Genomic DNA, 57,671 nt, shown 5'->3' on the forward strand with positions numbered 1-57,671 from the left:
CACGAGCCTCACGCACGAGCCGCTGGGCCCGCTCAGGCAGCTCGTCGGGGTACTGCCGTGGTGCTAGCACTGGTCCACTCTCTTTTGGCTTCAGCACCTCCATCCATCCCTGGGCGGTTCAGTGCTCAGAACCGCCCACATGCCCAGCCACCGCGGTCAACGCGTCATCTCCGGGTAACGCAGGCTTCATGCCAGGTGGCTTGTATCAGTCGAAGCTGGGAACGACCGAGGACTTGCCTGGAACCCTCCGGGCAACCGCACGTCTCGATCGCCAACCGTGACAGTAGGTTGACGCCGTAGCTCGATCGAGTGACGTCCATAGGGGGCAACGATGGCCGAACGTCGTAGGTTCATGGCTCGGTCGAACCGTGTGGCGGTCGTGGGGTTGAACTTCGCGCCCGAGACGACCGGCATCGCCCCGTACACGACGGGTTTCGCCCGCCACCTCGCTCTCGGCGGGATGCAGGTCACGGCGGTGACGGGCCACCCCCACTACCCCGAATGGGCCGTGCACCCCGGCTACGAGGACGCGCGCGCGCCGGAGGTCGACGAGGGCGTGGAGGTGGTGCGCGTGCAGCACCCCGTGCCTGGCAACCCCACGGGGCTGGCACGCATCTGGATGGAGATCGTCTTCTCGGTGCGGGCCGGGCTGCGCCTCCTGCGGCTGCGGCCCAGCGCGGTGGTGGTGGTCAGCCCCGCGCTGCTGTCCATCGTCCCGGCCGTCGTTCTCGCGTTCTTCCTGCGCTTCCGGGTGGGCGTGATCGTCCAGGACCTCTACGGCGCGGCACTCGCCGAGACCGGGCTCGCCGGCGGCCGGCTCGCCCGCGCCACTGCCCGACTGGAGCGCGCCCTCCTCCGCCAGGTACACAGCGTCGCGGTCATCCACGACGTCTTCCGAGCCAGCCTCGTCGCGCAGGGGATCCCGACCAACCGCATCACCGTGATGCCGAACTGGACCCACGTCACGATGCCCTCGACCACCGACCGGGAAGCCGTCCGCCGCAACCTCGGCTGGGGCCCGGACGAGGTCATCGCCCTCCACGCCGGCAACATGGGCGTCAAGCAGGGCCTGGAGGGGCTCATCGACGTCGCCCGGCTGGCCACCGAGCGCGGCAGCGCCGTCCGCGTGGTGCTGCTCGGCACCGGATCGCAAGCGGCACACCTGGCCACCTACGCGGAGGGTGTCGGCCGGGTGACCTTTATGCAGCCCCTGCCCAACGGCATGTTCGAGGCGGCGCTCGCCGCCGCCGACTGCCTGCTGCTGCACGAGAAGCCCGGTGTGCTCGAGATGTCCGTTCCCAGCAAGCTGACCACCTACTTCGCGGCCGGCCGGCCGGTCGTGGCCGCGACGGACGCCCGGAGCGGGGCCGCTGCCCTGGTCACGGCGTCCAAGGCCGGCAAGCGAGTCGCCTCCGGCGATCCCGGCGCCCTCCTCGACGCAGTGGAGTGGCTGGTATCCGAGCCTCGTCGCGCCGCGGTGATGGGAGGCAACGGGCGCCGATACGCGGCCGAGCACCTCACCGAGTTCTCCGCGATGGAACGGCACCAGGCCTGGGTGCTCGACCTCGCCGGGGAGGCCATCGCCGCGCGCATCAGCCCCAACGAGGTCATGGACACCTGCCACCTGGGCGACCAGGCGCCTCGACTGGATGCCGTCACGAGGCAGGTCGCTCGCTGAACTCCCGGTGCGCCCGGTCGCGCGACCCCAGCAGCCACTGTCGGCGGGCATCGGTGACCAGGAGCACCCCGATGACCAGGATGACGACGCCCGCCGCTCCTGCGACGAGCATCCCCAGCTGCCCACCGACCCGCATCCAGAAGACAGCCGCCCACCCGTCCAGGACGAGCACCCCGATCAGCAGGACGTACAGCGGGATCGTCAGCCACAGCCGGCGGCGGCGCGCCATCGGGGTCAGCGGAACTCGTCGAGGTGGTCCGCCAGGACGTCGTCCCGCAGGTAACGCCACAGCAGCGGCGCCCGCTCCACGTCCACGTACTGCACCGCGCCGCCGGCCTCGGTGCCCGTGCCGGAGATCGGGACGCTCAGCTGTGCCGGCGGCCCGACGTCCCGCATGCTCCAGGCCAGGTCGACCAGGTCCGGGCCGCTGAGGCTGTCGTCGACGCTCACGGAGCGGGTGAGTGCCTCCAGCGTGCCGGTGAGGGTGCCGACGTCGCTGAACACCCCGAGCTGCGTCACCCGGTCGAACACGGCGCTGAGCACCGCCTGCTGCCGGGCGGCGGTCGTGGCGCCGGCCTCGGGCGACGCGTCACGCACATAGGCCAGGGCGCCGGCGCCATCGAGCCGCTGCCGCCCACCCGGGAAGTCGAACCCCCTGTTCGCGTACGGCTGCGGCACGTCGACCTCGATGCCGCCCAGGTCGTCGACCACGGCGGCGAAGCCCTCGAAGTCCACCTCCGCGTAGTGGTCGACCAGCACACCGCTCAACGTCTCCACCGCACCCACCAGCGACGCCGGGCCGCCGTCCCGGAAGCTCGCCGACAGCGTCGTGCCCTCACCGGTCACCCAGGTGTCCACCGGCACGGCGACCACCTGTGCCTGCGTCAGGTCCGAGCCGACGTGCACCAGGGACACCGCATCGACCAGCGGGCGGTCCTCGCCGGCGACGGGCTCCACCCCCACCAGCAGAAACGTCAGACTCCCCCGCGCTGCCGGAGCGGGACGATCCCGGGTGGGGAACGCCGACTCCACCCGGCTGACGTTCCCGTCCAACCGCTGGGTGCTCAGCGTCGCCCCACCGATGAGCACGCCCAGCGCGACCACGAGCAGCCCGGCCACGGCGATGCCCAGACTCCGCACCCTGCTCCGCTCGGGCACCGCGCGGTGCCGCGGAGTCGGGGCCGGCTCCCGCTCGACGGCAATCGAGGGCCGGCCGGCAGGTACCGGGGCACCCGGCTGGCCACCGTCCGCCGGGTGGGCGGGGGCAGCATGCCGGCCCACCCGGGTGACGTCAGCCTCGGAACGGGGAGCCGCCGCGTTCTTCGCGGAGGAACGCAGCGTCCTCGGCGCGGGATCGTGCGGGTCTCGGCTGCTCACGATGCCCCATCATCACCCGAACAGGTGACGACGGGCTACCTGCTGCGAGCAGATCACAGCACCGCGTACCTGCTCGAGGTCAGATCCCGTGCTGGACGCCGTCGACGTCCTCGACACGAGTGCGCACACCACAGCTCCGACAGACCACGTACTCCCTGCGCTGAGGGTCCCACCCCGGTCGCAGCCACGCCAGACCACGCCGGCGGGCATGGGAGGCCACGACGACCAGATCAGCGGCGCGGCACATGGAGCACGCGCCATCGACCGGGCCCACCACGGTCCGGACTCTGCGCTCCCCCACCCTGGCAGGATGCCGCGTCATGGCCGGGGCCCCAGGCAGCCGGCACGGCGATCCCTGTCACACGAGCCGGCGGGGCCGCCCGCGCCCCGGTGCGCCACGGGAGATCGCAGGTCAGTAGGCGCCCGAGCCGCGGAACACCGCGCCGACCGTCTTCGACAGGATCATCAGGTCGTAGGTCAGTGACCAGTTCTCCACGTACCGCACGTCCAGCCGCACCGAGTCGTCCCAGGACAGGTCCGACCGGCCGCTGACCTGCCACAGCCCGGTCATGCCCGGCTTGACCAGCAGCCGACGGCGCATGTCGTAGCCGTACTGCTCGACCTCGCGGGTGACGTGCGGCCGGGGACCGACCAGTGACATGTCGCCGCGCAGCACGTTGATCAGCTGCGGCAGCTCGTCGATCGAGTACCGGCGCAGCACCGTGCCCACCCGGGTCACCCGGGGATCGCTGCGCATCTTGAACTGCACGTCGTTGCCCTCGTTGGACGCCATCAACGTGTCCACGGCACGATCGGCACCAGGGACCATCGTGCGGAACTTCAGCACGTGGAACGGCGACTCGCCCTTCCCCACCCGCTCGTGCCGGTAGAACACCGGCCCGCGGCTGGTGGTCTTGATGGCCACCGCCACGGTGAGCAGCACCGGCAGCAGCAGCAGCAGACCCACCGCCGCAGCGGTGCGGTCGAAGGCCTCCTTGGTGACCCGCCGGATGCCCTTGAGCTCCGGGCGCTCCACGTGCATCAGCGGCAGGCCACTGACCGGGCGGATGTAGACCCGCGGGCCGGCGACCTCGGTGACGGCAGGCGCGAGCAGCAGCTCGGCGCGGGTGTCCTCCAGCTCCCAGCCCAGGCGCCGCAGTGCCGCACCGTCCAGCTCGGGCGACGGGAGCACCGCGACGGTGTCCACCTCGTAGCGCTGGACCACGGAGACCACGTCGTCCAGGTCGCCGAGCACCGGCAGCTCGTCGAAGACCAGCTCGTCCTTGCCGCGCACGTGCGGCGGGATGCAGCAGCCGATCACGCGGTAGCCGTGGTAGGCCTCCCGCTCCATCTGGGCGTGCATCGCGACGACGCCGGCCCGGTGCCCGACGATGATGGCGGTCTGCTGGAAGTGGCCGTGCCGGCGCTCCCGGTGCAGCCAAGCCCGCTGCAGGTACCGCTGCACCAGCGTCAGCAGGGTGGCCAGCGGCAGCGCCACGACGACGAAGCCGCGCGCCACCTCCACCTTCAGGCCCCAGCTCACCGTTGCCAGCGCCGCCAGCAGGAACACGGCGGCGGAGAACACCCGGCGGAACTCCTCGGCGCCGAGCCAGAGGAAGCGCTGCTCGTAGGTGCGGCCGACGAGCATCGCACCGACCCAGACGAGCGGCAGCAGCACGATGATCAACACCGTCGCCGTCATGAACCGGGCGCTGACACCGTGCCCCACCGGCGCCGCGTAACCGACGAACGCGGCGATCAGGGCGCACAGCGCGTCGGCCACCACGATCCGCCGTACGTAGGCGGGCCGCCAGGCCCGGCGGGCAACGGTGCCCTCGCCGCGCAGCTTGGCAACCGGGATGAAACGCCAGCGCTGTTGGGTGAGCGTGCGGGTTCGAGGCCCGCTGTCTCGTGTCGTGGTCGCGACCAATGCAGCCATCCCCGTGTGCATTGTCGGGCGACGAGCCCGGAGCGGAAGAGCGGGACGCCAGGAACCTCGTCGTCCGTCCGGCGCCCCGAACGTAACGGAGACCTGCCGGGCAGGCCAGCCACGATCTGACCTTTCTCGGCACCGGAGCCGTCAGGTCCATCACAGGGAACGCCGGCCGTCGTGACCCCGGCCACGACATCAGCCAAGGAGAGAGCCTGGATTCCACATGGGTGCACGAACGGCCACGGAGAGTCCGCGGACCCGACGTTCTCAGGTGTAGGCGCGCACCCAGTCCACGTACATGTCCGTCACCCCGCTGGTCGGGGTCAGGTCGACCGGCCAGCCGCCACCGAGGGCCAGGTTCAGCATGAAGTAGAACGGCCGCTCGCTGTTCAGCAGCCCGTCCCACTCGACCACCTGACGGCCGTCGATGAAGTACTCGGCCCCCCCGGGGACGATCCGCACGCCGTAGGTGTGCCAGGACAGCGCCCAGTCCGTCGCGCCGTTGGGCGTCAGGCAACCGATCGACGGGTCGTCCTGCTCGGTGTTCCAGTTGATCAGGGAGTGGCAGCTCGCCGAGGTGTCGTGCCCGTAGAGCTCGAAGGCGTCGACCTCGGCCTGCTCGGTGGTGCGCTTGGTGGCGCTCTCGGAGTCGAGCATCCAGAACGCCGGCCAGGACCCCACACCGGGGGCGCCCAGCACGCGCGCCTCGAAGTACCCGTACTGCGCCGTGAAGCCGGACCCGTCGACCCGCATCGACGAGAGCAGGCCGCCGAGGTGCTGCCGGCCCTGGCCGTAGGGGTCCGTCCGCGCGCCGATGGGCTCCGCCCGGATGCGCAGGTAGTCCGAGTCGAGGGTCGCCAGGGTGTCCTCGCCCCATGCCGGGTCGGCGAAGACGGCGTCCCCGAAGTCGGTGCCGCCCCAGTAGGTCGGCTTGATCGCGGCGTAGGTGCTGCCCGCCCCGCTCTGCGAGACCGACAGCGGGTCGGTGAACTCCTCGTCCCACTGCAACGTCAGCCCGGCCGGAGCGTGACCCGACCGGTCGACGTCCACCCCGACGGTGTTGAACAGCTGGGCGTGCAGGCGTGCACGGTCCGCCGGCGCGTCATCGCGCCGGATCTCCACCGTCACCGGCCCGCGCGGCAGTTCCCGGGTCGAGAAGCGCAGGACTGCCAGACCGTCCGCACCGGCGGTGGCCGTGGCCACCGTGTGGACGGCGCCGCCATCGGCGGTGAAGGGCACCCACGTCCGGGCGGTGAGCTCGACACCGGCTCCGGTCTGGACGGTGAGCACCGCGTCACCGTCGACCTGGGCGCCGGTCTCCGGGCAGACGAGCGCCAGGTCCGCCGCAGCCGCGGGTGCAGCAGCGCACTCGGCGGGCGACGGCGGGGCGACCGCGTACGTGGGCCCGTCCGCCGACCCCCAGCGAGGAGGCGTCGTGCCCCGGTCGTACGCCGCGATCTCCCTGACACCGAGGGTGGCGCCGGGGATCGTGCGCCGGAGCTCGAGCGTGAGACCTCGGGTGACCCTGGGGGTGAAGGCGACGGTCGTCGCCTCGCCGTCCGCACCGGAGATGCCGGTCACGGCGACCCGGCTGCCGTCGTCGAAGACCACCGTCCCGAAAAGCGGCGCCGCGGCCGTGTAGCCCGGGTCGACGACGGACTGCAGCCCGCCCAGCACGACCACGCTGGACAGCTCGCGCGGGCTGTCCCAGCGCAACCCGATCGACGGCTCGTCGTCCCCGGTGGCCGCGGTCCACGTGGCCCCGGCGTCACCGCCTGCCAGGTCGCCGTCGACCAGCGCCTGCGCGGCGTCCGGGTCGCTCGTGGTGTCGACGTCCACCTGCTGTGCCGCGCGGTCGGCCCAGCGGGCCACGCTCGCGTCGCCGGTGGCATCGATCCGCCAGGCGCCCAGCGCGACCTCGCGGGCACCCTCGGGCGCGCCGGCGACGCGCAGCACGGCCGAGCTGGTCGACCGGGGCGTGAAGTCGACGGAGACGTCGCCACGCTCGTCCGGCGACAGCAGCAGCGAGCTGCCGTCGGAGAACGTCAGCGTGGCCGACGTCATCGACGTGTCGGCGACCCCGGAGCCCACCAACCGGACGCGGTCCACCGTGGTGGGCTCGTCCCACGTCATGGTCAGCGCGACGCCCGTCGTCTCACCGGCGCTGCGCCAGGCGACCTCGGGGCGGGAGCCGTCCCCGCCCACCGACGCGTCGGTGAGGTCGCCGGCGGAGTACCCCGTGGCGGTCGACGTGGCGGTCACGACGGCAGCGTCGCTGCGGGTGGCGACGTACACCACAGCGCCGCCCACGACCGAGACCACCACGACGGCCGCGGCGAGGAGGATCCTGCTGGGGGTCATGGTGATGTCCCGTCCGCTGGTCGGACCTGGCAGGGCGACGACCCGCCAGGCTTAAGGTCGGCTGACGCAGCACCCCGCACGGCCTCGACCCGTTCCAGGCCGCAGATCCCGAGGCGCCCGCTTGGACGTGACATGACGACGTTGACACTGATCACTCTCGCGGTCGTCATCTACGGTACCTGCGCCACGAACCGCTACCCGACTGCGCTGGCGCTGGGCGGCGGGACACCCGTCGGCGCGGCCCTGGTCGCCGGCGACACCGCCGTCCCGACGTTCTACGCCGTGGCCCTCGGGGTGCCCATCGGGCTCTTCGTGCGGCTGTTGCGCCGGACCAGGCGCGGTGAGCGGACCGCCGGGCCCCCCACGCCGGGCGTGGTGGCCCTGCTGCTGTTCACGGCCACCTCCATCAGCGTCACGCTCCTGGCACCCCTGCTGTTCCCCGGGATCCGGGTGCTCGCGCCGGACGGGTCGGTGGCGAGGCTGACCCCCGGCGTGGTCAGCACCTCCAACATCGCCCAGATCGTGTACCTGCTCCTCGGGGTGGCGGTCGTGCTCTTCCTGGCGCGCTCACCGGGCGCCACGCCCCAGGTGATCGGGGTCGTCACCGGCGTGGTGACGCTGCTCAGCTTCGGCAAGCTGCTCTCCCAGCTCGGCGGCCTGCCCTTCCCGGAGTTCTTCTTCGACAACTCGCCGGCCTTCTCCTTCGTCGACGCCGCCCCCGGGGGCCAGGTGCGCTTCCGCGGGATCCTGTCCGAACCCGCCGGGCTCGCCGGCTCCTCGCTCGTCACCATCGCCTACATGTCCTCGCGGGCCGTCCGGGTACACGGGTGGCACCGGGTCGGGGCCATCGCCATGGCCGTCATCGCGGCGGTGATGGCGGTGCTGTCGACGTCGACCACCTTCATCGTCGCCGGCCTGCTGCTGCTCGGCCTGGCCGCCGGCAGCGCTGCGGTCCGCATCGTGCTGCGGGCGGGCAGGGTGAGCGCACTCACCGTGACGCTGGGCTGCCTGATCACCATGGCGGGTGCCTACCTGCTGCCGATCGTGGCCGGCTTCATCACCACGGCGATCAACGACAAGGTCGGGTCCAGCTCCTACGACGAGCGGTCCGGGGCCGATGCGCGCTCCTACGAGATCGTGCGCGAGACCTACGGCCTGGGGGTGGGGCTGGGCGCCCACCGGCCGTCCTCCTTCGTGGCCGCACTGCTGAGCACCACGGGCGTCCTCGGCACGCTGCTGTTCGTGCTCGCCGTGGGCACGCTGATCTGGCGGGCGAGCAGGGTCGACGCCTACCGCCCGGTCATCTGGGCCCTCGTGGCGTTGCTGCTCACCAAGGTGCTGGCCGGCCCGGACCTCGCCGACACCAGCGGCATCCTGTGGATCTCCCTGGGGCTGCTGGCCCGGGCCGCCCGCCTGCGTGCCGATCGACCGGGCACCGCTGGCGCTCCCGGCCCCCGCGTCCGGCAGCCGACACTGCGCACCGGCCAGGACGACCGTCTCGGAGCCGGGCCGGCGGGCTGGTCAGTCGGTCGTGAGCGACTGCCAGCGGCCGGCCGTCACGTCGATCCCCCGGACGTTGTCCACCGCCACGCTCGCTGACGCGACGCGGACACCGGCGAGCAGCTCCAGCCCGAACAGGAACGACGATCGCGTGGTGGCCCCGGCCTGCACGACCACCAGCGTGCTGTCGGCCATGGTGCAGATGACCGAGGCCTCCGACCGCTCGACCAGCGGCGGACAGGCGATGAGCACGTGGTCGTAGGCGTCCTTCGCCTCGGCGAGCAGCTCGGACATCTTGGACGTGCTCAGCAGCTGTGCGGACCCGTCGACCAGCCGGCCCGCGCCGAGGTGGAACACGTTGTCGGACGACCCCGGTCGGGTCGCCTCTGCCGCGCCGACCGACCCGGCCAGCACATCGGCGACGCCCAGCGCCTCCGCGTCGTCAGCGTGCCGCCTGCCCTTGGCGCGGGGTTCGCGGGCCCGGAAGTCGACGTCCAGCACCAGCACCCGGTAACCGATCTCACCGAGCGCCGAGGCCAGCTCGGTGGCGATGGACAGGGCCTTGCTGTCCGCCGTGACCGGGGCGACCGCCAGGGCGCCGCCGATCTGCGACCCGAACTGCAGGTTGGCCCGCAGGGTGCGGAACGCCTCCACCCGGCCGTCGGTGCCGCTGCCGGGCCGACCACCCCGGGTGCGCGCCAGCGGGATCGAGGTCAGGGTGGCCAGTCCCGGGGTGTCCGGCAGGTCACCCAGGGTCCTGATCCGGGTGTCCACGGCGTTGCGGACGACGAGGACCACGATGCCGACCAGCGCTCCGAGCAGCAGGCCGATGAGAGTGTTGCTGCGCGGCTGCGGTGACACGGCGACCTCGGGTGCCACCGCGGGCTCGATCAGGCTGATCTGCACGGGCGACGTCCCCGCCCCCGGCGCGTCCAGCTGCCCTGCCTCCTGGGCCAGGGTCGTGGCCACCGCGTTGGCGACGTCCGCTGCGACGTCCGGGTCCTCGCCGTTCACGAAGACGTCGATGATCGCCGTCTCCTCGCGGGCGGCTGCGGTGACCTGTGCCCGCAGGTCGTCCACGTCCACGTCGCCCCCCAGGTCGTCCGCGACCCGGTCGAGCACCGCGGCGGAGGTCGCGAGCTGCGCGTAGGTCGACGCCCGCTGCATGGCGAACACGTTGCCCTGCTGGAGGTCCGCCGGCGTCGCCGCACCCAGCGTCGAGACGACCACCGTGGCCCGGGCCGCGTAGGTGGGCGTCACCAGCGTCGACAGCCCGTAGCCTGCTGCCGCCCCCAGGATCGCAAGGCCCGCGATGATCCACCAGCCGCGCCGGAGGATGCGCAGGTAGTCATGCAGCAGCACGGGTTGCTCCAGTCACGGGTTCGTGGGCGAGGCGCCCTGTCAGGGTCCCGGCGAACTGGAGGAGGACACCGAGCTGGGCCGATCCTAGGGAGACCACCCGGTGTCCCAGGAGTCATTCGCCTCACTATGAGCCGACAGTGGCCGGCCAGGTGCGAGTATCCCCTCTGCGCGTCCTGACCGACGGACGCCGCCGACAGCGGGGAGGACGAGCTTGCCAGGAGCTCCGTCCTTCCGGTCCACGCTCGGTCTCATGGCGGGCACCAGCCTGCTCGTCCCCGTCGTCGGTGTGTTCACGGCGCCGATCCTGGCCCAGGCACTGGGGGTGGCCGGGCGGGGCGAGGCCGCCGCAGCCATGGCACCGAACGCACTGGTGGTGGCCGTGGCGACGCTCGGGTTGCCGGAAGCACTCACCTACCACCTTGCCAGACGACCGCAGGTCACCGCTCGCGCGCTGCTCTTCACCGCGGTGATCAGCGCACTCGTGGGGCTGCTCTGCCTGGTCGGCACCTTCTTCCTGTCCGACTACCTGTCCGGCGGCAACGCAGACCTGGCCGACCTGGTGATCCTGGGTACGGCGTTCGCCGTCCCCACCCTGCTGGTCAACCTGCTCCGGGGAGCCGCGTCGGGGAGACAGATGTGGCGCGCGGTGGCGGCCGAACGGGTCGTGAACTCCGTCCTGCGCCTCACCGGCATCGCCGTCCTCGCCGCTCTCGGAGCACTGACGGTCGAGCGCGCCGTCCTGGTGATGTGTGTCGCGCCGCTCGTGGCCGGGGTCGCCTACTGGCGACTGTTCACCCCGAGCCCGCAGCCGCCGGCGACGGGAGGACGACAGGAGCGGGTCGAGCGCCAGCTGATGAGCTTCGGGTCGCGCATCTGGTTGGGGTCGGTGGCCAGCATCCTCACCGGGCGGCTCAGCCAGCTGCTGGTCACCCCGTTGTCGAACGTCGAGCAGTTGGGGTTGCTGGTCGTGGCGATCACGATCTCCGACGTCCCGTTCATCGTCGCGACGGCCATCCGCGACGTCATGTTCGGGGTGGACAGCCACTCCGCGGACGCCGAACGGCTCGCCCGCACCTCGCGCGCCGCCACCCTGGTCTGCCTGGTCGGCTCGGCCGTGCTGGCTGTGACCCTGCCCAGCTGGATCGGCGTGCTCTTCGGCCGGGAGTTCGCCTCTGCCGCACCGGTCACCGTCATCCTGCTGGCGGCCGCCGTGGTCAACGTGCCCGGGCTCATCGCCGGCGCCGGGCTCAGCGCCTGGGGCCGGCCCGGGTTGCGCAGCCTCGGCCTCGTCGTCGCGCTGCTGACGAACCTCGCCCTGTTCCTCCTGCTCGTGCCCACGTACGGGGCCATGGGCGCCGGTTGGGCCGCCTTGATCAGTGGCCTGGCGGTCTCGACCTACGCCGTCGTCGCCACCTCGCGGGTGCTGAGGGTGCCCGCGCTGTCGTTCCTGGTGCCCACCCGCGCGGACGTCGCCCTCGTCCGGTCAGAGCTCAGGCCGGCGCTGCGCCGCCTCCGTGGGAGGCGACGAGCGGCCGGGGAGCCTGGACCGGATGCCGCCGAGCAGGCGGAGCCCCGTTCGCCACAGGAGCGCCACGTCGGAGCCGCGGACGACGACGAAGTCTGATCCGCGCACCTGCATCACCCGCGCGGCGCACCGGGTCATGTAGACGCTGAAGACGACGTTGCTCAGGAAGCTGGCGACAGCCGCCCCCACCGCGCCGCCGAGCGGGACCAGGACGACCAGCAGGGGCAGGTTCACCGCCAGCGTGACGGCGAGACCGGCGCTGCGCAGCCCCGGGCGCCCCCAGGCCCCGAGGCCGGCCGAGGCCAGGATGCCCGGCACGCAGACCACGGAGCCGGCGGTCAGGACCAGGGTGGGCAGGATCGCGTCGGTGAACCCGGCGCCGAAGAGCGGCCCGATCCACAGCGGCAGGGTCGCCCCGAGCAGCAGCGAGCCGATGGCGGCGAGCAGCCAGGTGGCGCGCGCGGTGACCACGAGCTGCTCGGCGTCCTGCGTCTTGCTGTTCACCCCGAACAGCGCGTCCCGAACAGCCAGACTCACGATCAGGGGGACGTCGGAGACGGTGACCGCCACGACGAACAGGCCGAGTTGCTCCACGTCGGACAGCGGCGCGACGAGCAGCTGCCCGGTGCGGGCCAGCAACATGCTGGCGGCCGCGCCCATCCAGACCCGCACGCCGAACGAGAGCAGCCAGCCGGCCATGGTCGCCGACGTCGGCCCACCGGTCGGCGCCCGGGGAGGCCGGCCGAGCAGGCGGACGTAGGAGATCCCGCACACCACCAGGGCCAGCGAGGAGACCACCACTGCGCTGAAGGCGGTGAGGCCCCCGACCAGGAACAGCACCAGCAGGGCGAGCAGGCGGACCACGACGCTGATCAGTCGTTCGGCTGCCACCGCCCCCCACATCTGCCGGCCCTGGGCGGCACCGCGCAGGACGTTGACCAGCATGGCGGGCAGCGCGAGCGCGGAGCCCAGCAGGACCAACCGGCCCAGCGCCGGGTCCCCGGCGCTCAGGAACGGCAGCGCCGGGACGACGACGAGGAGGCACACGGCGCCGAAGGCCAGGGAGATGGCCGACGCCCAGGCCACCGCGGACCGCGTGTGCTCCGGGCGCTTGGCGATGTGGTACGTCAGGGCCTCGGGCAGTCCGAGGGTGGCCACGCTGACCAGCAGGGCCCCCGGCGCCAGCGCTGCGGCCACCTCGCCCCGGCCCGCGACCCCGAGCCCCTGCGCGAGGAGGGGGGAGCTCAGCAGCCCGCCGAACGGGACGAAGAAGCTGGCGAACGTCATCAGCAGCACGGCCCGGCGCAACGGCGCCCGGTCCGGGTCCGGTGGCGCCTCGGTCGGGGCGTCGACCGCCGCGTCGTCGCGGGACGTCACGAGCCCGGTTCTCGGTCGACGGGCACGACGGTCGAGGCGCGGACACCCATGACCAGGTCCTCGACCATGCGCTCGGGACCCAGGCCGCCGCGCCGAGGCGACCGGTAGACCCCGGCACGGATGTTGCGCGCCAGCACGGCCGCTCGGGCGGACCGCCGGCGGGCCTGGAACACGTCGTTGCGCATCTCGGTCAGCTCTGCCAGCCGCCGGTACCGGCCGGCGACGGCACGGAACCGTGCATCGCCACCTGCCGCCTCGAACCCGGCGAGCAGCTCCGACCGCTGCCGGGTCATCACGACCATCGCCTGCAGGCGGTCCGGTCCCTCCGCCAGCTTGACCCGGACTCGTTGCCCCAGGCTGTCCCTGCGGGCGCCGTAGAGCTGGGCCGGGTGCTGGCGGTAGTCGGCCAGCCGCTCGTCGAGCATGCAGATCCTGCCGAAGTTGGACGCCAGGAAGTACACCCATCGGTCGTGCGAGAGCAGGGTCTGCGGATCGAAGAGGTCGGGGCCCCTCCGGTCCTCGGGCAGCAGGTCCAGCAGCGTCCGGCGGAAGAGCATCGTGAAGCCGAAGAACTTGCCCCAGGGGTCACCGACGCCGGGCGGCAGCAGCTGGGTCCGGGTGATGGTCTGGTCGTCGTGACCGATCAGCTGACCGGTCGCGTCCATGAGGTTCACCTGGTGCGTGCACAGGTCGGCGCCGTGCTCGTCGATGGCGGCCCGGGTGAGCTCGAGCTTCCGGGGAGCCCACCGGTCGTCCTGGTCGGCGAAGGCCACGTAGGCGCCCGCGGCACGCCGCGTGGCCCGCAGGAAGTTCTCGGAGAAGCCGAGACTGGTCGGGTTCACACCGACCCGCACCGGGAACGGTGCGTCCCTGCCGAACTGGGCGACGATCTCCAGCGTCTCGTCCCGGGAGCCGTCGTCGGCGACGATCAGCTCACACGGGGTGACCGTCTGCCGCCCGATGCTCTCCAGCTGTTCCCTGACGTACCGGGCACCGTTGTACGTGCCCATGACGACCGATATGTCCGACATGCGTTCCTCCCCCCGGGACTGTCCCTCACCGACCACCGCAGGCCCACGCTGCACGGCCTGCCGCGCCGATGGCGCGAGCTGTCCGGGCGCGCAGGTCAGAGGCCGACCCGGTCGCGCCATGCGAAGACCGGGCGTTCCACGACCACGTAGAGCAGGCTGCCCGCGGCCACGCCGAGCGCCGTGAGTGCCACGGTCCGCAGGACGACCGGCCCGTCCCACACCTCGACGATGGGCTCGAGGAGCACATAGTGGCTGATGTAGATGCTGTAACTGGCCAGGCCGATGAACGACACCGACTTCCAGCAGGAGAACCGGTGGAAGGCGGTCTGCAAGCGCGTGCCGGTCGGCAGCAGCCCGTACACGATGACCGCGGCCGAGCAGAGCGGGATCACCGCGTTGCGCCAGATCGCCTCGTACTGGTCCGATCCCACCGCGGACACCGCCAGGAACAGCACCACCGCGACGACGGGCACCCAGTCCCGGGACACGGTGCCGAGCCACCGGGAACCGCCCGCCCGCCACGACCGGTAGGCGAGCGCCGTCAGCACACCCCAGGCGATCGCGTCCATGCGCACGTCCGTCCCGCGCAGGACATGGGCCTCGGCGTCGCCACGGACGCAGAGCACGACACGCATGACGGTGGAGTAGGCGATGGCCGCGACGGCCAGGGCGATCAGTGCACCGTGCCAGCGGCGGGTGTGCAGCAGCCCGAACCAGATGAGCGCGAAGGCGATGTAGAACTGCTCCTCGACCGCCAGGCTCCACACGACGTTCGACCCGGGGAGGACCTCGTAGCTCGCTGCACCGTCGAAGACCTGCACCCAGTTGTAGGTGAAGAACACCTGGGACGCCACGGCCCCCCAGTGCACGGGCCGGAAGCACGCGTAGACGAGCGTGGGCAGCAGGATGGCCACCACGAACGGTGGGCCGAGCTTCAACAGTCGACGGACGTAGAAGCGCTTGACGTCGAACGAACCCGTCCGCTCACGCTCGCGCAGCAGCACCGACGTGATGATGAACCCGCTGATCGTGAAGAAGACCACGACGCCGCTGTCCCCCGGCACGAAGGTCAGTCCCGAGTGCTGGAACAGCACGATGACCACCGCGAGCGCACGCATCGCATCGATGTGCGCGAACCGGTTGGCCGCGTTGACCGGTGCCGCGGGGACGTCGACGGCGGAGGCCCCGCCGTCGGCGGTCATCGTCGGATCACCGGCTGACATGGGGTCGGGCCGTGTTCAAGGCAACAGCCTCCCAGTTCACACGTCGGCTGGACCGCCCGGTGGGGCACAGAGCCCAGCCCGGTACACCCGAGCCTGCCCGGTGACCACCCGCACCACCAGGGTCCACCGGTGTGATCTGAGCTGGCGACGACCGGCGCGGTCACCGGTCGTCAGGCCGGGATGTCGAGGATGCGCTCGGGCGTGAACCGTCCGCGCAGCACGTCCCGGGCAGCGCGGACGTTGCCCCGCAGTCGCTCCCGCCGCCACTGCGTCTCCTGCCCGACCACCGACCTGACCACGTTCTTCCCGCAGCGGAAGACGGTCTCGTGCACGGTCAACCAGAGCGGGAAGCTGCCCTTGTGGTGCAGGTACGCGGGGTTCATCACCTGCGAGTAGCCCAGCCGCACGTGGGCCGTCCGGCCGCCGGACTTGACCCCGCGGTGCACGATCACGCAGTCGTCCACGATCGCCAGGGTGCCCTTGCGCATCAGCCGACGAGCGAAGTCGTGGTCCTCGAGCCAGGAGTACAGCGGCAGGCGGGCATCGAACACCTCCCCGCCGACCGCCGGTGGCCGGAAGGCGAAGTTGCACCCGTACAGCGTGCGGCTCGGCGTCCACGTCCCTGTGCCGGGTGTCGCAGCCGAGGCCGCGAGCTCGGCGGCCGCGACGTCCGCCGGCACCTCCTCGGCAGCAGCGCCGTCCAGCAGCACCCGTCCGGTGAGCGCGACGACGTGCGGGTGCGCGTCGAAGAACAGCATGGCCTGCTCGATGAAGTCCGCGCGGACGACGGCGTCGTCGTCGAAGCAGAAGACGTGCGTGGCGTGGGGTACGGCGGCGAGGCCGGCGTTGCGCTGCGCTGCCAGCCCGCGGTCGTGCACCAGGACGGCGCCGGGCGGCAGGGGCGTGGCCGGCAGGCTCGCCTCGTCCGGGGTGGACACGACCAGCGTGAAGTCCTGACGGGTCTGCCGACCGAGACCCTCGATGACGTCACCGAGCAGCTGTGGCCGGCCCGCCGAGGCGAGGACGACCGCTATGGACTCCGGCGGACGGCCGACCTCGGCCGATCCGACCGCGTCTGGCTGTGTCATCACACGTCTCCCGTGTCCGCTGCAGAGGGGCCGTCGCGCACCGGGCTGCGCCCAGCGACCGGCTCAGGCTAACGGCGCACCCGCCCGCCGGGTCGAGTCGTGAGCCACACCGCGACACCGCAGGACACGGGCACGTGCCGCGCATCACCCGGCTGTGACCTCGACGGACACCAACGACCCGGGCAGGTGACCTAGGTTGATGTCGGCGCCCCCGAGCGCGACACCGGGACCGGAGGGACGCCGTGCACCGCGCCACCGAGGACCAGGACGTCTCCGACTCCGCCTCCCGCGTCCTCGCCCATCAGGGCCGTTCCACCGCCCTCGACGTGGCGCGCGGTCTGGCCATCGTCGGCGTGGTGTTCAACCACGTGGTGGACGGTCTGATCGGCGCGTCCCTGCTGGACGAGGAGGCGGGGCTCGCCCGGGCCAACGACGCCCTGTACCTGCTGCGGATGCCAGCGCTGATGTTCCTCGTGGGCCTGTTCGTCCCGGGCGGGGTGCGGCGCCACGGCGTCACCGGCTACCTACGGCGTCGGGTGCCGTTGCTGGTGTACCTGTACGTGGTCTGGCAGCTGGTGGAGGGCTCGATCGAGATCGCCACGAACGACCTGCGCAACGGGAACACCGACCCGGTCGACATCGTGGAGATCTGGCTGCCGCTCGCTCACCTGTGGTTCCTGCCCCTGCTCGCCATCGCGACCGTGGTCGTCGTGCTCCTCCGACCCTGGCGCCGCGACCGGATCGCCGTGGCGGTGCTCGTCGGCCTGGTGCTCGTCACGGTGCTGACCTGGGGGCGGGGCACTCCCGTGCTGGGGCTGCGGGGCATGTCACTGGTCGGTTTCCTCGCCGTCGGGGCAGCCATCGGGCTCCCCCGGTCGACTCGCTGGTCGGCGGCACCGTGGTGGACCTGGGCGCTGGTGGGCACTGCGTCGACCCTGCCGTTCCTGTACCTGGCGTCCGGGGACGTGGGGCCGGCGACCGTCCTGCAGAGGATGGACGCGACCTCCCAGCTGCAGAGCGCGGTCGCGGCCGCGTGCGGCGTCGTCTCGCTGCTCGCTGTCGCCCGACTGGTCAGTGCGGTGCCGCTCGTACGCTCTGCTGTCGCGGCGGCGGGCCGGGTGACCCTGCCCGTCTACCTGGCGCACGTGCTGGTGGTGGCCTCGGCCCGGATCGTCCTGGACCACGCCGGGTTCCAGCAGCCGGTGGCCATGGTGCTGGTGCTCGTACCGCTGGGCGTGGGCGTCCCGTGGGTGCTCATGAGCGCGCGCAGCACCCTGCGCCTGCGTTGGATGTTCGAGCTGCCACGGCCGCTGGCGAGGTGGACCAGCCCTCGGTGAACAGCACACCGGGGTGGGCCGTCAGGCGGGTGTGGTCGGAGCGTCGGACGAGGTGCTCGCACACCGCTACGGCCCCGTCGGTAACCGTTCTGGAGACCTTGTGTGATCATGCAGTTTCGAAGAGTCATGGTCGCCGGCATCGTCCAGCTGCCTGCTCGCCCAGTCACACACCGAGGCGGTTCACCGTGTCCCGACGATGGCTCACCGTGGCGACGTGCAGCACCGTCGTCGCGCTGACGGTCTGTACGCCCGTCCTGGTCCTGCCCTGGTCCTCGGACGGCGCGCGCGTGACGACCGCCACGGCCGCCGCACCCAGCGAACGGCCCATCCCGGTCGCGGCAGCCAGCAGTTCGGACCCCGGTGGCGTCATCGCGTCCCCGGCCGCCCTGGTCGACGGGGACGTCGCCCGCGGGCTCACCGGCTCCGAGTGGGCGCCCTCCCCGACGGATCCCCATCCGTGGGTGGAGCTCTCGTGGAGCTCACCACGCCAGCTCGCCAGCGTGCAGGTCTTCGGACCGTCCGCCCGAACGGTCGACCCGGGCGCCTGGCACTCGGCACCGCTGCACGGCACCCTGCGCTTCGACGACGGCAGCTCGGTGACCGTCTCCGGGATCGCGAGCGGGGGCGGCGAGGGCACCACCGTCGCCTTCGCCCCGCGCACGACCTCCCGGGTCCGGCTGGAGCTGGCCCGAGCCCTGCCGCTGGCCACCGTCTCGCTGCGCGAGTTCTCCGCGTACGAGGTCGGCAGCACCCCGCCGCGGTGGCCGCGCGAGGCGACCGGGCTGTCGGCCAGGTCGCACCCGGCGGCGCACTGCTCGGCATCGTCGTCCCCCGTCGGGATGAGGACCGGCGACGGGCTCGCGCTGGTCTGCCCGGCCCCCGGTTCACGGGTGACCGGCACGGCGACCGTCGTGGTCGCCGGCCCGGCGAACACGCCGGTGACGGTCCGGGCCGGCGTCCCCACTGCCGATCGCGCCACGTCGGTGCGTGAGGTGGGCCAGGGCACGACCGACGCCGCCGGACGCGCCGTGCTGACCGTCGCACTGGCGACGCTGCCGCGCGGCCCGCTCACACTGGAGGTGCTGCGGAGCGGGCCGGCGGCGCGGGCGGGCGACGTGCCCCTGTACGTGCAACTGGTCAACGGCTCCGGAGTCCCGGTACCGGCCGGCAGCACGGCCCCGGCCGGCATGACCCTGCAGTGGGCGGAGGAGTTCACCGACCCGCTGTCGATCAGCCGCACCGGCGATGACGCCGTCTACGCCGGGATGAAGCCCTCCCACATCGGGGGTGGCAGCTTCGGCGACTCCTTCTTCGCCGACCCGGCCGACGACGACGGCACCTTCGCCACGGTCGACGACGAGTACCTGCGCATCCGGACCCAGCCGTCGGACCCTGCCACCACCCGGTGGGGTCTCAGCCACACCGGCGGCATCCTCTCCTCGACCCGCGTGGGCGGCAGCGGCTTCTCGGCCCAGTACGGGTACTTCGAGGCCCGGATGCTCGGCGCGCCGGGCGTCGGCTCCTGGCCGGCCTTCTGGATGATGGACACCGAGAGCACCACCCCGCGAGGTCCGGTCAACGCCGAGGTGGACGCCGTGGAGCTCTACGGCCACGACACCGGGTACAGCTGCCACAGCACGCACAACTGGGGTGTCGGCACCGACGACGGCGGCACACCGAACTGCGTCGAGCCCCCTGGCCTGGTCGACTGGGCGCTGGGCTGGCACACCTTCGGGGTGCGGTTCGTCCCCGGCGGCGCCGTCTTCTACCTCGACGGTGCCCAGGTGGCGTCGTCCAGCGGCCTGATCCACGACAGCGAACCGTTCTACTTCATGATCGACCTCGCACTGGGTGGTGGCTGGCCGGTCGACCTGGCAGCCACCGGGGAGCGCACCGACCTCTACGTGGACTGGGTGCGCGTCTACACGTGATCGGTCTCATCGCCGGTGGACCGCTGAGCTGCTCGGCGCCGGGCATCATGACCGGGTGACGAACAGCCCCCGGGTGACCCTGGTGCACGAGCGGTTCACCGAGTTCGCCGGCTCCGAGATGGTCGTCGACCAGCTGGCCCGCGAGTGGCCGGGCGCCCCGGTGTTCGCCCCGGTCGGCCGGCCCGGTGTCATGCCGGCCGACGTGGAGCCGCGGGTGCGCACCACCCGGCTGTCACGGCTGCTGCGCGGCAGCACCTACGCCCACCTGCTGCCCGCGCTGCCGGTGGCGATGAGCCGGCTGCCGCTGCCCGACTCCGACGTGGTCATCGCCTCGCACCACGCCTTCGCCACCCAGGTGGTGCGGGCCACGAGCGCACCGGTCATCGCGTACGTGCACACCCCGGCGCGGTGGATCTGGGACCCGTCGATGCGCGCCAACGAGTTCGGCGGCCGCGTCGGCGTGGCGGCGCTCGGCGCTTTCTCGACCGCGTTCCGACCGTTCGACCTGGGGGCAGCTGCCCGGGTGCACACGATGGTGGCCAACTCCACCGAGGTGGCCGACCGGATCCGGACGTGGTGGCACCGGGACGCGACGGTCGTGCACCCGCCGGTCGACACCGAGTACTACAGCCCCGACCCCGCCGTCGAGCGGGAGGACTTCTTCCTGCTCGCCGGCCGGATGGTGCCCTACAAGCGCCCCGACCTGGCCGTCGCGGCCGCGAAGCGGGCCGGGGTGCGGCTGGTCGTCGCCGGCGACGGCCGCGCCCGCGCCGAGGTCGAGCGGCTGGCCGGCCCGGACACCACCTTCGTCGGCCGGGTCGACGACGCCGCGCTGCGTGACCTCTTCCGCCGCTGCCGCGCCCTGCTGATGCCGGGCGTCGAGGACTTCGGCATCGTCCCGGTCGAAGCCCAGGCTTGCGGCGCACCGGTGCTCGCCATCGGCGCCGGCGGCGCGCGGGACTCGGTGCTGCCCGGCGTCACCGGTGAGCTCGTGCCGGTCACCGAGCCGGGGGGCGACGAGGTGGCCGACTGGGCCCGTCAGCTCGAGACCTTCGACGGCGCCCGCTACGACACGGCTGTGATCCGCCGGCATGCCGAGTCGTTCTCCCGGCCGGCCTTCCGCAGTGCCATGTCCACGGTGGTGGCCCGGACGCTCACCTCGGCCTGAACTCGCGGCACGCCGACACGGGAGCTCCGTCACGCGATAGCCCGAGCTCGCGATTTGTTAGGTAGAAGGGTCGCGATGTGTTGGGTTCGCAGATGGCTTCCTGTTAGTTTGGCGCCATGGGATATCGCCGACGGATCGTGGACGACCTCCTCGACGAACTGTTCCCCCACCTGGCGGCGATCTCGTTGGAGGGCGCCAAAGGGGTCGGCAAGACGGCGACCGGCACCCAGCGGGCCACGACGGTCTTCTCCCTGACCAGCAGCCGCGAGCGCGAGAGCCTCGCCGCCCGCCCCGACTACGTGGTCGAGGCCCCCGCACCGGTGCTCATCGACGAGTGGCAGCTGCTCCCCGAGGTGTGGGACCGGGTCCGTCACGCCGTCGACGACGACAGCACCGGTGGGCGGTTCCTGCTCACCGGTTCCGCCGGCGTAGCCCCCGGGGTCCGCATCCACTCCGGGGCCGGGCGCATCGTCAGCATCACCATGCGTCCCCTGTCGTTCGCCGAGCGGAACCTGACCAGCCCGACGGTGTCACTGGGCGAGCTCATGAGCCCGTCCCGGACCGACGTGGTGGGGTCCAGCGACGTCCACCTGCCCGACTACGTCGAGGAGATCATCCGCTCGGGACTGCCCGGGATCCGCGACCTGCCTCCGCGAGCCCGCCGCGTGCAGCTCGACAGCTACCTCGCCCGCATCGTGGAGCGCGAGCTGCCCGACAACGGCCTCGCCGTCCGCCGACCGGCGACCCTGCGAGCCTGGCTCGCCGCCTACGCCGCTGCTACCGCCACGGACGCCAGCTGGTCGACGATCCTGGACGCCGCCACCGCCGGCGAGCCGGACAAGCCGGCCCGGCAGACCGTCGACGGCTACCGAGACCACCTGCTCCGGCTGTTCCTGTTGGATCCGGTACCCGCCTGGTCGCCGACGTTCGCACCCCTCAAGCGGCTCACCGCCACGCCCAAGCACCACCTCGTCGACCCGGCCCTCGCCGCCCGGCTCGTCGGGGTCGAGACCGCCGGCCTGCTGCGCGGCGACGGAGACCGCGTCTCGACATCGACCGGCACGTGGGTGGGCGCGCTGTTCGAATCGCTGGCCACCCAGAGCGTGCGGGTCTACGCCGCCGCGATGGACGCCACGGTCGGACACCTGCGCACCAGGGACACCGGGCGCGAGATCGACCTGATCGTCGAGGGCCCGGACCGGCGCGTCGTGGCCATCGAGGTGGAACTCGCGGCCACCGTCAGCGACAACGACGTGCGCCACCTGCACTGGCTGCGCGACAAGCTCGGGGACCGCGTGGCCGACCTCGTCGTGATCACCACTGGACCGCACGCCTACCGGCGCACGGACGGCGTCGCCGTCGTCCCGCTCGCCCTGTTCGGACCTTGATCCACCGCTGACTGCGCGCCGGTCAGCCGCCGGTCACCGGCCGGCCCAGGACGGCGAGCACGGTCTCGGCAGCCACGTCGTCCCAGGTCCGCGGCGTGCGCGGCACCGGCGCCGGGACTTCCTCCAGCGCCCGCAGCACCGCCGCCGCCCACCCCGGGACGTCGTCGGCGGGCAGGTGCTCGGCAGCCGCCCCGCTGACCTCGACCAGCGCCGGGTCCAGCGAGGTGACCAGCCGGGCACCCAGGTCCAGGGCCTCGACCGCCGGCAGGCCGAAGCCCTCGACCAGGCTCGGGGTGAGAACGACCGAGGAGTTCTCGTAGCTCCAGCGCAGCGTGCCGTCGTCGACCCCGGTGAGTTGCACCACGTGCCCGGACGCCAGCAGCCCCGCGTGGTCCGGGCCGTAGGAGTCCACGCCCCAGTTCGGTGGCCCGACCAGTGCGAGCACGGCGTCCGGGCGCTGCTTCACCACCCGCGCCCAGGCGGAGACGACCACGGCCAGGTTCTTGCGCGGTGAGCTGTCCCCGACCACCAGGCCGAACGGCCGGCCGGCGAGCGCCGGGACGGGCACGGCGGTGGCGCCCAGCAGCTTGGGGCTGGTGGCCAGGGGCACCGCGGTGGCCCGGGCGCCGACCCGCGCGTCCCAGCGGGTCAGGCGGTCGCGGGTGGCGGCGCTGACGCAGACCAGTGCGTCGGCCTGCCGCAGCGAGGCGGCGTAGGGCCTGCCCAGCAGGGTGCGCTTGGCCAGCGGGAAGTCCCCGGGCCGGTCGAAGAGGATCATGTCGTGCACCGTCAACGCGGTGCGCGCGGCGACCCCGCGGGGCAGCAGGTGCTTGGCGCCCTGCACCACGTCGAACCGGGCACCGAGCCGGCGGGCCAGCGCGGCCCGCTCGTAGGCCGGCACCAGCGGGTCGGGCACCGCGGGCAGCGGCACCACCCGGTCGGGAGACCCGACCAGCTCGGCGAGCGGCCCGGCGGCGGCCGGTGAGGTGAGCAGGTGCAGCTCGACGTCGTCCCGGCGGTGCAGGGCGCGGGCCAGCTCGACGGTGTAGCGCACGATGCCACCGCCCGAACCGTCCGGCGGCACGTGACCGGCCATGAGCAGCCAGCGGGTGGGCGAGGCGGTCGACACGTCGCCCAGTCCAACACGGGAGGCCCGGGACAACGCCGACCGGGACCACCCTTCCTCGTCACACCCGCGCGACATCCGGCCGCTGAGCCGTGCGCAGCACCGTGACCTCCAGCGACCTGCGCGAGCACACCGCCGGAAGACGGCCGTCACCTGAGCGGTCAGCCCGCCTTCCCGCCGGCTCGGGCCCGCTCGCAAGCAGCGACCAGTGCGGCCGGGATCCGACCTCGGTCGCGCACGGTCAGCCCTGCGGTCAGCGCCCACGCCCGCACCTCGGCCGCCGGCACGCCCGGCGAAGCGGGGACGGCTCCGACGGGACCTCCCCACCGGCGAAGATCGACTCCAGTCCCGTGGTCGCGTGCACGACGCCCAGCTCCGCGAGGCAGGCGCCCAGCCACCGGCAGGTCCACTCCTCGGCCAGCTCGCGGGTCCCGCAGAAGGTCACCGGCACCTGGGGGAACCGGGCCTGCAGCTCCGCCAGCGCCTCCGGGACGCGGACCCCCGGCGCATGCGGCAGCGCGAACAGCCCGCTGTACCGGTCCTCGACCACCACCGCCGCCCTCGGCAGGGCGGCCAGCTCCGCGACGGCCTAGGTGAGCGTGCCGGCGAGCAGGCTGCCGGCCAGGTCGGCCAGGCTCTTGCGCTCGACCGCGGCCACCACCTCGCCGTCCCGCTCCACCGCGTGGTCACCGGCCGGCAACCGTCGCCGCACCGTGGTCGCCTGCTGCACGGAGAACCGGTACGGGTACTTCTCCGCGGAGTCCACCACGATGTCCGGCACCTGGCCGTGCGCCCGGGCCCGCGGCACGTCCACGGCCGGGCGGGCCTGCTTCGTCGTCCGTGGCGACTGCCAGGAGATCACCTCGCGGCCGCGGGCCCGGGTCACCACCAGCTGGGAACGATTCTCCCTGGCCCGGTCCGGCACCAGGTCGATCGCCGGCCCCCGGCGGGTGCAGCTGCGCACCGGCCACCGCTCGAGCACCTCGGCGTCCACCGGCCACTCGACCGCGCGGTGGCAGTAGACCTTCGTCGTCCGCGGCCAGGTCTCGCGGGTCTTGACGACCACGCCCGACGTCCCGAGTCCGATCCGCCCCCAGCCGTCCCCCGCCGAGCCCCCGGACCTGCTCGGCGCACGACCGTCACGAACGGTCCGTAGCGTCCGTGTCGTGGGCACCCGCGCAGCACGCGTCGCGCTGGCCGGGTACCTGCTCGTCGCCGCACTCGGCACGCTGGTCCCGACCCTGGGGCCTGCGGTCGTCTTCTCCGCGGTCCGGGACTTCCAGGCGGCCAGCGGGGCGTCCTGGGGCACCAGTGGACGGCTGGTCGAGCCGGGTCTCAACGTGCTGCTGTTCGTGCCGCTCGGCGCCCTGCTCTGCGGGTCCCTCCCGCGCCTGCGCGGGCGGTGGGTGTGGGCGCTGTGCACGCTGACGTCCGTCGGCGTCGAGATGGTGCAGGCGGCCCTGGTGCAGAGCCGGATCGCCTCCCCGTGGGACGTCGTCGCCAACAGTGCCGGCGCTGCGCTCGGGGTGCTCGTGCACCACGCCCTGCGCCGGCGTCGCCGGGCGGGCGCCGCGGCCCACCCACGGTCGTGAGTGGACTGGAGCTCCACGACGCGGACCGATCCGAGCACGCCATCGGCGTGGCGCTCGAGGCACGCAGGGCTGGACTCGTACGCGCAGGTACGGCCTTCGTCGACGTACCACCCACGGTGCAGCTACCGGCCGGCCGGACCACCGCCGACCTGCTCGGCCGCGACGACGACGCACGGTGATCCACCATCACGTCGGCCTGCCTGTGCTGGCCCGGCAGGGCTGAGATCGCGTGGGGGACCGTATCGTCGGGCCGATGGGTGTGCGGACCGGACGGGTGCTGCTCGGCATCTGCCTGCTCGCGGCCGGAGCAGGCACCCTGGTGCCGGCCGTCGGCCCCGGGGTCGTCGGGTGGGCCAGCGATGCCGCCACCCGGGTCCAGCAGCTCACCGGCCTGACCTCGACGACGGCCTCGCGGCTGGTCGAGCCCGGCCTGAACGTGGTGTTGTTCCTCCCGCTGGGCCTGCTCATCAGCGCGGCCTTCCCCCGGTTGCGCGGGTGGTGGGTGTGGGCGCTGTGCACCGCCGGCTCACTCGGCGTGGAGATCGCCCAGGTGGTCGGGGTGCCGGGCCGCGACGCATCGCTGCGGGACGTCGCGACCAACAGCCTCGGCGCCGCCCTCGGCGTCCTGATGATCCGGGTGCTGCAGGCACGCGCCGCCCGTCGCGAACGGGCCCTCGGCGGGGTCACCGGCGGCCGGTGAGAACGCAGCCTCACCCCCCGGGGTGACCGGACGCGCCCGGGGCACCAGAGCAGGCGCCCCGCCGCCGATCCCCCAGCATGAGCACCTCCGTCCTGCGGTTCGCCCCGCCCGCGCGCACCCGCCCGGCCCGTCCCGCGCCGGTCACGCCGAACCCGCACGGCCGGCACGAGGTCGCCGCGACGCTCCCCGGCCGGCAGGAGCTGCTCGACCACCTGGCCCGGCTGCAGCCCACCTCCCACGAGGCGGCAGGCACGCTGCTGCTGATCGGCCTGGTGCACACCGAGGCCACCGTGTACCCGGCCGCGACGGTGCTGGACACCGCCACCTCGTTGATCTCCTACGCCCTGCGCGAGGGCGACCTGCTCGGCCGCGCCGGCCCCGCCGAGTTCGCGGCCGTCGTCCAGGGCTCCGACGCCGACGCCGACGCCGCGGCCGCCCGGGTGCTCGCCGCCGTCGGTGCCGCCCGGATCCCCGGGCTGACCGTGGCCGCCGGCACCGCCGCACTGCAGCCCGACCGCCGCCCGGCGGAGATCCTGCGCCGGGCCACCCTCAGCCTGACCGTCGCCCGCTCGATCGGCGGGGGCCAGGTGATCCGCTACCGCGGGTCCCGCTGAGCCACCGTCCTGGAACTCGACTGGTAGCGTCACACCAGTGAAGAGCAGCATCGACGGCCTCGGGCGGATCGTCGTCCCCAAGGCCCTCCGTGACGCACTGGGTCTGACCCCCGGCACGGCGGTCGACATCAGCCGGTACGGGGCGGGGCTGCAGCTCCTGCCGGCAGGCCGCACCGCCCGACTCGTCGACGACGACGGACTGCTCGTGGCCGACTCGACCACCCCGGTCACCGACGACGACGTCTTCGGCATCCTCGACGCCGGCCGGCGGTGACCACCCTGGCGTTCGACACCAGCGCCGCCGTGCCGCTGCTGGTCCGCTCGCACGACGCCCACCTCGACGTCCGCCGGCACGCGACGGGTCGCGCGTGGGTGCTCACCGCCCACTCCCAGCTGGAGACGTACTCCGTGCTCACCCGCCTGCCCGGCGATGCCCGGGTCGAGCCCGCCGACGCCGTCCGGCTGCTCGACGCGGCCTTCGGCACCCCGGTGCTGCCCGACCCGGAGGACGTGGCCCACCTGCCCGCCACCCTGGCCGCCGCCGGGATCGCCGGTGGCGCCGTGTACGACGCACTCGTCGGCCTGACGGCTCGCACGGCGGACGTGCCGCTGCTCACCCGCGACGCCCGCGCGCTCGCCACCTACAGCCGACTCGGGGTCACGGTGGAGCTCGTCGCGGGCTGACCCGGCCGCGCCCGACCGCAGCCGGGCGGGCGCACACGCCGCCGCGCGCCACCCTGCGACGCCCGGCCCGAGGCCCCGCAGGCGAGCACCGCGAGGACCCGGCAGCCGTCCGCACGTCCCGCCTCGACGCCGGCACCGGCGGAGATCCCTGCCGCACACCTCGTGGGTGTCCACGCTGCCGGCGTCCCTGCTCGTCTGCGGGGTGCCACGCCTGACGTGCCCGGACCCGGGCGTTGGTCGCTCAGCGTGAGATCCGGCACCCGGCACCGCCCGGCGTCCCCGATCAGGTGAACCGCCTCCCCAGCCCGGGGGGCTCGGTGTCCCCGCGACCTCAGCGGCGGGTACGGAGTGCCGACACCTCTGTCATGACCACCCTGGACCTCGCTCCCACGCGTCCGGCGACGCCCCACTCGGCCGCTGCCGCGGCCGCCTCCGCTGCCCTGCGCTCGCTCGGCACGGCCTCCGTCGCCTCCCTGCTACCCGGCCGATCCGCCGTCCTCGACCACCTCGCCGAGGTGCTGCCCGGCTCCGACACCCACCCCACCTCGCTGGTGATCGTGGGCCTGCTGCGCCGCGACGACACCTGGCCGACCGCGCCGGGCGTGCTCGACGTGGTGACCAGCCTGCTCGCCGGCACCGTGCGCGGCGACGACTGGCTCGGCCACACCGGGCACGCCGAGTTCGCCGCCGTGCTCTCCGGCGACGCCGCCGACGCGGAGGTCGCTGCGGCACGCGTGCTGGCCGCGGTCACCGAGGCCGGCATCCCGGGCGTGCGCGCCTGCGCGGGCGTCACCGTGCTCAGCTCGGACGTCACCCCCGCCGAGGCGCTCCGCCGGGCGACCCTCAGCCTGACCGTCGCCCGCTCCGTCGGCCCCGAGCAGGTGATCCGCTACAGCGGTTCCCGCTGACCGACCGGCACGAGGACACGACCGGCGGGGCCGGGCGCGGGGACAGCGAGGTCCACCGGCGCCCGGCCCCGCCCTCGTCTGCCACCCCCCCCCCCACACCCGGGTCCGCCGCCGCTCGGTCACGATCCGGTCAGGCCACGCCGGACGTCGGCGTGTCACCACCCCACCCACTGTCCCCGTCCGGATCATCTGCACCATGCGTAACCGGTCGCTCACACGTGGTCTCGTGATCGCGGGCGTCCTGGCCGGGGTGCCGGCCCTGGCCGCCCCTGCGCTCGCCACGCCGGGTGCCCCCCCGGCACCGACCACCGTGCACGCCGTGGCCGGCGACACCGAGGCGACCGTGAGCTGGAACCCCGCCCCGGGCAGCGACGTCACGTACACGGTGGTCGCGCTGCCGGGCTCCGCGGGCTGCAGCACGACGACGACGAGCTGCACCGTGCCCGGGCTGATCACCGGGCTGAGCTACCGGTTCACCGTCGTCGCCCGCACCGACGCCGGCACCTCACCGGCCAGCCTGCCGTCGAGCATCGTCCGCGTGGGCGCGGGACCCGTCGCCGCGGCCGCCGCGGTGCCGCCGGCGCCGGCTGTCCCCCAGCCGCCCCTGCCGCAGCCGGTTCTCCCCCAGCCGGCAGCCGGGGCGGCCGCGCTCGCCCTCCCCCAGGTCGCGCTGCAGCCGGCCGGCACCGTGCCCGCCGCCGCCGTGCCAGGCCCCACTGAGGACGCGGCGGCGACCGCGGGTGCTGTGCCGGCCGCTCCTCCCCAGCTGCCGGCCGCGGACGCGGTCCCCGTCGCCGCCGGCCTGCTGACCTGGGGCGAGACCGACGGCGGGCTGCTGATGGCCTTCGCCGCCGTCGGCCTCCTCGCGCTGCTGACCATCGCGGCAGCCGCCGCGCGGGCGCGCTCCCGCTTGCACGCCGACGACGCCGTCCTCGACCCGGACGAGGACGCCTGGCTCCACGACGCCGATCCCGCCGGTGACTGGTTCACCTGGGCTGACGAGGCCACCCCGGCCCCGGCGACTCCCCCGACTCGACGGTCCCGGACCGCCCCGCCCTCGAGTCGGCCGGCGCCGACCCGCCGCCAGCCGGCACGAGCAACCGGCACGCTGCCCGCCCGGACGCCGTCCGGCAGCCCGCGCAGCCGCCCCCGCCAGGCCACCCGCACCCGCTGACCTCCGCTCGGGACACGGCCGATCACTAGCACATGTGCTACTTTTCCGACATGACGGTCGTGGGACTGCGAGAGCTACGGCAGAACGCCTCCGAACTGTTGCGCCGGGTCGAGGCGGGCGAGCAGATCACCGTGACCGTGTCCGGGCGCCCCAGCGCCCGGCTGGTCCCGGCACTCCCCCCGTCCTGGCGCCGCTGGGAGGACGTCGCCGAGCTCTTCGCCGGCCCTGGCGACGAACACTGGGTGGACGACCGCGCGCGGCTCGACGACGCTGTGCGCGACCCGTGGACGCCCCGGTGAGAGCTGTGCTCGACACCAGCGTGGTGATCGCGACGGACGTCGGTCCGTTGTCCGGGGACCTGGCCATCAGCTCGGCGACCATCGCAGAACTGCACGTCGGCGTGCTGGTGGCCACCGATGCCGGCATCCGCGCCGAACGTCTCCGCCGACTGTCCGTGCTGCAGCGCCAGTTCGACGCGCTGCCCGTGGACGACGTCGTCGCCGCCAGCTACGGACGACTCGCGGCGGCCGTGGTCGCCGCTGGACGCCGACCACGGGCGCGCACCATGGACCTGCTCATCGCCGCGACCGCGCACGCACATGGCGCCAGCCTGTACACGCGGAATGCCGCAGACCTCGTCGGGGTGGAGGACCTCGTGGAGATCCTCCCCGTGTGACGGGCCGCCAGCAGTGCACTCGTCGCACGAGAGCGGACGTGATCAGGACGTCGCTCGGGCCCGGAGACACCGGACGCGTCGGGCCTGCTGCCATCCCGGTCTGACCGGGGTGCCGGCGTCCGGGGACGCCAGGGGCCGTCAGGCCACCAGTTCCTCGGCGACGTCGTGGGCGGGGAGAGCCGGGACGACCCGCAGGGCCGGCTCCGGGGGGTGCACCGGGACGGCGCGGGTGAGCAGCGCGGCCGTGTGGGCCGAGATCGTCGCGCCCCAGGCGGGGAAGCCGGGGACGGGGGCGGCCAGCGGAGCCAGCAGCGCCGGGATGAGCGATGCGCGCGGCGGGGTCATGCTCCTGTCTTCGGCACGCCGGGCCACCGACTGAACCCGGACACGCCCGGCCGCGCCCACCCGGCGCGGACCGTCCCACCACCCCGGCCCCCCGACCACCCCCACCCGGCCCTTTCCGCGGAAGTGGCCGCCGGGGGCGCCCACCAACCACCCCCACCCCGGCCATTCCCGCGGAAAGGGCCGCCGGGGGCGCCCACCCGCTGCGGCCATTCCCGCGAAAAGGGCCGTTCGGGACGGCGGGTGCGGGGCGCGGTCTGCCTCTGAGGGGTGAGACGGGGCACATCGGCGACAGGCAGCGGCCTGCCGTGCCGATGCCTGGACCATGACCTGCGTCGAGAACCGCCCCGTGGCCGGGACAGCCGTGGGAGCGCCCACGACCGGGACCGACTCCCCACCCGTGACCGACCTGCTCCCCGGCCGGCTCGCCCTGCTGGACCACCTCACCGGCGTGCTGCCCTTCGCCTCCGCGCAGGCCACCACGCTCGTGCTGATCGGCATCGTGCACACCGAGGACGGCGCGCTCCCCCCGGTCGCCGTCCTCGCCCGGACGACGCGGCTGATCGCCTCCTCGCTGCGCGGCGACGACTGGCTGGGCCGCTCCGGCCCCGGCGAGGTCGCCGCGGTGCTGGCCGGCACCGCGGAGGACGCGCACAGCGCCGCCGCTCGGGTGCTCGACGGGATCGCCACGCTCGGCGTCCCCGACCTGGCCGCAGCTGCGGGCATCGTCGTCCTGTCGGCCGACCTGACCGGCGAGCAGGCGCTGCAGCGGGCCGCCGCCGCCCTCGACGACGCCCGCTCCCGCACCCGGGGACGGATCGTCCTGACCGCCGGCTGACGGCCTCCACCGAGCCGGCCGGTGCACGAGGACCCGGGCAGCCCGGTCAGCGGGTGACGGAGCGGGCCTCCCCCCCGGCGAGCTCGGCGGCCTCGGCCTGCCGGGCGGCGAGCCGCTCCCGCTGCGGGACGACGGTGTACTTCGGGTCGCGGGCGCTGGCCATCCCGGCGTCGAAGACGCCGAACCGGGTGAGCATCGAGCCGGTGGCCAGCAGCGCACCGGCCAGGACGCCGGCGGTGCGGCTGCGCCCGGCCAGCAGGGTGAGCCCGGCACCGCCGATGGTGCACGCCTTGGCCGCGCGCAGCAGCCGGCCGGCCCGGCCCAGGTGGTAGGGCTCGCTGACCAGGCCGTGCCCGTGTTCGACCCGGTGCGCGGCCGCCAGCTCGATCGCCGCACCGGCGAGGGCGACCTTCCGGGACGGTCCCGACTCCGCAGGAGGGGACAGGGCCATCGACACCCCGCCGCCGGCAGCGAGCGCGGACCCGGCGAACAGGAACGGCAGCTCCTCGTACGGCTCGTGCCAGCTGGGCGTGGCCGTGTTGGCCAGCAGCACTGCGGTGTAGGTGGTCATCGGGCCGCCGAACACGGCCGCACCGACCGCCGCGCCCTTGCGCACGCCGGGGATCCACCGGGCGACCGGCAGCGCGCGCACCGCCGGCACCAGCTCGAGCACGTGCAGCCCCGCGGTGGCCACGGTGAGCGCGCTGAACGGCGAGAGGATGTAGGAGCCCACCGACAGCGGCGAGGTGGGCTTGAACACCCGCAGCATGTGCAGGAAGCGCATGGGCCGGCCGAGGTCGACGATCAGCAGCACGACCGAGGCCAGCGCCCCGCCGGCCGCGGTGTGGTGCGCGGCCCGGGTGAGCACCGGGCGGCCGGTGAACTCCCCGAGCGCGCCGATCACCGACGACACCCCGGCGGCGCCGCCGAGGAACAGGTAGAGCGGGACCTCGGGGTTCTTCCAGGTGGCCGGCTTGACGATCGGCCGGCCGTAGTAGGAGGAGAACTCGGCGTCCTCGACGGTGGGGTCGCCGTCCCGGCCGCGCCGGCCGCCCTTGCGCGTGCGCCGCTGGTCACCCCGGGTGCCGGTGGACGGCGGGTCGGCCCGGCGCCACCCACCCCCCGGCGTCGCCACCCCGCTGGTCACGCCCCCGCCCCCTGACTTGAGCCCGAAAAAGTCAGGGAGGCGGCCGGAGCACCCCGACTCGAGCCCGGAGGAGTCAGGGAGGCGGTCGGAGCACCCCGACTCGAGCCCGGAGGAGTCAGGGGGGCCGGGGCGGTCATGGCCGGCGTCCGACGAAGGCGGTGAGGACGACGCCGACGACCATCGCGGCACCCGCGGCCGCGTGCTTCCACATCGACGGCAGGTCGCGCGTGGTGACCACCGGGTCCGGCGGGAGGCCGTAGACCTCGGGCTCGTCCAGCAGCAGGAAGAACGCGCCGTCCCCGCCCACGCCGTCGTTCTCGTCGCGGCCGTAGAGCCGGGCGGTCTGCACGCCCTGCCCCTGCAGGGTGGCCAGCCGCGCGTCGGCCCGGGCGTGCAGCTCGTCGAGGTCGCCGAACTGGATGGACTGGGTGGGGCACGCCGTCGCGCACGCAGGCTGCAGACCGTCGGTGAGCCGGTCGTAGCACATCGTGCACTTGAAGACCCGGCCGTCGTCCTTGCGCTGGTCGATCACGCCGTAGGGGCAGGCCGGCACGCAGTAGCCGCAGCCGTTGCAGATGTCGCCCTGCACCACGACGGTGCCGAACTCGGTGCGGAACAGCGCGCCGGTCGGGCAGACGTCCAGGCAGGCGGCGTGCGTGCAGTGCTTGCACACGTCCGAGCTCATCAGCCAGCGGATCTCCCGGTCACCGCTCTGGCCGGTCTGCGGGTCGAACTCCGACAGCGACTGGGCGTTCAGCACGCTGGTCTGCGCCGCGCGGGGGGCGTCGTCGGCCATGACCCGGTCGTGGGCGTGCACGTCCCCGGTGCCCGGCGAGCGACCGGGCAGGCCCACCGCCGGCATGGGCAGGTCCACGGTGCGCACCTGCTCGACGAAGGCCACGTGCCGCCAGCTGTTCGCCCCCAGCATGCCGGTGTTGTCGTAGGACATCCCGGACAGCGCCATCTGGTCCCTGGTGCCGTTCGCGTCGTCCATCGGGAGCGTGTTCCACTCCTTGCACGCCACCTCGCAGGCCTTGCAGCCGATGCAGACCGAGGTGTCGGTGAAGAACCCGACCCGCGCCGGGTGGTCGGGCTCGTAGCCGGCGTCCCCGCTCACGTCGGGCAGCGGGCCGAACAGCCGGTTGCCGTCCGGCCGGCCGGTGCCGGGCAGGCCCGGGCTCGCGGAACTGACCGTCGTCATGCAGACACCCTCTCCTGGGACTGCGGTCGGGCGCTCGACGAGGCCCCGTGACGACCGGCAGCAGGGGCCCCGGTCACGGCGTCTCCTCCACGGCCACCCGGCCACCGATCGGCATCGTCCCGGAGCGGACGCCGGCACGCCGGCGGAAGCCCTCCACGTACTCGGGCAGCGCCGCACCGCGCGGGCGCCGGCCGGGGCGGATGTCGCAGGTGGCGACCTTGAACTCCTGGATGTGCACGTTGGGGTCCATGACCACCCCCATCAGGTCGTTGGCCGAGTCGCCGGTGGACAGGCCCTCGGCGCCCCAGTGGTAGGGGATGCCGATCTGGTGCACGACCCGGCCGCCCTTCAGCCGCAGGGGCCGCATCCGCTCGGTGACCAGGACCCGGGCCTCGATCGCCGAGCGCGCACTGATCAGCGTCGCCCAGCCACCGTTGTCCAGGCCGCGCTCGGTGGCCAGCGCCGGTGACACCTCGACGAAGAACTCCGGCTGCAACTCCGACAGGTAGGGCAGCGTGCGGCTCATCGCACCGGCGGTGTGGTGCTCGGTGAGCCGGTAGGTGGTGAACACGTACGGGTAGACGTCGCTGGTCGGCGGGTTGCCCCGGTTGTACGGCGCCTGGATCTCCTCGATGCCGGGGTTGGCCTGCACGCCGTACAGCGCGTTCTCCACCGGGGACTCGGCCGGCTCGTAGTGCGTCGGCATCGGACCGTCGGCCAGGCCCTTGGGCGCGAACAGCCAGGCCTTCCCGTCGCCCTGCATGATGAACGGGTCGGCACCACCGATGCCGGCCTGCGCCTTGGCGCCCGGCGGCGGCACGTGGTCCGGGCGCTTGGTGGCCTCGAAGTCCGGCACGTCGTCACCGGTCCAGCGACCGGCTGCCTCGTCCCACCACACGTACTTCTTGCGCTCGCTCCACGGCTTGCCCGCGGGGTCGGCCGAGGCGCGGTTGTACAGCGTGCGCCGGTTGTACGGCCAGGCCCAGCCCCACTCCGCGGCCACGTAGTCCTGCTCCCGGCCGGGACGGCGACGGTCGGCCTGGTTGACCTCGTCGGCGTAGACGCCGCTGTAGATCCAGCAGCCGCCGGTGGTCGAGCCGTCGTCCTTCATGTCCATGTACCCCGACAGCGCCCGACCGTCCGGGCCGACGCCGTTGATCTCCCGCAGCACGGCCTCGGCGCTGGGCTCGACCTGCTCGCCGTGGGTCGGGTAGTCCCAGGTCAGGTCCAGCAGCGGCCGGTCGCGCGGGTCGGTCGAGCCGGCCAGCTTCTCCCGCAGGATCCGGCCCAGGTGGAAGTAGAACCACAGGTCGCTGCGGCAGTCGCCCGGCGGCTGGACGGCCTGGTGCCGCCACTGCAGCAGCCGCTGGGTGTTGGTGAAGGTGCCCTCCTTCTCCGCGTGCGTGGCCGCCGGCATGTAGAAGACCTCGGTGCCGATCTCCTCGGTGACCAGCTCCCCGGTCTCGATCTCCGGGGCCGTCTTCCAGAAGCTGGCCGACTCGATCATCTGCAGGTCACGGACGACGAGCCAGTCCAGGTTGGCCAGCCCGAAGCGCTGCATGCGGCCGTTGGCGTGGCCGACGGCCGGGTTCTCGCCCACCAGGAAGTAGCCCGGGACCTTGCCCGCGACCATGTCGGCGATCGTCCGGTAGGAGCTGTGGTCCCCGGTGATCTTCGGGATGTACCCGAAGCAGTAGTCGTTCTCGGCGGTCGCCGCGTCGCCCCACCAGCTCTTGAGCAGGCTCACCGTGTAGGCGCGCATGTTGCCCCAGAAGCCGATCGCGCCGCTGTTCTCGGCGCAGTAGTCGTCCAGGCTCTGGTGCTGCAGCGCGTGCGGCATGGGCAGGTAGCCGGGCAGCAGGTTGAACAGCGTCGGGACGTCGGTCGACCCCTGGATGCTGGCGTGCCCGCGCAGCGCGAGGATCCCGCCGCCGGGCCGGCCCATGTTGCCCAGCAGCGACTGCAGGATCGCCGCGGTGCGGATGTACTGCGCGCCGACGGTGTGGTGCGTCCAGCCGACGGAGTACACCCACGCCGTCGTCCGCTCGCGGCCGCTGTTCTCGGTGACGGCCGTCGCGACCTCGAGGAAGACCTCGGGCTCGACGCCGCAGATGTCGGCCACTATCTCCGGGGTGTACCGGGCGAAGTGCCGCTTGAGCACCTGGAAGACGCAGCGGGGGTGCTGCAGGGTCTCGTCCCGCAGCGGCTTGGCGTGCAGCGGGGGCCCACCGCTGCCGAAGGCCTGGTGCGGGTCGGCCTCCTTGACCGACTCGTCCTGGGCCAGCCGCTCCTGCTCCTGCGCGCCGGCCGGGTCGTCCTGGTCGACGCCGTCCCCGGGACGGTCGGTGTGGCCGGTCTCGCCGCTGCCGACCTGGCTCTCGAACTGCCAGCTGGCCTCGTCGTAGTGGCCGGTCTCCGGGTCGAAGCCGGAGAACAGGCCGTCGAGGTCCTCGGTGTCGACGAAGTCCTCGCCGACGATCGCCGCGGCGTTCGTGTAGGCGACGACGTACTCACGGAAGTCGAGGTCGTTGCTCAGGACGTGGTTGATGATGCCGCCGAGGAAGGCGATGTCGGTGCCGACCCGGATGGGCACGTGCACGTCGGACACCGCGCTGGTGCGGGTGAACCGGGGGTCGATGTGGATGACCTTCGCCCCGCGCGCCTTGGCCTCCATCACCCACTGGAACCCCACCGGATGGCACTCGGCCATGTTCGAACCCTCGATGACGATGCAGTCGGAGTTCGCCAGGTCCTGCTGGAAGTTCGTGGCGCCGCCACGACCGAACGTGGTCCCCAGACCGGGGACCGTGGCGGAGTGCTATATGCGGGCCTGGTTCTCGATCTGGATGGCCCCCATGGCGCTGTAGAGCTTCTTCATGAGGTAGTTCTCTTCGTTGTCCAGCGTCGCGCCACCGAGGCTGGCCACCCCCATCGTGCGGTTGACCGGGTGCCCGCCGTCGGTGTCCTGCCAGCCCTTCCGGCGCGCGTCCAGGACCCGGTCGGCGATCATGTCCATCGCGACGTCGAGGTCCAGGTCGGTCCACTCGGTGGCGTGCGGGGCGCGGTAGCGCACCGTGGTGACCCGGCTGGGGCTGGTGACCAGCGACTTGCTGGCGCTGCCCTTGGGGCAGAGCCGGCCGCGGCTGATCGGAGAGTCGGGGTCGCCCTCGATCTGCACGATCTGCTCGTCCTTGACGAAGATCCGCTGGCCGCAGCCGACGGCGCAGTACGGGCAGACGCTCTGCACGACGCGGTCGGCGGTGGCCGTGCGGCTCACCACCTGCTCCGTCGCCTTGCTGCGCGCGGCCGCGCCGCGGCCGAGCGGGTCGGGTCCGGTGAGCTGCCGGAACACCGGCCAGGAGTCGAGCCAGGTCTTCACCCGCCCGATGCTGCCACTGCCGTGCGACATCGGCCCGTCGAGGTGCCGGATCCTCCGCACCCGGGACGGGGCCCGGGGGCACCGGGACGGCTGTGACGGGTGTGATCGCCGGCCACAGATCATGACGGCGCGTCGCACGTCGACACGCCGAGACCGCCTGTCGTCGAGCAGTGACAGACGGCTACGGTCCCCGTGCCCGTCTTCCTCACGGGTGCATGGGGGGAACGTCCGATGACCACCACCGCCGAGCCGCCTGTCTCCAGGCGGCACGGGGCCAAGAAGAAGCCCCGGCGCCACGCCGAGCGCGCCGCCGAGCGCACGCCGTCCACCGGTGGTCCGGTGGGCGCGCTGCCCGACCCGGGTTCCACGCTGCCCCGGCAGCGCACGCCCGAGCAGCTGGCCGCTGCGGCCCGCGCCGCGGCGCTGCTGGAGGCCGACGCCGCCGAGGCACTGGTCCGCCCGCCGCTGGGCCGCACCCCACCGCGCCCGGTCGGGTCCAAGCCGAAGCCCCCGCCCTCCCGGGGCACCGGGCCGCTGGCCGACCGGTCCCGTGGCACGGGGGCGCTCGCCGGCACCGGCGCCACCGCGCCGGACCACGGCGACTCGGGCCGGCACACCGGTGGGCAGGGCGCGCTCGACGCCACCGGCGCCTGGTCGGCCGACACCGGCCCGCAGACCGGTGCCCACACCGGCGCGCACACCGGGCCCCGGACGGGACCGCAGACGGGGTCCCGGACGGGCCGGGGCACCGGTGCGCACGACGCCGTCGCCGTGGCGGCGAAGCCGCCGGTCCCGGCCGGGGTCAAGCCGCCGCCGGTGCCCACCCACGCACCCGAGGGCGGCTCGTGCGTGCCCGGCTACGCCCCGGCCCCGCGTGCCCTGCGGCGCCAGCAGACCGTCGAGCGCGCACGCTGGGCGGCCTGGCGGCCCGGCTGGCTGTCCATGACCCTGGTCGCCTGGGCACTGGCGTTCCTGGCCGTGCCGCTGCTCGTGCTGCTCACCGACACCTTCGGATCGCTCGGCGGCGCCCCCGCGGAGACCGACCGTAGCTCGTCGACCGGCGCCCCGGGGAGCGGCTCCACGCAGGCACCGGCCACCGGCGGTGCCGCCCCCACCGACGGCGCGGCCGGTCCCACGGCCGCCGCGGGCACGTCCGCCGCCTCCGCCTCGGCGCGGGCACCCCGGTCGGCGTCGGCCTCGGCGAGCGCCCCCGCGGACGCGGCGGCCGACCCGACGTCGGCCGCCGGCGCCCCGGTCGCGCCCGCGGCGGTGGTGCCGTCGAGCGCGGCGGCCGGCGCCCCGAGCTCGGTCGCCGCCCCGCCGGTGACCGGTGGCGACCCCGCCCCCGCACCCCCGGTCCGGCAGCAGCCGCCGGTCCTCACCGACCCCGGTCCCGGACCCGGCTCGGGTTCCGGCTCCGGGTCGGGCTCCGGCTCGACGACGGCACCCGGACCGGGGACGACGACGGCCCCGGTCGCCCCGTCCAGCTCCCCGGCACCCCCGCCCGCGCCCCCGTCGGCGGAGGAGCCCGCACCCGACCCCGAGGACCCGGTCGCACCCGAGGACGGCGGCACCGGCTCGGGCGACGCGGGCGGCAGCACCGGCGACACCGCCGGCTGACGCACCGCCGGCCGAGTTGCTGCCCCGGGGGGAGCCGCCGAGACTCCACCGGTGAGCGACACCGATCCGACCACCGAGACCACCGACACCCGGCTGAGGCGGGCCATCAGCGGCCGGATGCTGTTCCTGTTCATCCTCGGCGACGTGCTGGGGGCGGGCATCTACGCCCTGGTCGGCGAGGTGGCCGGCGAGGTCGGCGGTGCCATCTGGGTGCCGCTGGTCGTCGCGCTGGCGCTGGCGATGCTCACCGCGGCCTCCTACGCCGAGCTGGTGACCAAGTACCCGCGCGCCGGCGGCGCCGCGGTCTTCGCCCAGCGCGCGTACGGCCGGCCGGTGCTGTCCTTCCTGGTCGGCTGGTGCATGCTCGCCGCCGGCGTCACCAGTGCCGCCGGTCTCGCGCTGGCCTTCGCCGGTGACTACCTGGCCGTGTTCCTCGACGTGCCCGCGGTGCCCGCGGCGCTGGTGTTCCTGCTGCTGGTCGCCCTGCTCAACGCGCGCGGGATCCAGGAGTCGGTGCGCGCCAACGTCGTCATGACCGTGGTGGAGGTCGGCGGGCTGCTGCTGGTGATCGGCCTCGGTGTCCTCGTCCTCGGCCGGGGCGACGGCGACCTGGGCCGCACGGTGGAGTTCCCGCCGGGGGTGTCCGCCGGGTCGGCGGTGCTCGGGGCGGCGCTGCTGGCGTACTACTCCTTCGTCGGCTTCGAGACGTCGGCCAACGTCGCCGAGGAGGTGCGCGACGTCCGGCGCACCTACCCGACGGCGCTGTTCGGGGCACTGCTGACCGCCGGCGCGGTGTACGTGCTCGTCGGGCTCACCGCCTCGATCGTGCTGGCACCCGAGGAGCTCGCCGGCTCCTCCGGCCCGCTGCTGGCCGTCGTGCAGGCCAGCGGAGCCGGCGTGCCCGACCAGCTGTTCAGCGCCGTCGCGCTCGTCGCCGTGGCCAACGGGGCACTGCTCACCATGATCATGTCCAGCCGGCTGGTCTTCGGCCTGGCCGAGCAGGGCCTGCTGCCGGCCCCGTTCGGCCGGGTGCTGCCTCGGCGACGCACCCCCTGGGTGGCCATCGTGGTGACCACGGCGGTCGCGATGGGCCTCACCCTCACCGGCGATCTGGCGACGCTGGCCACCACCGTCGTCCTGCTGCTGCTGCTCGTGTTCCTCAGCACCAACGTGGCCGTGATCGTGCTGCGCCGGGACGAGGTCGGGCACGCCCACTTCCGGGCGCCACTGGTCCTCCCGGTGCTGGCGGTCGGCTCGTGCCTGCTGCTGCTGGCCCAGCAGGAGGCCGGCACGTGGCTGCGTGCCGGGGTGCTGCTCGCGGTCGGGCTGCTGCTCTACGGGCTGGCCCGGGTGGCCGGCCGCCGGACGACGGACGACGCGGTGGCCCGGCGGCCCTGACACCGCAACCGGGCGGCTACTCGCAGGCCACGCCGTCCCCGTCGCCGTCCATGCCGGGGTCGTAGCCCGGCTGGCCGGCGCGCAGCGGCGCTGCCCCGGCCGCCCGGGCAGCCGCGCAGTCGGGGTAGACCGTCCCGTCCGTGGGCGGCTCCGGCGTCCCGGCAGGCGGGGTCGGGGTGGCCGGCGGCGCCCCGGCGCAGTCGGTGAGCACCGCGGCGATCCGGTCGTGCTCGGCGGCGGTGGTCCACAGCCGGTAGCCGGCCTTGACCTGCACCTGGCGGGTCACGTACGTGCACCACCCGGCCCGTCGCGGGGGCAGCCAGGTGGCGGCGTCGCCGTCGCCCTTGCTCTCGTTGGTGCGCCCGTCGACGGCCATCAGGTTGAGCGGGTCGTTGGCCAGGGCCTCGCGCTCGGCCTGGCTCAGCTGCTGGGCGCCCTTCTGCCAGGCGTCCGACAGCGGCACCACGTGGTCCACCTGCACCTGCGAGGACGTCGAGACGCCGCGGGAGAAGGCGATCTCCGCACCCGTGTACGGGTCGGCCAGCCGGCCGGTGAGCACCGTGCAGCCGTCGTCGTCCAGCACCACCTGGGTGAGGTCGCGGGCCAGCACGTCGTTGCGGGTGTCGCAGCCGTTGCCGTCGACGTCGGCCCAGGCCGGCCCGAACACGGTCTCCCGCTCGTAGCCGGTGCGCGGCGCGCGGCCCTTGACCGGCACCGTGGCCAGCAGGGCCAGGGCGTCGTCGGCGCTCACCACCGGCACGGCGGCGGACCCGGCGGGGGCGGCCGGCCCCGGGCTGGAGGAGGCGGCGTCGACCGGTGGGTCGGTGGGCAGCGAGCAGCCCGCGAGCAGCAGCACGACCGCCATCGCCGTCCCGACCCTCCGCACGAGTCCGATGCTCCCCACCCGCGGAGCCGGACTCCACGACCGGACCCGGCGTGTCGCCGATCGCGGCGGGTCATGATCATCCAGGCGGGTGACGTGCGGGTCGCCCGGCTCAGGCGCCACCGGGCCACGACCGATGGTGTCCAGGTGACCGCCCCCCTGTGGCGGCAGCCCGCTGCGGCTGCTGTCACCGCCTCGACAGCCGTGCTGCTCACGGCTGCCGTCACCACGCCCTTCCGCGGGGTGCAGTGGGACTCCCTGGTCACCGCGCTGGCCCTCACCCACGCCTCGGTGCTGATGGTGCTCGCGGTCCGCCGGCTGCCCCGGTCCGAGCGCCGGCCGTGGGCCTACGCCCTGCTGGCGGTCGCGGCGGCCACCCTGCAGCTGCTGTCCACCAACCTGCCCGCGCAGGACCTGTTCTCCGTGGCCAACGCGGTGCTGTTCGTGCCCTCCGGTGGTGGCGCGATCGCCTGCTGCTGGGCCCTGTCCCGCGCCGCGGGCCGCGCGGGGGTCACCCCGTCGGTCTTCGGCGCGGACTCGGTCTACGTCGTCGCCTCGGTGTTCACCCTCGCCTACGCCCTGCTCGTCGAGCCCCTGCAGACGACCCGTGCGGTCACCGGCACGGAGACCGCGACCCTCGTCGGCTACTGCGTCTACGCCGCGATGTCGATCGGCTACGCGGCCGTGGTGGTCACCCGGGTCTCGCCCCGGCTGCGGGCCGCAGCCACGGTGCTGCTCGGCGCGATGGTGTTCACCGCCGTCTCGGCCAGCGCGTTCGTGCTGATGGAGCTGCTCGACCCGCGCGTGTGGATGACCGTCTCGAACCTGGCCCTGCTGGTGGCCGGGTACCTCGTCGTCGTCGCGGTGCGCATGGCCGGCCGGCCGGACCGGACCACCCCCCGGGACGACGACGGCGCCGGCACCGCCCTGCGCGTGCTCCAGGTCGCGCTGCTGGCCCCGGCGGTGGCCCTGCTCAGCACGCTGCTGCGCGGCACCCCGATCAGCACCACGCTGGTGGTGCTCCTCTTCCTGCTGTTCCTGTGCAGCGCGCTCGGCATCGGCGCGTTCGTCTACCGGATGGCGGGGCTGGACCGGCAGCTGACCCGCACCCAGCAGGACCTGCTGAGCCTGATCGACGGCAGCAGCGACCCGATCGTCGTGCTCGACCGGGAGCTGCGGGTGGTGGCCTGCTCCCCGGTCGTGGCCGGCGTGCTCCGGCTGGGCGACGGCCCGGTCCTGGGCACCCGGCTGCCCGACCTGTTCGTCGCCGAGGACCGCGACCTGCTGCGCGCTGCCCTGCAGCCGGGCGGGCTCCGGGGACAGGGCGGGACACAGGGTGCCGGTCCGGAGCTGGTCCGCCTGGACGGCGGCCGTGACGGTGTGCGCGACCTGGAGGTCGTCTGCTCGGGCACGGTGGAGGACCAGCTCGTGGTGCGGATCGACGACGTCACCGACCGGCGCGAGCAGCTGCGCTCGCTGGCGCGGATGGCCTACACCGACCACCTGACCGGCCTGCCCAACCGCGCGGCGTTCGAGGACGCCGGCGCTGCCTGGGCCGCCGAGCACGCGGACGCACCGGCCGGTGTCCTGGTGGTCGACCTGGACGGCTTCAAGGCCGTCAACGACACCGCCGGGCACGAGGCGGGCGACCTGCTGCTGGTCGAGGTCGGCCGCCGGCTGCGCCGCGTGGTCCGCGACGAGGACGTCGTGGCCCGCCTGGGCGGGGACGAGTTCGCGCTGCTGGTCCGGGGCCTGCCGGACGAGGTCGACGACGTCGCCCGCCGGCTCCTCACGTCCGTCTCCCTGCCCTACGCGACCGTCGGCGGGGACTTCCCCGTCGGGGCGAGCATCGGGGTGAGCTCGCTGGGCCCGGCCGGTGCCCAGGCTGCCGTCCGGGAGGCCGACGAGGCGCTGCGCTCGGCGAAGGAGCTCGGCAAGGGCTGCGTGCGCCGGCACACCCCGGCGGTCGTCGAGCAGTCCCGGCGCACCACCGTGCTCTCCCGCGATCTGGTGCCGGCCCTGCGCGCCGGCCGGCTGCGGGTCGGGTACCGGCCGGTCACCGCACCGGGCACGGGACGGGTCACCGCGCTCGAGCTGACCCCGACCTGGGACCACCCGGCCCTGGGCCCGGTCGCCGACGACGTGGTGCGGGCCCTGGCCCACCGCCACGGCGTCACCGCCGAGGTGCAGCGCTGGCTGGTCGGTCAGGCCCTGGAGGAGGCCGGCCCGCTGCTGCGCGGCCTGGACGTCGCACTCGCCGCCTCCGTGGCCGCCGACGAGCGCCTCCCGCAGGGGCGGGCCGCCCACTGGCTCGCCCGGATCGACGGCGCCGGCCTGCGGACCGACCAGATCGTGCTGCTGGTGAGCGAGGAGGTGCTGGCCACCGCCGGGGAGGACGTCGTCGCCGTGGTCTCGGCGCTGCAGGCGGCCGGCGTGCGACTCTGCGTCGCCGACCACGGCCTGGGCCGGACCCTGGTCGCCCAGCAGGCCCAGCTGCCCTTCGACGCCGTCCGGGTCGACCTCGGCGGGCTCGGCCGGGTGGACGCCGACCACGTCGCCCGGGCGGTGCGCTCGTGCGCTGCCGCCGCCGGGGCGTACGGCACGGACGTGGTGCTCGCCGGCGTCACGACCGCGGAGCAGTACGCCCTCGCCTGCGACCTGGACGTCGCCGGGGTGACCGGCCAGTTCGTGCACCAGGCGGTACCGGTCGCCGCGCTGCCGGCGCTGCTCGGCATCGACGGCCCGGGCGCTGCCGCCGCCGACCCCTCCGGTCCCGCCGAGCTGGCCGGCAGCGCGTCATGACCGCCGTCACGCCCGCGGCCGGCGGCGGCCGCACCGACGCGCCCGGCGACCAGGCCCGCCCCGCAGGGGTGAGGGTGCGGTCCGCCGCGCTCCAGGGCAGTCCCGGGCGGGCCGACCAGGGAGAGGTGAGCTCCCCACCCGTGTCAGTGCCGGCACCGGTCCCGGTGGGGCCGGCGCGGCCGGCGGCGACCGGGCGTCGGACCCGGGGCGACCTCGTCGTCGCCGGCCTGCTCACCGCCGTCGCCGTCCTGGTGCTGGTCGGGTTCGCCGCCCCCGGGCTCCGGCCGCCGGCGCTGGGCCCGGTGCTCGTGGTGCTCGCGTCAGTGGCCGCCGTGGTGCTCTGGCGCTCGGTCGCCGGCGGCCGTGCCCAGCGTGGCTGGCGGCTGGTCGCGGCGGGCGTGGTGCTCAGCACCGCCGGCGTCGTGATCGGCACCGACGTCGACGGCCCCGGCTCCAGCACGCTGCTCGGCCTGCCCGGCCAGGTCGTCTCCCTGCTCGGCGTGGTGTGCATGATGGACCGCGCCGCCTGGCGCGAGCGGCGGCTGCAGCTGTGCATCGCGCTGGCCCTGTTCGTCGACGCCGCAGTGCTCACCGGCTACGGCCTCTACTCCGCCCTCGGCGTCTGGGACCGGGTCGCCGGCGCGCAGGCCACGGCCGGGCTCGTCGTCACGCTGCTGGTCGGCGGGCTCCGGCCCGGTGTCGCGCTGCTGCTGTGCCTGACCGTCCCGCGGGGGAAGCGACGGATGGCACTGCTGCTGATGGTGGCCGAGGCGACCTCCAGCCTGGGGTGGCTGCTCGTCAACATGGCCGACGGCGTGCTGGTGGCCGGCCTGCCGCTGCCGACCGCGCCGTCGCTGCCCGCCGCCGCCTTCGCCGTCAGCATCGCGCTGTTCCTGCTCAGCCAGCGGCTGGACCGCTCCTCCCGGCCACCGGACCCCGACCAGCGGTGGTCGCTGTCCGGCTCGGTCGTCGCGGTCCTGCCGCACCTCACCGCCTGGATGGGCGGCAGCGTCCTGCTGCTGGACGCCGCCCGCTCGCAGCAGGTGACCGGCCCGGCCTTCGCCCTGGGCATCACCGGCCTGGGCCTGATCGCCGTCCACCAGCTCGTCGTCGACGCCCAGCAGCAGCGGCTCACCGCGCAGCTGGCCCGCAGCGAGGCCTACTTCCGCACGCTGGCCCGCACCAGCGCCTCCCCCATCCTCATCGTCGACGACGAGCTCCGGGTCAGCTGGTCCTCCCCGAGCCTGGTCGACCTGCTCGGTGAGGGCGCCGGTGAGCTCGTCGGCCACCGGGTCACCAACGGCGTGCACCGGGACGACCTCCCGACGGTCTACGCGGCGCTGTCCGCCCGCCAGCCCGCCGGCAGTGCCGAGACCCGATCGCGGACCGCGCGGGTGCGGCACAGCGACGGGAGCTGGCGGCTGATCGAGATCACCGCGCGGGACCTGCGCGAGGACGCCGACGTCGGTGCGATGGTGCTGTACCTGCGCGAGGTGGCCGGCGCCCGCACCGTGGACCTGCCGCAGACCTCCCTGGAGTACGCCGACCAGGAGACCGGTCTGCCCAGCCGCCCCGCCCTGGTGCAGCGGCTGACCGGGCTGCTGCGCGAGCTGCGGCCCGGCACCGAGCCGGTCACGCTCGTGACCCTCGCGGTGTCCGGTCTGGACGGTGCCCGGGTGCTCGGCCCGGACGCCGAGACCGACCTGCGGCGCCAGGTCGTCACCACCCTGGCGCGCGGGCTGCGCAGTCACGACTGGCTGGCCCAGCGCTCCCCCGACTCGTTCTCCGTGCTGGTCGGCGGCTCGGTCTCCGACGCCGAGACCCTGGCCCAGCGGCTGGTCGACGCGGTGGTCTCGGTGCCCTCGGGTGCTGCCCGGCTGACCGCGGTCGCCGGCGTGCTCCCGCTGGGACGTGGTGCCGGCACCGACGGCGAGTCACTGGACGCCGGCGAGGCACTGCGCCGGGCCGACCTGGCCCTGGCCGGCGCGCGGGAGACCGGGCCCGGCTCGGTGCGCCGCTACGACGACGCCCTGCGGGCTGCGCAGGGGCGCCGCGACCAGCTGCGCACCGACCTCGCCGGTGCCCTGGCCCGGGGCGAGCTGCGCATGGTCTACCAGCCCGTCGTCGACCTCGCGCTGCACGCGCCGGCCGGCGTGGAGGCGCTCATGCGGTGGCAGCACCCCGAGTTCGGGGCGGTGTCCCCGGCCGACTTCATCCCGCTGGCCGAGGAGTCCGGGCTGATCGTCGACCTGGGCCGCTGGGCGCTGGTGCAGGCCTGCACCGCGACCGGGCAGCTGGCCGCCGACGAGCTGTACGTGGCCGTGAACGTCTCGGCCCGGCACGTGCTCAGCGGCCAGGTCGTGGACGACGTGGTGTCGGCCCTGGCGAGCAGCGGCCTGCGCCCCGACCGGCTGGTCCTGGAGATCACCGAGTCGGTGCTGCTGGACGAGCTGCACATCACCGACGACCTGGAGGCGCTGCGCCAGCTGGGCGTCCGCATCGCGGTGGACGACTTCGGCACCGGCTGGTCCTCGCTGGCCCGCCTGGTGAGCCTGCCGATCGACGTGCTCAAGATGGACCGCGCCTTCCTCACCGACCTGGAGACCGACCCGCAGCGCCGCTCGCTGTGCCGCTCGGTGCTGCAGCTGGGCTCCAGCCTGGGCCTGGCCGTGATCGTCGAGGGCGTGGAGCGGACGGCTGAGCTGCAGCTGCTGCAGGACATGGGGCACCGCTTCGTGCAGGGCTTCCTGCTCGCCCGGCCGATGGAGCTGGCCCAGCTCACCGACCGGCTGGCCGACCACGACTGGACGACGGCACTCGTGAGGAGCGACCGATGACGCTGCCCGAGCGCCTGCCGGTGCGCCCGCTGCTGGTCAACACCGTGCTCACGGTGCTGGCCATGAGCGTGGCGCTGCACCTGGACGCCACCCACGACCGCAACCGGGACGACCTGGTGCTGGCGCTGTCCGCGGTGCACGTCAGCTGGCTGGTCGTGCGGCTGCTGCGCGGCACGGACCGCGCGGCCGCCCGGCCCTGGCGCTGGCTCCTGGTCGCAGCGACCCTGCTGGCCCTGGCCTGCCTGGGCACCGGCAGCGGCATGACCCGCGAGCTCGGCACCCTCGGCGTGCCGGACCTGCTGCTGATCGGGGCGGCCGTGTGTCCGCTGGTCACCTGCGTGCTGCTCGCCGCGGCCACCGGCCGCACCGCCGGCCGGCTGGTGCTGGCGCTGGACGGCGCCGTCCTGCTCGGCACCGTGCTGGTCATCGGGGAGGTGCACGTGCTCACCCCGGCGCTGCGACCCGAGGCCGTCACCGATGCGCTGGCGCCGCTCGTCGTGGTCTACGGCTGCTACGCGGCGGTGGCCATCGGGCTGCCCAGCGCAGTGCTCATCGCCACCCGGGTCGAGCTGCGTGCCGCGGCGTCGCTGCTCACGCTGATGGTGGCGCTGCAGGGCGTGGCCGGCATCTCGCTGGCGATGAGCGTGGACGAGTCCTCACCCACCTGGGAGCTGACCGCGAACCTCACCCTGTCGCTGAGCATGCTGGTCGGCGTCGCCGCGGTCGCTGTCGCGCCCCGGTCGCTGCCCCCACGCGGGCAGCACCAGCACCTCGCGGTGGGCCGGCTGGAACTGACGGTCACCGTGCTCGCCCTCGCCGGGCTACCGGTCGACGTCGTCGTCATGCGGCTGCAGGGACAGACCCTGTCCACGACGGCGACGGTCGGCACCGCGGTCGTGATGCTGCTGCTCGTGCTGCGCACGGCCGGTCGGATCGTGCACGGCCAGCGACTCAGCCGTGACCTGGTGGCCACCGAGGAGGACGTGCGCGACCTCGTCGAGGCCAGCTCGGACGGCGTCGTGATCATCGACGGTGACCTGGCCCTGGTGTCGGTCTCCCCCGTGGCCCGCGCCGTGCTCGGGCTGCCCCCCGGCCCGCTGCCGGCCGCCGGTTTCCCGTCGCTGGTGCACGAGGAGGACCGCGCGCTGGTCCAGCTGCAGCTCTGCGCCGCGCTGGTGCCCGAGGCCGGGCCGCTGCTGTTCCGGGTGCAGCTGGCCGGGGGGGTGCGCGAGGTGGAGACCACCATCACCGAGCGGCTGCACAGCCCGCGCCGGGTGCTGCACCTGCGGGACGTCACCGACCGGCTCAGCCGCGAGCGCGAGCTCGAGCAGCTCGCGTTCACCGACCACCTGACCCAGCTGCCCAACCGGGCGATGCTGTTCCGGGAGCTGTCGCGGGACGCCGGCGACGGGGCCCGCTCGCTGCTGGTGGTCGACCTGGACGGCTTCAAGGCCGTCAACGACGTCGCCGGCCACGAGGCCGGTGACCACCTGCTGATCGAGGTCGGCCGGCGGTTGCGCAACGTCGTGCGGGACGGCGACCTGGTGGCGCGCCTGGGCGGGGACGAGTTCGCGGTGCTGGTGGCCGGCGGCCTGGCCGAGGCGATCGACATCGCGCAGCGGGTCGTGGTCACCCTGACCCACCCGCACCGCACCGGCGGGTGGGCCTTCGGCGTCGGTGCCAGCGTGGGGGCCAGCACGATGCTGCCCGGCGGCGGGCAGCTGGCCTTCCGGCAGGCCGACGCCGCCCTGCGCGCGGCCAAGCAGGCCGGCAAGGGCTGCCTGCGGGTGTGGACCGACGACGGCGTCACCAGCGTCGCCGCGGACTCCGACCTGGTCGCCGCCCTCGTCGACGGGCAGGTGCAGCTGCGCCTGGACGTCGACGGCGACGGCCACGGCGGCACCGCCGTCCTGCACGCCTCCCCGGTGTGGGTGCACCCGGTGGCAGGCACGCTGCCCGCCGTCGAGGTGTGGGCCGCCGCCGAGCGTCAGGGGCGGGCCACCGAGCTGAGCACCTGGCTGCTGGCCCGGGCCTGCACCGAGATCGCCGACTGGGCGCCGGGTGTGCTGCTGGCGCTGGACCTCACCGCCGCCCAGGCGCACTCCGCCGACCTCGCCGGTGACGTGCTGTCCGCGCTGTCGGTGGCCGGGCTGTCCCCGCGCCGGCTGGTGCTCGCGCTCACCGAGGAGACCGCGCTCACCGCACCCGCCTCGTTCGGCCCCGCACTGGTGCGGCTGCGCGACGCCGGGGTGCAGCTGGCGCTGGACGAGTTCGGCCTGGGTCAGACCCTGTTCGCCCACCTGGACCGGCTGCCGCTGACCGCGGTGCGGGTCGACCTGTCCGCGTTCGTCCGGCAGGGCAGGCCTGATCTGGCCCCCCAGGTGCTGGCCTCCATCGTCAGCACCGCGCACGCCTTCGGCCTGCTCGCCGTGGCCGCCGGGGTGGACGGCCCCGAGCAGCTCGCCATGGCCCGCGCCGCGGGCGTGGACGCCTTCGGCGGCCGGGCGTTCCCGCAGGGCCTGACCGTGGCGTCGGCCCGCGCCCTGATCGGGCAGCGGCTGCCGTCCCCCACGCCCTGAGCCGGGGCCGGGCCTGCGTCCCCCGGGCCCAGTCACCCACCCGGGAGGGGGACACGGCGACGGACACCACGTGAAGATCGTGTGAACGCGGTGACGGCGACGTGCCGAGCGGGCTCCGGTGGCCGACAGTGGGGCGATGCGACCTGATGCCCGGGCCTGGTTCGAGCACCGCACCACCACGGCCACCTCGATGGCCGAGATCGACGTCGAAGCCCTGCTGCTGGCCAAGCGCCGCGGGGGCCACCGGGTGAGCGTCGTGCTCCCGGCGCGCAACGAGGAGGCCACCGTCGGCACCCTCGTGGCCGACCTGGCCGACCGCTGGGTGCACGGCACGCCCCTGGTCGACGAGCTGCTGGTCATCGACTCGGACTCCACCGACCGCACCGCCGAGGTGGCCCGGGCCGCCGGCGCCGACGTGGTGGCCACCGTCGACGTGCTGCCCGGCCACGGCAACCGGCCCGGCAAGGGCGAGGCGCTGTGGAAGTCGCTGGCCGCCACCAGCGGCGACATCGTGGTGTTCCTGGACTCCGACCTGCTCGGGGAGGTCGGCCACTACGTGCCCGGGTTGCTGACCCCGCTGCTGCTCGACCCGCGGGTCGACTACGTCAAGGGCTGCTACACCCGGCCGCTGCACGTCGACGGCGTCGCGCGCCCGGCCGGTGGCGGCCGGGTCACCGAGCTCACCGCCCGCCCGCTGCTCAACGCGCTGTGGCCGGAGCTGGCCGGCTTCGTGCAGCCGCTGGGCGGGGAGTACGCCGGGCGGCGCAGCGTGCTGGAGCAGGTGCCGTTCGTCTCCGGCTACGGCGTGGAGATCGGCCTGCTCGTCGACCTGCTGCAGGAGTGCGGCCTGGCCGGTCTCGCCCAGGTCGACCTGGGCGTGCGCCGGCACTCGCACCAGACCGACGAGGCCCTGGGCCGGATGGCCGGCCAGATCGTCTCCACCGTGCTGGCCCGCGCCGAGCGCGGCCGCACCGGACGCCGCCGCCTCGACCCGGGCGGGCTGCTGACGCAGTTCAGCAACGACGGCACCGGCTTCATCCCGGTCAGCCACGCCGTCTCGGTCGACGAGCGCCCGCCGATGATCGCGGTCGCCGAGTACGCGGTCGCCCGCGGCGAGGTCGTCGAGCAGGCGTAGCCGCCGTCCTGGTGGAGGTGGCGGGCTGACGAGCCCCTGCGCGCCACGCCGCCGTGAGCTGTGGACCGGGTCGTCGCAGCCCACCCGCTCCGCCGGGCTCGTCCCCGCTCCCGCGGTGCCGTGCCCGCTCCCGCCGTGCCGTTCCCGCTCCCGCCGTGCCGTTCCCGCTCCCGCGGTGTCTCCCGCGCTCCCGCGGTGTCTCCCGCGCTCCCGCGGTGTTGCCCCTGCTCCTGCGGTGTTGCACGACCGCAGGAGCGGGTGCAGCACCGCAAGAGCCGTGCGCGCGGGCCGCGGTCGCGGCCAGCTCGTAGGCTCGGCGGTGGCAGATGGCGACGGCGACAGCAAGCGACGGCGACGGCCGCAGCCCGTGCCGTGCCGACGCGTACCGCTGGGTCCCGTTCTCTGCCACTGTGCCTCTTCCAGCGGCGCCGGCCCAGCTGCGGCAGATGAGGCGTGGACCGTCGTGGGAGGTGAGCGCACGACCGTGGCGGACGACGACTGGTGGGACTCGGTGGACACGACACCGGTCGCCCCTCCCCGGCGGGCGACGCGGCTCGGCCCGGGCGCTCTCCTCGTGCTCCTGGCCCTGTACGCGGTCGCGCTGTGGGCCGTGGTCACGGCCTACTTCATCCGCGGCAATGCGATGGTGGAGTGCGACATCGGGAACGGCTTCTTCCAGCTGCAGGTCACGAGCATCCCGCTGGTCCCCCTCGCCTTCGTCTCGGTGACGACCGGCTGGCTGGTCTGCCTGTTCGTCCCGTACCGCACCATCTCCTACGCGCTCGGCATCGCGCTCTCCCTGACCCTGCTGTGGTTCTCGGTCCGGGCGTACCTGAGCTGGACCGCGCCGCCCGCCGACTACCCCGTGTCCGGGTCCTGCTTCAACGGGTTGCCGCGCTCCTGGCCGTCGTGGCTGCCCGGCCCGAAGGCCCCCGTCGGCCCCCGGTGATGGGCTCGCGCCCCCGCAGCTGACCGGACCCGCGGGCGGCGGCACCGCGGCCGATGATCGCGCAGGTCGGCGAGCGCGCAGGTCGGCGTCCCCCGGGTCGACGGCGGCCTGGGCGAGGCCCCAGTCACCGTCCAGTGGACGGGCTGTCCAGCCCACCAGCGCGGCGTCCGCGCTGAGCACTACCCAGCCAGTCCTGGCAGTCCCGATCGTCGCCCTCAGGGACGGTGTCCCCCACGACCGGGCGTGAGCGGCCGCCACCGTCTGGCTGCACCACCGGAGACCGCGACCGCGAGGGCGGAGCGAGGTACACCGCGGGTGCCGGCCCACCGTTCCGTGCGAACAACCGGGGGACGAGCAGGAGCAGGGCGGCGCCGCTGAGCGCGACACCGACGATGCTGATGACGAACAGCGTGGAGGACCGCATCTTCACCCCTTACAGGGAGGAGCTCGCCACGGCCGTGATGGCTGCGCCACCCACGGCGGCGAAGGCAGAGCTCTCCGTGATCGTCTCGTGGTGCAACGAATGGCAGGAGCAGCGACTTCTGGCCACACCCCTGCCCGCCGGCGAGGGCCACGGCCGACCCGGAGCCGCGCGCGAGTGGGGAGGAACGATCGACCGAGCACCGACTGCACGTCGACGGCGAGGACTGGGTGGTCGCCGCACGGCCCGGTTGGCCGGGCACCTACGACTTCACCTGGGTGAGCGGTGCCCACGACCCGGCCTACGGTCTCAGCATGTCCGGCGTCGGGGAGCCCATGAGCGAGGCGCAGATGCGCACCACGATCAGCGAGTTCCTGGACGAGATCAACCCGGACACGGGGTACCTGGCCTGATCCGGCCGCCGCACGACCCGACCCGACAGTTGCCGTCCGATGAGCGGGTCAACGGCTCGCCGCTCCCTGGTCAACCGTCCCCATAGGGCACCTCGACGACCGTCCCGGCGGAGTCCGCATACCGGAGCGCGGTGGCCTGACCGTTGCCCTCGCTGTCCAGCCCGCCGGGCCACCAGGCTCCCCACCAGCCGTCAGGCGTGAGCGTCGTGTGGACGACCCGGTCACCAGGGAGGACGACGTCGACGGCGGTGACGCCTGGTGCAGCCTGGCCGACGGCGGAGCCGAACGCATCGGGGGACGGCTCCTCCCCCGGCATGGCCTGGGTGAAGGTCGAACCGTCGAGGCGGACCCCGGTCACCGGACGCGCCGACGTGTCCGGGGTGCGCCCACCGCCGCTGGCGAGCACCAGGTCGTCGGCTGCCGCGGCTCCCCGCCGGACGAGGCAGGTGGTCACCTGGGTGTCGCTCACCAACACCACATAGGACCAGCTGCCCCGTCGCTCGGCGAGCACGGGGACGGCCGGGGCGATCGCATCCCCCATGGACAGGGGGCCGAGCGCGCGGCAGTCGTCGACCACCTGCTCGGACTCGGCGGGTGACAGCGGGGCCGGCGAGACGTCGTAGTCGGCGAAGGCGGTCGGGGTGGCCCCCGGCACGAGGCTCGCCGCAGCGATGACACCGACGGCGGCCGCGATGCCGGCCAGGAACTGGCGCCGCACACCCCGACGGGGGCGCACAGTCGGCGCGCCAAGACCGGCCGCCTCCCCGACACGCGGGCGGACGGATACGCCGGCGGGCGGCTCGACGGTCCGTCCCGCGTCCTCGTCGGACCCACGGAGCTCTGCCAGGAACGCCGCAGGCAGCTGCCGCAGAGCGCCGGTGTCGACAGGATCGGCGGTGGCGAGGTCTGCGTCGAGCTGCTGGTCAGTGGTCATCGTGGCGGTCCTCCGTGGCGAGCTGGCTGAGGGCGACGCGGAGGCGGGTCCGGGCCCGGTGGAGTCGCACGCGGCTGGTGCCGGCGGTCAGTCCGAGCACCGATCCGGCCTGGGCCGGGGTCAACCCGTCCCAGGCGGTGAGCGTGATCAGCTCACGGTCGCTGTCGGACAACTGAGTCAGGGCCGCACGGACCTGCCGGCCGCGGGCCCGCGCCTCCAGGTCCTGCTCGGGCCCGGGCACGAGCGGCTGGGTGCCCAGTTCTCGTGCGAGCAAGCGCCCCAGGTGCTCGGCGCGCCGCTCCCCCCGCCCGTGGTCGGCCATCGCCCACCGGGCCGTGACGAACAGCCAGGGCAGGACGTCGTCCAGGTTGGCGGGGAGCTGGTCGCGCTTGCGCCAGGCGACCAGGAACGTCTCGGCGACGATGTCCAGCGCGTCCTCCCGGTCGGCGCAGCGGCGCAGCGCGTACCCGAGGACGGCGACGCCATGGGCCCGGTAGGCGAGCTCGAACAGCTCCTCGGGCGGACGGAGCCGTGGACCGGGCGGCGAGTCCCCGTCGAGTGCGATCACGCCTGTATACGTCCGGATCCGCCCGGCCGTTACAGCCGGGCGGTCTGGGGCGCCGTCCCGGCCCGAACAATCAGCGCAGCGCGGTGTCGTCCAGGTGGGCGGCGAGGTCACCCGGGGTGTCGAAGAGGGCGACGGCGCCGGCGTCCCGCAGCTCGTCGTCACCGAAGCCGCCGCTGCGCACGACCAGGGCCGGCATCCCGGCCTGTCGGGCGGCCTGCACGTCGAAGGGTGAGTCACCGATCATCACGCTGGGCGCGTCGGCGGGCTCCCCCAGCTTCTGCAGCGCGACCTGCAGCAGGTCCGGCGCCGGCTTGCTGGCCTCGACGTCGTCGCTGGTGGTCCAGTCCTCGGCGAGCTCGCGGGCGTCCAGCAGGTCCAGGTACGTCTCCACGTGCTGCGCCTTGCCCGAGCTGGCCAGTACCACCCGGTGGCCGCGCTCACGGAGCGCCACCAGCAGGTCACGCGCCCCGGGCAGCGGGCTCATCTCGTCGATCAGCCGGTCGACCTCGGTCACCCACTGCTCCCGCGCGGCGTCCCCGACCCGCCGCTCCAGGTCGTCCCCGCCCAGCGCCGTCACCAGCTGGTCACCGCCCATGCCGATCAGCCGGTGGATGCGCCACACCGGGAACGTCTCGCCCTGCGCCCGCAACGCGCGGTACCAGGCCAGCGCGTGCTGGTAGTTGGAGTCGACGAGCGTCCCGTCGACGTCGAGCACTGCGATCGTGGACCCGGCCATGGGCTGCTCCTGCCCACTCAGCGCCGGGCCAACCGGCTCGCTGCCGGTCAGGAGCCGGAGCAGGCCGCCGAGATCGCCGACAGCTGGTCCTGGTCGTCCTCGGCGACGGTGATGTCGCCACCGTCGTCGGTGGCCACGCCGTCCTCGGCCAGCGCGTCGAGGGTGTCCCCGTCCAGGCCGGCCTGGAGTGCCTGGTCGGCGAAGCAGTCCGCGATCGCGGCGGAGACGCCGTCGGCCTGCATCGCCGCCGAGATCTCCGACGCCGCGGGCGGCTCGGACGAGCAGCCCACCAGCAGCAGCCCGCCGGCGACGACGCCCACCAGGGTCCGCAACGCCGGGGTGCTCACCTGCCCGACGCTAGCCGACCCGGACCCCCGTGAGGCTCAGCCGTGCACCAGCACCCCGCGGATCGTCTCCCCGGCCGCCTGGTCCCGGTAGCCCTGCGCCAGCTGGTCCAGGGTGTAGCGCCGGGTGATCAGCGCGTCCAGCTCCAGCCGGCCCTCCTCGTGCAGCCGCAGCAGCGCCGGGATGTCCCGGAAAGGGTTGCAGGAGCCGAACAGCGCCCCCTGCACCCGGTGCTCGAACACCGTCAGCGGGTTGCCGAGCAGCGAGACGGTCACCTCGGTCGGCAGGTCGGCCAGGGCGGTCAGCACCAGCGTGCCGCCCTTGCCCAGGCAGCGCACCGCCCCACTGGTGGTCTCGACGTCGAGCGCGCCGGTGGCCAGCACCACCACGTCGGCGCCGGTGCCGCGGGACAGCTCCCGGGCCAGCCCCGCCGCGGTCCGGGCGTCCTCGGCGGTGTGGGTGGCGCCGAGCCGGGTCGCGAACTCCCGCTTGAACGCCACCGGGTCGACGGCGACGACGTGCTGCGCGCCGGCGTGCACCGCGCCCTGCACCGCGTTCACCCCCACCCCGCCCACCCCGACGACGACGACGGTGTCACCGGGCCGCACGCCCCCGGCGTACACCGCCGAGCCCCAGCCGGTCGGCACCGAGCAGCTGAGCAGCGCCGCGGTGTCCAGTGCGACCCACGGCTCGATGCGCACGCAGGAGAACTCGCTGACCAGCGTGTGCCGGGCGAAGGCGCCGACCATGCAGAACCCGCCGAGGGGCTCGCCGTCCAGCCGGAAGGGCCAGGTGCCGCCGGGCAGCTGGCCGGTCGCGATGGTGGCGCCCAGGTCGCACAGGTTGGACCGGCCGGTGGCGCACCAGCGGCAGTGCCCGCAGGCCGGCAGGAAGCTGGTGATCACGTGGTCGCCGGGCTGCAGGCGGCTCACCCCGGGCCCGACGGCGAGCACGGTGCCGGACCCCTCGTGGCCGCCGACGATCGGGTACCGCCCCCCGGCGTTGGCGTGCCGCAGGTGCTCGTCGGAGTGGCAGAGGCCGGCGAAGGCCATCTCCAGCAGCACCTCACCGGGGCCGGGGTCGCCGACCTCCAGCGTCACGAGCTCGTAGTCCTGCCCTGCGCCGCGCAGCACGGCCCCCTGGGTCTCCACCCCGGCGAGTCTGCCGGTCGCCCGGGTGCACCGTCAGCGGGGGCCCGGCGCATGCGGGAGGATCGGCCGGTGCCCGACGAGCCGCTCGCCCGCCTGCGCGCCCTCTGCACGGCACTGCCGGAGGTCACCGAGCGGCTCCACCACGGCGAACCGACCTGGAACGTCTCGACCGGAAGGTGTTCGTGAGCTACGCCGACCAGCACCACGACGACCGCACCGCCTGCTGGGCCGCCTGCACCCACGACGAGCGGGACGCCCGGTGAGCGGGCCCACCGAACCGATCACCGCTGCGTGCCCCGGGTGCGGCGCGGTGCTCGCCGAGGTCCCCGGCGCGACCGGCCCCCGGCACCCGGGCGCCTCGCGGGCCTGCACGGAGCTGTTCGCGGAGACCCTGCACGGCAGCCGGGAGGAGGCGCACACCGACGTGCGCGCGGCCGCCCTGGTCGAGTTGGCCGACGCCACCTACGCAGCCCAGCACGAGCGCGACCCCCGCCGGCTCACCGCGGCCCTGATCCGGCTGCGCGCGCACGTCCACGACGCGGACGACGCGCAGACCGCCACCGTCGTCGACCGGGCCGGTGACCTGCCCCCGGTGACCGCCGAACGGCCGGCCTCCTGGACGTCGACGCCCGCGGACATGGCCGCCGATCTCGACGTCGTCGACCTGTCCGCGCTGGTGCGCTCCTGGGCCGACGCGGTGTGGGCCGACTGGTCACCGGCCCACGACGAGGTGGCGGTGATCGTCGCGGGCAGCACCGCGAGCGCCTGACCGATCAGGCGCCGGCGGCGCTCTCCACGTGCACCTGCAGGGCGGTGCCGTCCCCGCTGAGCCAGCCCTTGCCGCGGGCGTGCTCCACCATGCCGTCGAAACGCTGCGACCAGTCCGCGCCGGTGGCCGACGGCTGCGCGGCCGCCCGCAGCGCCGCGACGTCCAGGAAGCCGGTCGTCGCGTCCTCCAGCCGGCCCAGGCCGGCGTCCCGCAGCAGGCCATCGGCCTCGCCGTCGGTGACCTCACCCAGCGCCAGGTGCAGCGCCCCCAGGTCGTCCACGTCCACGACCCGCACCTCGGGCACCTCGTCGGCGCCTCCCACGATCTCCACGATCACTGTGTTCTCCCAGGGTGACTTGAGCCCGAAGAAGTCAGGTGGGCGGCGGCTCAGACGTGCCAGGGGAAGCGGGAGAAGTCGGGGTCCCGCTTCTCCAGGAACGCGTCCCGGCCCTCCGCCGCCTCCTCGGCCGTGTAGGCCAGCCGGGTCGTCTCCCCGGCGAACAGCTGCTGGCCGACGAGGCCGTCGTCCAGCAGGTTGAACGAGTACTTGAGCATCCGCTGGGCAGTGGGGCTCTTGGCCACGATCCGCCGGCCCCAGTCCAGGGCGGTGGCCTCCAGCTCGGCGTGCGGCACCACCCGGTTGACCATGCCCATGCGGTGGGCGTCCTCGGCGGAGTACTCCTCGCCGAGGAAGAAGATCTCGCGGGCGAACTTCTGCCCCACCTGGCGGGCCAGGTAGGCCGAGCCGAACCCGCCGTCGAAGCTGCCGACGTCGGCGTCGGTCTGCTTGAACCGGCCCTGCTCGGCCGAGGCGATGGTCAGGTCGGCGACGACGTGCAGGCTGTGCCCACCGCCGGCCGCCCACCCGGGGACGACGCAGACGACGACCTTCGGCATGAACCGGATCAGCCGCTGCACCTCGAGCACGTGCAGCCGCCCCGACGAGCCGGCGGAGGCCTCGTAGCCGTACTTCCCGCGCACCCGCTGGTCACCGCCGGAGCAGAAGGCCCAGCCGCCGTCCTTGGGGCTGGGCCCGTTGCCGGTGAGCAGCACGCAGCCGACGTCGGTGGACAGCCGCGCGTGCTCGAAGGCCTGCAGCAGCTCGTCGACGGTCTGCGGCCGGAAGGCGTTGCGCACCTCGGGCCGGTCGAAGGCGATCCGGACCACGCCGGCGTCGACCGCGCGGTGGTAGGTGATGTCGGCGAAGTCGAAGCCGTCCACCTCGCGCCAGGCCGAGGGGTCGAAGGTCTCCGAGACGTCCGCGCGGGCACTCACACCGGCGAACCTATCCCGGCCCGCCGGGCACGGCACGCGCCGTCCCCGGCGGGAGCCGTGGCTCCCGCCGGGACCGCGGCTCACCTCTGGCGGGCGAAGGGCCCCCCGATGGCGAGGACGAGGCCGTCCTCCTGGATGACGAACAGCGTCGTGCGGTCCGGGGAGGAGGTCGGCCCGGCCCGCTCGGGACGACCGG

Annotated in this window: 49 protein-coding genes and 2 pseudogenes; 26 read left to right on the forward strand and 25 right to left on the reverse strand. The window is 74.2% G+C overall.

All coding sequences use genetic code 11. The features are described 5' to 3' along the window. Positions 1-385: 385 nt before the first annotated feature. The gene (locus G1H19_RS13735; RefSeq protein ID WP_162392903.1) at positions 386-1,678 is read left to right on the forward strand and encodes a glycosyltransferase family 4 protein; all 1,293 of its coding nucleotides are present in this window, start codon (positions 386-388) and stop codon (positions 1,676-1,678) included. Here G1H19_RS13735 and G1H19_RS13740 read toward each other — a convergent pair. The 4 genes from G1H19_RS13740 to G1H19_RS13755 all read right to left on the reverse strand — a co-directional run bounded on the left by G1H19_RS13740 (position 1,656) and on the right by G1H19_RS13755 (position 7,349). Then, the gene (locus tag G1H19_RS13740; protein WP_152729407.1) at positions 1,656-1,907 is read right to left on the reverse strand and encodes a hypothetical protein; all 252 of its coding nucleotides are present in this window, start codon (positions 1,905-1,907) and stop codon (positions 1,656-1,658) included. The two genes, G1H19_RS13735 and G1H19_RS13740, sit on opposite strands and share 23 nt — an antisense overlap. 5 nt (positions 1,908-1,912) lie before the next feature. Beyond that, positions 1,913-2,818, reverse strand: a complete 906-nt coding sequence (locus G1H19_RS13745; protein WP_152729405.1) for an LCP family protein — start codon at positions 2,816-2,818, stop codon at positions 1,913-1,915. 649 nt (positions 2,819-3,467) lie between these two features. Beyond that, positions 3,468-4,994 carry a sugar transferase gene (locus tag G1H19_RS13750; RefSeq protein WP_152729403.1) on the reverse strand — a complete coding sequence of 509 codons (1,527 nt, stop codon included), beginning with the start codon at positions 4,992-4,994 and terminating at the stop codon, positions 3,468-3,470. A 261-nt stretch (positions 4,995-5,255) separates the two neighbouring features. Beyond that, the gene (locus tag G1H19_RS13755) at positions 5,256-7,349 is read right to left on the reverse strand and encodes a glycoside hydrolase family 16 protein (protein WP_152729401.1); all 2,094 of its coding nucleotides are present in this window, start codon (positions 7,347-7,349) and stop codon (positions 5,256-5,258) included. Positions 7,350-7,481: 132 nt separating this feature from the next. Here G1H19_RS13755 and G1H19_RS13760 point away from each other — a divergent pair, with 132 nt between their 5' ends. Continuing rightward, entirely contained in the window at positions 7,482-8,948 is a 1,467-nt protein-coding gene (locus tag G1H19_RS13760) for a hypothetical protein (protein WP_152729399.1), read from the forward strand. Here G1H19_RS13760 and G1H19_RS13765 read toward each other — a convergent pair. After that, a complete protein-coding gene (locus tag G1H19_RS13765) occupies positions 8,871-10,211 on the reverse strand; it encodes a Wzz/FepE/Etk N-terminal domain-containing protein (protein WP_162392902.1) in 1,341 nt (446 codons plus the stop codon). The genes G1H19_RS13760 and G1H19_RS13765 overlap by 78 nt on opposite strands. Positions 10,212-10,461: 250 nt before the next feature. Here G1H19_RS13765 and G1H19_RS13770 point away from each other — a divergent pair, with 250 nt between their 5' ends. Next, positions 10,462-11,835, forward strand: a complete 1,374-nt coding sequence (locus G1H19_RS13770) for an oligosaccharide flippase family protein (RefSeq protein WP_152729395.1) — start codon at positions 10,462-10,464, stop codon at positions 11,833-11,835. A gap of 381 nt (positions 11,836-12,216) precedes the next feature. On the opposite strand, the pseudogene G1H19_RS23280 reads toward G1H19_RS13770, so the two are convergent. The 4 genes and pseudogenes from G1H19_RS23280 to G1H19_RS13790 form a co-directional block, all read right to left on the reverse strand. Further along, a pseudogene (locus G1H19_RS23280) lies at positions 12,217-13,023 on the reverse strand (oligosaccharide flippase family protein); the annotation flags it as partial. An 86-nt stretch (positions 13,024-13,109) separates the two neighbouring features. Continuing rightward, a complete protein-coding gene (locus G1H19_RS13780) occupies positions 13,110-14,144 on the reverse strand; it encodes a glycosyltransferase (RefSeq protein WP_162392901.1) in 1,035 nt (344 codons plus the stop codon). 95 nt (positions 14,145-14,239) lie between these two features. Next, positions 14,240-15,346, reverse strand: a complete 1,107-nt coding sequence (locus G1H19_RS13785) for an acyltransferase family protein (protein WP_162392900.1) — start codon at positions 15,344-15,346, stop codon at positions 14,240-14,242. Between the two features lie 191 nt (positions 15,347-15,537). Further along, entirely contained in the window at positions 15,538-16,455 is a 918-nt protein-coding gene (locus G1H19_RS13790) for a glycosyltransferase family 2 protein (protein ID WP_152729387.1), read from the reverse strand. 242 nt (positions 16,456-16,697) lie between these two features. On the opposite strand from G1H19_RS13790, the gene G1H19_RS13795 reads away from it, so the two are divergent. From G1H19_RS13795 to G1H19_RS13810, 4 genes are all read left to right on the forward strand, one after another. Continuing rightward, the gene (locus G1H19_RS13795; RefSeq protein WP_152729385.1) at positions 16,698-17,792 is read left to right on the forward strand and encodes an acyltransferase family protein; all 1,095 of its coding nucleotides are present in this window, start codon (positions 16,698-16,700) and stop codon (positions 17,790-17,792) included. Positions 17,793-17,998: 206 nt separating this feature from the next. Then, positions 17,999-19,723: a glycoside hydrolase family 16 protein gene (locus tag G1H19_RS24570; protein ID WP_152729383.1), complete on the forward strand. Its 1,725-nt coding sequence runs from the start codon at positions 17,999-18,001 to the stop codon at positions 19,721-19,723. Positions 19,724-19,778: 55 nt separating this feature from the next. After that, complete coding sequence (locus G1H19_RS13805) at positions 19,779-20,891, forward strand: glycosyltransferase (protein WP_235928104.1); 1,113 nt, start codon at positions 19,779-19,781, stop codon at positions 20,889-20,891. A 116-nt stretch (positions 20,892-21,007) separates the two neighbouring features. Then, positions 21,008-22,279 carry an ATP-binding protein gene (locus tag G1H19_RS13810; RefSeq protein ID WP_152729381.1) on the forward strand — a complete coding sequence of 424 codons (1,272 nt, stop codon included), beginning with the start codon at positions 21,008-21,010 and terminating at the stop codon, positions 22,277-22,279. Positions 22,280-22,301: 22 nt separating this feature from the next. On the opposite strand, the gene G1H19_RS13815 is transcribed toward G1H19_RS13810, so the two are convergent. From G1H19_RS13815 to G1H19_RS22645, 4 genes are all read right to left on the reverse strand, one after another. Then, entirely contained in the window at positions 22,302-23,408 is a 1,107-nt protein-coding gene (locus tag G1H19_RS13815) for a glycosyltransferase family 4 protein (RefSeq protein ID WP_235928103.1), read from the reverse strand. A gap of 158 nt (positions 23,409-23,566) precedes the next feature. Continuing rightward, the gene (locus G1H19_RS24945) at positions 23,567-23,692 is read right to left on the reverse strand and encodes an Lsr2 family DNA-binding protein (RefSeq protein WP_459562362.1); all 126 of its coding nucleotides are present in this window, start codon (positions 23,690-23,692) and stop codon (positions 23,567-23,569) included. Further along, on the reverse strand, positions 23,659-23,958 hold the full coding sequence (locus G1H19_RS23290) for a hypothetical protein (RefSeq protein ID WP_222856649.1): 300 nt from the start codon (positions 23,956-23,958) through the stop codon (positions 23,659-23,661). The genes G1H19_RS24945 and G1H19_RS23290 overlap by 34 nt, the downstream gene beginning before the upstream one ends. 36 nt (positions 23,959-23,994) lie before the next feature. Beyond that, the gene (locus G1H19_RS22645; RefSeq protein ID WP_202925893.1) at positions 23,995-24,471 is read right to left on the reverse strand and encodes a PDDEXK family nuclease; all 477 of its coding nucleotides are present in this window, start codon (positions 24,469-24,471) and stop codon (positions 23,995-23,997) included. Positions 24,472-24,571: 100 nt separating this feature from the next. Here G1H19_RS22645 and G1H19_RS13825 point away from each other — a divergent pair, with 100 nt between their 5' ends. From G1H19_RS13825 to G1H19_RS13865, 9 genes are all read left to right on the forward strand, one after another. Continuing rightward, complete coding sequence (locus tag G1H19_RS13825) at positions 24,572-24,997, forward strand: VanZ family protein (protein WP_162392899.1); 426 nt, start codon at positions 24,572-24,574, stop codon at positions 24,995-24,997. A 253-nt stretch (positions 24,998-25,250) separates the two neighbouring features. After that, a complete protein-coding gene (locus G1H19_RS13830; RefSeq protein ID WP_152729377.1) occupies positions 25,251-25,697 on the forward strand; it encodes a VanZ family protein in 447 nt (148 codons plus the stop codon). Positions 25,698-25,774: 77 nt separating this feature from the next. Then, entirely contained in the window at positions 25,775-26,311 is a 537-nt protein-coding gene (locus G1H19_RS13835; RefSeq protein ID WP_152729375.1) for a diguanylate cyclase, read from the forward strand. A gap of 37 nt (positions 26,312-26,348) precedes the next feature. Continuing rightward, the gene (locus tag G1H19_RS13840; RefSeq protein ID WP_162392898.1) at positions 26,349-26,585 is read left to right on the forward strand and encodes an AbrB/MazE/SpoVT family DNA-binding domain-containing protein; all 237 of its coding nucleotides are present in this window, start codon (positions 26,349-26,351) and stop codon (positions 26,583-26,585) included. After that, on the forward strand, positions 26,582-26,995 hold the full coding sequence (locus G1H19_RS13845) for a PIN domain-containing protein (RefSeq protein WP_162392897.1): 414 nt from the start codon (positions 26,582-26,584) through the stop codon (positions 26,993-26,995). The genes G1H19_RS13840 and G1H19_RS13845 overlap by 4 nt, the downstream gene beginning before the upstream one ends. A gap of 365 nt (positions 26,996-27,360) precedes the next feature. After that, positions 27,361-27,903, forward strand: a complete 543-nt coding sequence (locus G1H19_RS13850) for a hypothetical protein (RefSeq protein ID WP_152729373.1) — start codon at positions 27,361-27,363, stop codon at positions 27,901-27,903. A gap of 226 nt (positions 27,904-28,129) precedes the next feature. Then, a complete protein-coding gene (locus G1H19_RS13855) occupies positions 28,130-29,077 on the forward strand; it encodes a fibronectin type III domain-containing protein (protein WP_162392896.1) in 948 nt (315 codons plus the stop codon). Positions 29,078-29,127: 50 nt separating this feature from the next. Continuing rightward, complete coding sequence (locus G1H19_RS13860) at positions 29,128-29,376, forward strand: type II toxin-antitoxin system Phd/YefM family antitoxin (RefSeq protein ID WP_152729370.1); 249 nt, start codon at positions 29,128-29,130, stop codon at positions 29,374-29,376. Continuing rightward, a complete protein-coding gene (locus tag G1H19_RS13865; protein ID WP_162392895.1) occupies positions 29,373-29,753 on the forward strand; it encodes a type II toxin-antitoxin system VapC family toxin in 381 nt (126 codons plus the stop codon). The genes G1H19_RS13860 and G1H19_RS13865 overlap by 4 nt, the downstream gene beginning before the upstream one ends. 138 nt (positions 29,754-29,891) lie before the next feature. On the opposite strand, the gene G1H19_RS13870 is transcribed toward G1H19_RS13865, so the two are convergent. Further along, positions 29,892-30,098, reverse strand: coding sequence for a hypothetical protein (locus tag G1H19_RS13870; RefSeq protein ID WP_152729368.1), 207 nt, complete (start codon positions 30,096-30,098; stop codon positions 29,892-29,894). A gap of 397 nt (positions 30,099-30,495) precedes the next feature. On the opposite strand from G1H19_RS13870, the gene G1H19_RS13875 reads away from it, so the two are divergent. Then, positions 30,496-30,933, forward strand: a complete 438-nt coding sequence (locus G1H19_RS13875; RefSeq protein ID WP_152729366.1) for a nucleotidyl cyclase domain-containing protein — start codon at positions 30,496-30,498, stop codon at positions 30,931-30,933. A 46-nt stretch (positions 30,934-30,979) separates the two neighbouring features. On the opposite strand, the gene nrfD is transcribed toward G1H19_RS13875, so the two are convergent. The 3 genes and pseudogenes from nrfD to fdh all read right to left on the reverse strand — a co-directional run bounded on the left by nrfD (position 30,980) and on the right by fdh (position 36,690). After that, positions 30,980-32,080, reverse strand: a complete 1,101-nt coding sequence (nrfD, locus tag G1H19_RS13880; protein ID WP_162392894.1) for an NrfD/PsrC family molybdoenzyme membrane anchor subunit — start codon at positions 32,078-32,080, stop codon at positions 30,980-30,982. 133 nt (positions 32,081-32,213) lie between these two features. Next, on the reverse strand, positions 32,214-33,281 hold the full coding sequence (locus tag G1H19_RS13885) for a 4Fe-4S dicluster domain-containing protein (protein WP_152729364.1): 1,068 nt from the start codon (positions 33,279-33,281) through the stop codon (positions 32,214-32,216). Positions 33,282-33,354: 73 nt separating this feature from the next. Next, a pseudogene (gene fdh / locus G1H19_RS13890) lies at positions 33,355-36,690 on the reverse strand (formate dehydrogenase). A 201-nt stretch (positions 36,691-36,891) separates the two neighbouring features. Here fdh and G1H19_RS13900 point away from each other — a divergent pair. Both G1H19_RS13900 and G1H19_RS13905 read left to right on the forward strand, forming a co-directional pair. Next, on the forward strand, positions 36,892-38,280 hold the full coding sequence (locus tag G1H19_RS13900; RefSeq protein WP_152729358.1) for a hypothetical protein: 1,389 nt from the start codon (positions 36,892-36,894) through the stop codon (positions 38,278-38,280). A gap of 51 nt (positions 38,281-38,331) precedes the next feature. Next, the gene (locus G1H19_RS13905; protein WP_235928101.1) at positions 38,332-39,678 is read left to right on the forward strand and encodes an APC family permease; all 1,347 of its coding nucleotides are present in this window, start codon (positions 38,332-38,334) and stop codon (positions 39,676-39,678) included. Between the two features lie 16 nt (positions 39,679-39,694). Here the strand turns inward: G1H19_RS13905 and G1H19_RS13910 are convergent, their stop codons facing one another. Next, positions 39,695-40,564, reverse strand: coding sequence for an HNH endonuclease family protein (locus tag G1H19_RS13910; RefSeq protein WP_235928100.1), 870 nt, complete (start codon positions 40,562-40,564; stop codon positions 39,695-39,697). A 144-nt stretch (positions 40,565-40,708) separates the two neighbouring features. Between G1H19_RS13910 and G1H19_RS24575 the strand changes: the two genes are divergently transcribed. The 6 genes from G1H19_RS24575 to G1H19_RS13940 all read left to right on the forward strand — a co-directional run bounded on the left by G1H19_RS24575 (position 40,709) and on the right by G1H19_RS13940 (position 51,697). Continuing rightward, complete coding sequence (locus G1H19_RS24575; RefSeq protein ID WP_162392893.1) at positions 40,709-43,363, forward strand: diguanylate cyclase domain-containing protein; 2,655 nt, start codon at positions 40,709-40,711, stop codon at positions 43,361-43,363. Positions 43,364-43,503: 140 nt separating this feature from the next. Beyond that, on the forward strand, positions 43,504-46,200 hold the full coding sequence (locus tag G1H19_RS13920) for a putative bifunctional diguanylate cyclase/phosphodiesterase (protein WP_152729354.1): 2,697 nt from the start codon (positions 43,504-43,506) through the stop codon (positions 46,198-46,200). Further along, positions 46,197-48,779, forward strand: a complete 2,583-nt coding sequence (locus G1H19_RS13925; RefSeq protein ID WP_152729352.1) for an EAL domain-containing protein — start codon at positions 46,197-46,199, stop codon at positions 48,777-48,779. Before G1H19_RS13920 ends, G1H19_RS13925 begins: the two co-directional genes overlap by 4 nt. A gap of 136 nt (positions 48,780-48,915) precedes the next feature. Further along, positions 48,916-49,914 (forward strand): glucosyl-3-phosphoglycerate synthase, encoded by a 999-nt coding sequence (locus G1H19_RS13930; RefSeq protein ID WP_152729350.1) that lies wholly within the window; start codon positions 48,916-48,918, stop codon positions 49,912-49,914. A gap of 484 nt (positions 49,915-50,398) precedes the next feature. Beyond that, a complete protein-coding gene (locus G1H19_RS13935) occupies positions 50,399-50,863 on the forward strand; it encodes a hypothetical protein (protein ID WP_152729348.1) in 465 nt (154 codons plus the stop codon). A gap of 651 nt (positions 50,864-51,514) precedes the next feature. Continuing rightward, on the forward strand, positions 51,515-51,697 hold the full coding sequence (locus G1H19_RS13940) for a hypothetical protein (RefSeq protein WP_152729346.1): 183 nt from the start codon (positions 51,515-51,517) through the stop codon (positions 51,695-51,697). Positions 51,698-51,767: 70 nt separating this feature from the next. Here G1H19_RS13940 and G1H19_RS13945 read toward each other — a convergent pair whose 3' ends face one another. The 5 genes from G1H19_RS13945 to G1H19_RS13965 all read right to left on the reverse strand — a co-directional run bounded on the left by G1H19_RS13945 (position 51,768) and on the right by G1H19_RS13965 (position 55,431). Next, on the reverse strand, positions 51,768-52,415 hold the full coding sequence (locus G1H19_RS13945) for a hypothetical protein (protein ID WP_152729344.1): 648 nt from the start codon (positions 52,413-52,415) through the stop codon (positions 51,768-51,770). Between the two features lie 205 nt (positions 52,416-52,620). Next, positions 52,621-53,199, reverse strand: a complete 579-nt coding sequence (locus tag G1H19_RS13950) for an RNA polymerase sigma factor (protein ID WP_152729342.1) — start codon at positions 53,197-53,199, stop codon at positions 52,621-52,623. 70 nt (positions 53,200-53,269) lie between these two features. After that, the gene (locus tag G1H19_RS13955; protein ID WP_152729340.1) at positions 53,270-53,935 is read right to left on the reverse strand and encodes an HAD family hydrolase; all 666 of its coding nucleotides are present in this window, start codon (positions 53,933-53,935) and stop codon (positions 53,270-53,272) included. Between the two features lie 47 nt (positions 53,936-53,982). Then, complete coding sequence (locus tag G1H19_RS13960; RefSeq protein WP_152729338.1) at positions 53,983-54,282, reverse strand: hypothetical protein; 300 nt, start codon at positions 54,280-54,282, stop codon at positions 53,983-53,985. A 36-nt stretch (positions 54,283-54,318) separates the two neighbouring features. Beyond that, on the reverse strand, positions 54,319-55,431 hold the full coding sequence (locus tag G1H19_RS13965) for an NDMA-dependent alcohol dehydrogenase (RefSeq protein ID WP_162392892.1): 1,113 nt from the start codon (positions 55,429-55,431) through the stop codon (positions 54,319-54,321). Positions 55,432-55,690: 259 nt separating this feature from the next. Between G1H19_RS13965 and G1H19_RS13975 the strand changes: the two genes are divergently transcribed. Then, positions 55,691-56,200 (forward strand): DUF5946 family protein, encoded by a 510-nt coding sequence (locus tag G1H19_RS13975; protein WP_152729336.1) that lies wholly within the window; start codon positions 55,691-55,693, stop codon positions 56,198-56,200. A 4-nt stretch (positions 56,201-56,204) separates the two neighbouring features. Here the strand turns inward: G1H19_RS13975 and G1H19_RS13980 are convergent, their stop codons facing one another. Together G1H19_RS13980 and G1H19_RS13985 are read right to left on the reverse strand one after the other, a co-directional pair. After that, positions 56,205-56,531 (reverse strand): hypothetical protein, encoded by a 327-nt coding sequence (locus G1H19_RS13980; protein WP_235928099.1) that lies wholly within the window; start codon positions 56,529-56,531, stop codon positions 56,205-56,207. Positions 56,532-56,587: 56 nt separating this feature from the next. Then, positions 56,588-57,475, reverse strand: coding sequence for a 1,4-dihydroxy-2-naphthoyl-CoA synthase (locus tag G1H19_RS13985; RefSeq protein WP_162392890.1), 888 nt, complete (start codon positions 57,473-57,475; stop codon positions 56,588-56,590). Between the last annotated feature and the right edge of the window lie 196 nt (positions 57,476-57,671).

This window comes from Goekera deserti (genome assembly GCF_010685995.1).
In the GTDB taxonomy this organism is placed as follows: domain Bacteria; phylum Actinomycetota; class Actinomycetes; order Mycobacteriales; family Geodermatophilaceae; genus Goekera; species Goekera deserti.

Bases quoted from the DNA above. Each gene is read 5' to 3' on its own strand.
- G1H19_RS13930 (WP_152729350.1), top strand. From the start codon at position 48,916: ATGCGACCTGATGCCCGGGCCTGGTTCGAGCACCGCACCACCACGGCC.
- G1H19_RS13770 (WP_152729395.1), top strand. From the start codon at position 10,462: ATGGCGGGCACCAGCCTGCTCGTCCCCGTCGTCGGTGTGTTCACGGCG.
- G1H19_RS13860 (WP_152729370.1), top strand. From the start codon at position 29,128: ATGACGGTCGTGGGACTGCGAGAGCTACGGCAGAACGCCTCCGAACTG.
- G1H19_RS13750 (WP_152729403.1), bottom strand. From the start codon at position 4,994: ATGGCTGCATTGGTCGCGACCACGACACGAGACAGCGGGCCTCGAACC.
- G1H19_RS13755 (WP_152729401.1), bottom strand. From the start codon at position 7,349: ATGACCCCCAGCAGGATCCTCCTCGCCGCGGCCGTCGTGGTGGTCTCG.
- G1H19_RS13955 (WP_152729340.1), bottom strand. From the start codon at position 53,935: ATGGCCGGGTCCACGATCGCAGTGCTCGACGTCGACGGGACGCTCGTC.
- G1H19_RS13740 (WP_152729407.1), bottom strand. From the start codon at position 1,907: ATGGCGCGCCGCCGCCGGCTGTGGCTGACGATCCCGCTGTACGTCCTG.
- G1H19_RS13850 (WP_152729373.1), top strand. From the start codon at position 27,361: ATGACCACCCTGGACCTCGCTCCCACGCGTCCGGCGACGCCCCACTCG.
- G1H19_RS13785 (WP_162392900.1), bottom strand. From the start codon at position 15,346: ATGACCGCCGACGGCGGGGCCTCCGCCGTCGACGTCCCCGCGGCACCG.
- G1H19_RS13925 (WP_152729352.1), top strand. From the start codon at position 46,197: ATGACGCTGCCCGAGCGCCTGCCGGTGCGCCCGCTGCTGGTCAACACC.
- G1H19_RS13810 (WP_152729381.1), top strand. From the start codon at position 21,008: ATGGGATATCGCCGACGGATCGTGGACGACCTCCTCGACGAACTGTTC.
- G1H19_RS13870 (WP_152729368.1), bottom strand. From the start codon at position 30,098: ATGACCCCGCCGCGCGCATCGCTCATCCCGGCGCTGCTGGCTCCGCTG.
- G1H19_RS13885 (WP_152729364.1), bottom strand. From the start codon at position 33,281: ATGACGACGGTCAGTTCCGCGAGCCCGGGCCTGCCCGGCACCGGCCGG.
- G1H19_RS13830 (WP_152729377.1), top strand. From the start codon at position 25,251: ATGGGTGTGCGGACCGGACGGGTGCTGCTCGGCATCTGCCTGCTCGCG.
- G1H19_RS13780 (WP_162392901.1), bottom strand. From the start codon at position 14,144: ATGTCGGACATATCGGTCGTCATGGGCACGTACAACGGTGCCCGGTAC.
- G1H19_RS13760 (WP_152729399.1), top strand. From the start codon at position 7,482: ATGACGACGTTGACACTGATCACTCTCGCGGTCGTCATCTACGGTACC.
- G1H19_RS13900 (WP_152729358.1), top strand. From the start codon at position 36,892: ATGACCACCACCGCCGAGCCGCCTGTCTCCAGGCGGCACGGGGCCAAG.
- G1H19_RS13835 (WP_152729375.1), top strand. From the start codon at position 25,775: ATGAGCACCTCCGTCCTGCGGTTCGCCCCGCCCGCGCGCACCCGCCCG.
- G1H19_RS13790 (WP_152729387.1), bottom strand. From the start codon at position 16,455: ATGACACAGCCAGACGCGGTCGGATCGGCCGAGGTCGGCCGTCCGCCG.